This is a genomic window from Acetobacterium sp. (genome assembly GCF_036508315.1).
Classification (GTDB): Bacteria; Bacillota; Clostridia; order Eubacteriales; family Eubacteriaceae; genus Acetobacterium.
In genome coordinates, this window is the sequence record NZ_DATCHP010000057.1 from 1 (window position 1) to 57,671 (window position 57,671).

General features: G+C 39.1%; 60 protein-coding genes, 1 tRNA gene, 1 other RNA gene and 1 riboswitch (1 of these 63 running past the window's edge). Of the genes, 52 read left to right on the forward strand and 10 right to left on the reverse strand.

Annotated features, from left to right (window positions below; translation table 11 throughout):
• The 4 genes from VIK44_RS07125 to VIK44_RS07140 all read left to right on the forward strand — a co-directional run.
• A partial coding sequence (locus VIK44_RS07125) for a heavy metal translocating P-type ATPase (RefSeq protein WP_331553156.1) occupies positions 1–1,679 on the forward strand: 1,679 nt, incomplete at its 5' end.
• Between the two features lie 36 nt (positions 1,680–1,715).
• Entirely contained in the window at positions 1,716–2,417 is a 702-nt protein-coding gene (locus tag VIK44_RS07130; RefSeq protein ID WP_331553157.1) for a response regulator transcription factor, read from the forward strand.
• 248 nt (positions 2,418–2,665) lie between these two features.
• Positions 2,666–3,829: an FIST signal transduction protein gene (locus VIK44_RS07135; RefSeq protein ID WP_331553158.1), complete on the forward strand. Its 1,164-nt coding sequence runs from the start codon at positions 2,666–2,668 to the stop codon at positions 3,827–3,829.
• 23 nt (positions 3,830–3,852) lie between these two features.
• Positions 3,853–4,590, forward strand: coding sequence for a GGDEF domain-containing protein (locus tag VIK44_RS07140; protein WP_331553159.1), 738 nt, complete (start codon positions 3,853–3,855; stop codon positions 4,588–4,590).
• Between the two features lie 50 nt (positions 4,591–4,640).
• Here the strand turns inward: VIK44_RS07140 and pdxT are convergent, their stop codons facing one another.
• Positions 4,641–5,210, reverse strand: a complete 570-nt coding sequence (gene pdxT, locus VIK44_RS07145; protein ID WP_331553160.1) for a pyridoxal 5'-phosphate synthase glutaminase subunit PdxT — start codon at positions 5,208–5,210, stop codon at positions 4,641–4,643.
• On the reverse strand, positions 5,210–6,082 hold the full coding sequence (gene pdxS, locus VIK44_RS07150) for a pyridoxal 5'-phosphate synthase lyase subunit PdxS (RefSeq protein ID WP_331553161.1): 873 nt from the start codon (positions 6,080–6,082) through the stop codon (positions 5,210–5,212). The genes pdxT and pdxS overlap by 1 nt, the downstream gene beginning before the upstream one ends.
• 530 nt (positions 6,083–6,612) lie before the next feature.
• Here pdxS and VIK44_RS07155 point away from each other — a divergent pair.
• The 13 genes from VIK44_RS07155 (at position 6,613) to VIK44_RS07215 (ending at position 15,681) form a co-directional block, all read left to right on the forward strand.
• Positions 6,613–7,065, forward strand: coding sequence for a DUF5317 family protein (locus tag VIK44_RS07155; RefSeq protein ID WP_331553163.1), 453 nt, complete (start codon positions 6,613–6,615; stop codon positions 7,063–7,065).
• Positions 7,066–7,129: 64 nt separating this feature from the next.
• Positions 7,130–7,633, forward strand: a complete 504-nt coding sequence (locus tag VIK44_RS07160) for a hypothetical protein (protein ID WP_331553164.1) — start codon at positions 7,130–7,132, stop codon at positions 7,631–7,633.
• Positions 7,593–8,102, forward strand: a complete 510-nt coding sequence (locus tag VIK44_RS07165) for an accessory gene regulator B family protein (protein WP_331553165.1) — start codon at positions 7,593–7,595, stop codon at positions 8,100–8,102. Before VIK44_RS07160 ends, VIK44_RS07165 begins: the two co-directional genes overlap by 41 nt.
• Before the next feature lie 460 nt (positions 8,103–8,562).
• Positions 8,563–10,275: a diguanylate cyclase gene (locus VIK44_RS07170; protein ID WP_331553166.1), complete on the forward strand. Its 1,713-nt coding sequence runs from the start codon at positions 8,563–8,565 to the stop codon at positions 10,273–10,275.
• Between the two features lie 141 nt (positions 10,276–10,416).
• Positions 10,417–10,839: a hypothetical protein gene (locus VIK44_RS07175; RefSeq protein WP_331553167.1), complete on the forward strand. Its 423-nt coding sequence runs from the start codon at positions 10,417–10,419 to the stop codon at positions 10,837–10,839.
• Between the two features lie 93 nt (positions 10,840–10,932).
• The gene (locus VIK44_RS07180; RefSeq protein WP_331553168.1) at positions 10,933–11,232 is read left to right on the forward strand and encodes a cupin domain-containing protein; all 300 of its coding nucleotides are present in this window, start codon (positions 10,933–10,935) and stop codon (positions 11,230–11,232) included.
• Positions 11,233–11,252: 20 nt separating this feature from the next.
• The gene (locus VIK44_RS07185) at positions 11,253–11,642 is read left to right on the forward strand and encodes a PaaI family thioesterase (protein ID WP_331553169.1); all 390 of its coding nucleotides are present in this window, start codon (positions 11,253–11,255) and stop codon (positions 11,640–11,642) included.
• A 116-nt stretch (positions 11,643–11,758) separates the two neighbouring features.
• Positions 11,759–12,442: a CDGSH iron-sulfur domain-containing protein gene (locus VIK44_RS07190; protein ID WP_331553170.1), complete on the forward strand. Its 684-nt coding sequence runs from the start codon at positions 11,759–11,761 to the stop codon at positions 12,440–12,442.
• Between the two features lie 260 nt (positions 12,443–12,702).
• Positions 12,703–13,482, forward strand: coding sequence for a 4,5-DOPA dioxygenase extradiol (gene ygiD, locus VIK44_RS07195; protein ID WP_331553171.1), 780 nt, complete (start codon positions 12,703–12,705; stop codon positions 13,480–13,482).
• Positions 13,483–13,535: 53 nt separating this feature from the next.
• Positions 13,536–13,838 carry a hypothetical protein gene (locus VIK44_RS07200; protein ID WP_331553172.1) on the forward strand — a complete coding sequence of 101 codons (303 nt, stop codon included), beginning with the start codon at positions 13,536–13,538 and terminating at the stop codon, positions 13,836–13,838.
• 220 nt (positions 13,839–14,058) lie between these two features.
• Positions 14,059–14,439: a GGDEF domain-containing protein gene (locus VIK44_RS07205; RefSeq protein ID WP_331553227.1), complete on the forward strand. Its 381-nt coding sequence runs from the start codon at positions 14,059–14,061 to the stop codon at positions 14,437–14,439.
• A 17-nt stretch (positions 14,440–14,456) separates the two neighbouring features.
• Complete coding sequence (gene fdhD / locus VIK44_RS07210) at positions 14,457–15,284, forward strand: formate dehydrogenase accessory sulfurtransferase FdhD (RefSeq protein ID WP_331553173.1); 828 nt, start codon at positions 14,457–14,459, stop codon at positions 15,282–15,284.
• Positions 15,285–15,408: 124 nt separating this feature from the next.
• A complete protein-coding gene (locus VIK44_RS07215; protein WP_331553175.1) occupies positions 15,409–15,681 on the forward strand; it encodes a DUF5661 family protein in 273 nt (90 codons plus the stop codon).
• Positions 15,682–15,753: 72 nt separating this feature from the next.
• Here the strand turns inward: VIK44_RS07215 and ablB are convergent, their stop codons facing one another.
• Both ablB and ablA read right to left on the reverse strand, forming a co-directional pair.
• Positions 15,754–16,584 carry a putative beta-lysine N-acetyltransferase gene (gene ablB, locus VIK44_RS07220; RefSeq protein ID WP_331553176.1) on the reverse strand — a complete coding sequence of 277 codons (831 nt, stop codon included), beginning with the start codon at positions 16,582–16,584 and terminating at the stop codon, positions 15,754–15,756.
• Complete coding sequence (gene ablA, locus VIK44_RS07225; protein WP_331553177.1) at positions 16,577–17,911, reverse strand: lysine 2,3-aminomutase; 1,335 nt, start codon at positions 17,909–17,911, stop codon at positions 16,577–16,579. Before ablA ends, ablB begins: the two co-directional genes overlap by 8 nt.
• Positions 17,912–18,418: 507 nt before the next feature.
• A riboswitch (FMN riboswitch) is annotated at positions 18,419–18,535 on the forward strand.
• 170 nt (positions 18,536–18,705) lie between these two features.
• Here ablA and ribD point away from each other — a divergent pair.
• The 13 genes from ribD to glpK all read left to right on the forward strand — a co-directional run bounded on the left by ribD (position 18,706) and on the right by glpK (position 30,945).
• On the forward strand, positions 18,706–19,800 hold the full coding sequence (gene ribD / locus VIK44_RS07230; RefSeq protein ID WP_333783800.1) for a bifunctional diaminohydroxyphosphoribosylaminopyrimidine deaminase/5-amino-6-(5-phosphoribosylamino)uracil reductase RibD: 1,095 nt from the start codon (positions 18,706–18,708) through the stop codon (positions 19,798–19,800).
• Entirely contained in the window at positions 19,801–20,451 is a 651-nt protein-coding gene (locus VIK44_RS07235) for a riboflavin synthase (RefSeq protein WP_331553178.1), read from the forward strand. It begins immediately after the preceding gene.
• Positions 20,452–20,463: 12 nt separating this feature from the next.
• Positions 20,464–21,663, forward strand: a complete 1,200-nt coding sequence (locus tag VIK44_RS07240; RefSeq protein ID WP_331553179.1) for a bifunctional 3,4-dihydroxy-2-butanone-4-phosphate synthase/GTP cyclohydrolase II — start codon at positions 20,464–20,466, stop codon at positions 21,661–21,663.
• A 53-nt stretch (positions 21,664–21,716) separates the two neighbouring features.
• A complete protein-coding gene (ribE, locus tag VIK44_RS07245) occupies positions 21,717–22,181 on the forward strand; it encodes a 6,7-dimethyl-8-ribityllumazine synthase (RefSeq protein WP_331553180.1) in 465 nt (154 codons plus the stop codon).
• Positions 22,182–22,345: 164 nt separating this feature from the next.
• Positions 22,346–22,888, forward strand: a complete 543-nt coding sequence (locus tag VIK44_RS07250) for a V4R domain-containing protein (RefSeq protein ID WP_331553181.1) — start codon at positions 22,346–22,348, stop codon at positions 22,886–22,888.
• Positions 22,888–24,510, forward strand: a complete 1,623-nt coding sequence (locus VIK44_RS07255; protein ID WP_331553182.1) for a diguanylate cyclase — start codon at positions 22,888–22,890, stop codon at positions 24,508–24,510. The genes VIK44_RS07250 and VIK44_RS07255 overlap by 1 nt, the downstream gene beginning before the upstream one ends.
• A gap of 41 nt (positions 24,511–24,551) precedes the next feature.
• Positions 24,552–25,265 (forward strand): nitroreductase family protein, encoded by a 714-nt coding sequence (locus VIK44_RS07260; RefSeq protein WP_331553183.1) that lies wholly within the window; start codon positions 24,552–24,554, stop codon positions 25,263–25,265.
• Positions 25,266–25,288: 23 nt separating this feature from the next.
• On the forward strand, positions 25,289–25,852 hold the full coding sequence (locus VIK44_RS07265; protein ID WP_331553185.1) for a carbonic anhydrase: 564 nt from the start codon (positions 25,289–25,291) through the stop codon (positions 25,850–25,852).
• Between the two features lie 233 nt (positions 25,853–26,085).
• A complete protein-coding gene (locus VIK44_RS07270; protein WP_331553186.1) occupies positions 26,086–26,913 on the forward strand; it encodes an undecaprenyl-diphosphate phosphatase in 828 nt (275 codons plus the stop codon).
• Between the two features lie 41 nt (positions 26,914–26,954).
• Positions 26,955–27,776: a nitroreductase family protein gene (locus VIK44_RS07275; protein WP_331553188.1), complete on the forward strand. Its 822-nt coding sequence runs from the start codon at positions 26,955–26,957 to the stop codon at positions 27,774–27,776.
• A 95-nt stretch (positions 27,777–27,871) separates the two neighbouring features.
• The gene (locus tag VIK44_RS07280; RefSeq protein ID WP_331553189.1) at positions 27,872–28,489 is read left to right on the forward strand and encodes an ABC transporter ATP-binding protein; all 618 of its coding nucleotides are present in this window, start codon (positions 27,872–27,874) and stop codon (positions 28,487–28,489) included.
• Positions 28,489–29,262: an ABC transporter permease gene (locus VIK44_RS07285; RefSeq protein WP_331553190.1), complete on the forward strand. Its 774-nt coding sequence runs from the start codon at positions 28,489–28,491 to the stop codon at positions 29,260–29,262. The genes VIK44_RS07280 and VIK44_RS07285 overlap by 1 nt, the downstream gene beginning before the upstream one ends.
• A 177-nt stretch (positions 29,263–29,439) precedes the next feature.
• Entirely contained in the window at positions 29,440–30,945 is a 1,506-nt protein-coding gene (gene glpK, locus VIK44_RS07290) for a glycerol kinase GlpK (protein ID WP_331553191.1), read from the forward strand.
• Between the two features lie 74 nt (positions 30,946–31,019).
• Here the strand turns inward: glpK and metA are convergent, their stop codons facing one another.
• Positions 31,020–31,940 (reverse strand): homoserine O-acetyltransferase MetA, encoded by a 921-nt coding sequence (gene metA / locus VIK44_RS07295; RefSeq protein ID WP_331553192.1) that lies wholly within the window; start codon positions 31,938–31,940, stop codon positions 31,020–31,022.
• 223 nt (positions 31,941–32,163) lie between these two features.
• A complete protein-coding gene (locus VIK44_RS07300) occupies positions 32,164–33,447 on the reverse strand; it encodes an O-acetylhomoserine aminocarboxypropyltransferase/cysteine synthase family protein (protein WP_331553193.1) in 1,284 nt (427 codons plus the stop codon).
• A gap of 551 nt (positions 33,448–33,998) precedes the next feature.
• Here VIK44_RS07300 and aroF point away from each other — a divergent pair.
• From aroF to VIK44_RS07380, 16 genes are all read left to right on the forward strand, one after another.
• Positions 33,999–35,009, forward strand: a complete 1,011-nt coding sequence (aroF, locus tag VIK44_RS07305) for a 3-deoxy-7-phosphoheptulonate synthase (RefSeq protein WP_331553194.1) — start codon at positions 33,999–34,001, stop codon at positions 35,007–35,009.
• The gene (locus VIK44_RS07310) at positions 35,009–35,902 is read left to right on the forward strand and encodes a prephenate dehydrogenase (RefSeq protein ID WP_331553195.1); all 894 of its coding nucleotides are present in this window, start codon (positions 35,009–35,011) and stop codon (positions 35,900–35,902) included. Before aroF ends, VIK44_RS07310 begins: the two co-directional genes overlap by 1 nt.
• A gap of 290 nt (positions 35,903–36,192) precedes the next feature.
• Entirely contained in the window at positions 36,193–36,777 is a 585-nt protein-coding gene (locus VIK44_RS07315; protein WP_331553196.1) for an aminodeoxychorismate/anthranilate synthase component II, read from the forward strand.
• Positions 36,774–38,144 (forward strand): aminodeoxychorismate synthase component I, encoded by a 1,371-nt coding sequence (gene pabB, locus VIK44_RS07320; RefSeq protein WP_331553197.1) that lies wholly within the window; start codon positions 36,774–36,776, stop codon positions 38,142–38,144. Before VIK44_RS07315 ends, pabB begins: the two co-directional genes overlap by 4 nt.
• Positions 38,145–38,237: 93 nt before the next feature.
• Complete coding sequence (locus VIK44_RS07325; RefSeq protein WP_331553198.1) at positions 38,238–38,993, forward strand: aminotransferase class IV; 756 nt, start codon at positions 38,238–38,240, stop codon at positions 38,991–38,993.
• Positions 38,994–39,276: 283 nt separating this feature from the next.
• Positions 39,277–39,858, forward strand: a complete 582-nt coding sequence (locus VIK44_RS07330; RefSeq protein WP_331553199.1) for an HD domain-containing protein — start codon at positions 39,277–39,279, stop codon at positions 39,856–39,858.
• Entirely contained in the window at positions 39,855–41,192 is a 1,338-nt protein-coding gene (locus VIK44_RS07335) for a CCA tRNA nucleotidyltransferase (protein WP_331553200.1), read from the forward strand. Before VIK44_RS07330 ends, VIK44_RS07335 begins: the two co-directional genes overlap by 4 nt.
• Positions 41,182–41,952, forward strand: a complete 771-nt coding sequence (locus VIK44_RS07340) for a TatD family hydrolase (RefSeq protein WP_331553201.1) — start codon at positions 41,182–41,184, stop codon at positions 41,950–41,952. Before VIK44_RS07335 ends, VIK44_RS07340 begins: the two co-directional genes overlap by 11 nt.
• 131 nt (positions 41,953–42,083) lie before the next feature.
• Positions 42,084–42,157: transfer RNA gene (locus tag VIK44_RS07345), tRNA-Gln, on the forward strand.
• A 157-nt stretch (positions 42,158–42,314) separates the two neighbouring features.
• Positions 42,315–42,536: a (Fe-S)-binding protein gene (locus VIK44_RS07350; protein WP_331553202.1), complete on the forward strand. Its 222-nt coding sequence runs from the start codon at positions 42,315–42,317 to the stop codon at positions 42,534–42,536.
• Between the two features lie 387 nt (positions 42,537–42,923).
• Positions 42,924–43,622 (forward strand): 4'-phosphopantetheinyl transferase family protein, encoded by a 699-nt coding sequence (locus tag VIK44_RS07355; RefSeq protein ID WP_331553203.1) that lies wholly within the window; start codon positions 42,924–42,926, stop codon positions 43,620–43,622.
• A 1-nt stretch (position 43,623) separates the two neighbouring features.
• Positions 43,624–44,217, forward strand: a complete 594-nt coding sequence (locus VIK44_RS07360; RefSeq protein WP_331553204.1) for a chromate transporter — start codon at positions 43,624–43,626, stop codon at positions 44,215–44,217.
• Positions 44,214–44,798, forward strand: a complete 585-nt coding sequence (locus tag VIK44_RS07365) for a chromate transporter (RefSeq protein ID WP_331553205.1) — start codon at positions 44,214–44,216, stop codon at positions 44,796–44,798. The genes VIK44_RS07360 and VIK44_RS07365 overlap by 4 nt, the downstream gene beginning before the upstream one ends.
• A 132-nt stretch (positions 44,799–44,930) precedes the next feature.
• The gene (locus VIK44_RS07370; protein WP_331553206.1) at positions 44,931–45,809 is read left to right on the forward strand and encodes an FMN-binding protein; all 879 of its coding nucleotides are present in this window, start codon (positions 44,931–44,933) and stop codon (positions 45,807–45,809) included.
• Positions 45,810–46,031: 222 nt separating this feature from the next.
• Positions 46,032–48,266: a glucose PTS transporter subunit IIA gene (locus VIK44_RS07375; protein WP_331553207.1), complete on the forward strand. Its 2,235-nt coding sequence runs from the start codon at positions 46,032–46,034 to the stop codon at positions 48,264–48,266.
• Between the two features lie 93 nt (positions 48,267–48,359).
• Entirely contained in the window at positions 48,360–49,202 is an 843-nt protein-coding gene (locus VIK44_RS07380; RefSeq protein WP_331553209.1) for a PRD domain-containing protein, read from the forward strand.
• Between the two features lie 96 nt (positions 49,203–49,298).
• On the opposite strand, the gene VIK44_RS07385 is transcribed toward VIK44_RS07380, so the two are convergent.
• On the reverse strand, positions 49,299–50,063 hold the full coding sequence (locus VIK44_RS07385; RefSeq protein ID WP_331553210.1) for a tetratricopeptide repeat protein: 765 nt from the start codon (positions 50,061–50,063) through the stop codon (positions 49,299–49,301).
• 212 nt (positions 50,064–50,275) lie between these two features.
• Here VIK44_RS07385 and crcB (VIK44_RS07390) point away from each other — a divergent pair, with 212 nt between their 5' ends.
• Genes crcB (VIK44_RS07390) through VIK44_RS07400 form a run of 3 tightly spaced genes read left to right on the forward strand, consistent with a single transcriptional unit; the run spans position 50,276 to position 51,433 of the window.
• On the forward strand, positions 50,276–50,698 hold the full coding sequence (crcB, locus tag VIK44_RS07390) for a fluoride efflux transporter CrcB (protein WP_331553211.1): 423 nt from the start codon (positions 50,276–50,278) through the stop codon (positions 50,696–50,698).
• Entirely contained in the window at positions 50,698–51,057 is a 360-nt protein-coding gene (gene crcB / locus VIK44_RS07395; RefSeq protein WP_331553228.1) for a fluoride efflux transporter CrcB, read from the forward strand. Before crcB (VIK44_RS07390) ends, crcB (VIK44_RS07395) begins: the two co-directional genes overlap by 1 nt.
• Before the next feature lie 34 nt (positions 51,058–51,091).
• Entirely contained in the window at positions 51,092–51,433 is a 342-nt protein-coding gene (locus VIK44_RS07400) for a DUF190 domain-containing protein (RefSeq protein WP_331553212.1), read from the forward strand.
• Positions 51,434–51,501: 68 nt separating this feature from the next.
• On the opposite strand, the gene VIK44_RS07405 is transcribed toward VIK44_RS07400, so the two are convergent.
• Positions 51,502–52,353, reverse strand: coding sequence for a 2-oxoacid:ferredoxin oxidoreductase subunit beta (locus VIK44_RS07405; protein WP_331553213.1), 852 nt, complete (start codon positions 52,351–52,353; stop codon positions 51,502–51,504).
• A complete protein-coding gene (locus tag VIK44_RS07410; protein WP_331553214.1) occupies positions 52,350–54,038 on the reverse strand; it encodes a 2-oxoacid:acceptor oxidoreductase subunit alpha in 1,689 nt (562 codons plus the stop codon). The genes VIK44_RS07405 and VIK44_RS07410 overlap by 4 nt, the downstream gene beginning before the upstream one ends.
• 241 nt (positions 54,039–54,279) lie before the next feature.
• Between VIK44_RS07410 and ffs the strand changes: the two genes are divergently transcribed.
• Positions 54,280–54,545, forward strand: an RNA gene (gene ffs, locus VIK44_RS07415) — signal recognition particle sRNA large type.
• 198 nt (positions 54,546–54,743) lie between these two features.
• On the opposite strand, the gene VIK44_RS07420 is transcribed toward ffs, so the two are convergent.
• Positions 54,744–55,052 (reverse strand): hypothetical protein, encoded by a 309-nt coding sequence (locus VIK44_RS07420; RefSeq protein WP_331553215.1) that lies wholly within the window; start codon positions 55,050–55,052, stop codon positions 54,744–54,746.
• Between the two features lie 203 nt (positions 55,053–55,255).
• On the opposite strand from VIK44_RS07420, the gene VIK44_RS07425 reads away from it, so the two are divergent.
• On the forward strand, positions 55,256–57,508 hold the full coding sequence (locus tag VIK44_RS07425; RefSeq protein ID WP_331553216.1) for an ATP-dependent helicase: 2,253 nt from the start codon (positions 55,256–55,258) through the stop codon (positions 57,506–57,508).
• Between the two features lie 48 nt (positions 57,509–57,556).
• Positions 57,557–57,671, forward strand: partial view of a phenylacetate--CoA ligase gene (locus VIK44_RS07430; protein WP_331553217.1) — the start only. It continues 1,124 nt past the right edge of the window; 115 of the gene's 1,239 nt are visible here — the first part of the coding sequence; its start codon is at positions 57,557–57,559; the stop codon falls past the right edge of the window.

Sequence of the window (57,671 nt, forward strand, 5' to 3'; positions counted from 1 at the left end):
GAAAAATTCCGGTCGACGGCGTTGTCACGGAAGGCAGCACCGCGATCGACGAATCCATGCTGACCGGCGAAAGCATGCCGGTCGACAAGATTTCCGGGAATAAAGTCTATGCCGCCAGCATCAACAAAAACGGTATGATCCAGTTTCGGGCAACCAAGGTTGGCGGCGATACAGCCCTTGCTCAGATTATTAAACTGGTGGAAGATGCCCAGGGCACAAAAGCACCCATCGCCCAACTTGCCGATATTGTGTCCGGCTATTTTGTACCCATTGTTTTTGCCATTGCCGTGGTGGCTTTTCTGGGATGGTTCATCAGCGGACAGTCGCTGGTATTCTCGATGACCATTTTCATTTCGGTACTGGTCATTGCCTGCCCATGCGCCTTGGGCCTTGCGACCCCAACTGCCATTATGGTTGCAACAGGCAAAGGTGCAGAATACGGTATTTTAATAAAGGGTGGGGAAGCACTGGAAACCACCCATAAAATCAATACCATTGTTCTGGATAAAACAGGTACGATCACCGAAGGCAAGCCGGAGGTAACAGATATCATAACCGTCTTCGGGGTTGAAAAAAATTGGCTCCTTCAAATTGCGGCATCTGCTGAAAAAGGCTCAGAACACCCTCTCGGTGAAGCGATTGTAAGAGGTGCCGAAAAGCAAAATCTGGAAATGCTGAAAATAGATAAGTTTGAAGCGACGCCGGGGTATGGTATCGCAGTGGATATGGACGGATCCAGTCTGCTTCTTGGCAATCAAAAAATGATGGATGAAAACAGTATTTCATTAGAAGTATTGGAAGCAGAGTCGGACAGACTGGCATCCGAAGGGAAAACCCCGATGTACATTGCAATGGATGGTAAACTGTCCGGTATTATTGCTGTAGCGGACGTTGTAAAAGCAAGCAGTGCAGCGGCAATTGCGAAACTCCATGAAATGGGAATTGAAGTTGCGATGATCACAGGTGATAACAGGAAGACGGCGGAAGCCATTGCAAAACAGGTTGGCATCGACCGGGTGCTGGCAGAGGTATTGCCTAAGGATAAAGCAAACGAAGTTAAAAAGCTCCAGGCTGAAGGCAAAAAAGTGGCAATGGTTGGGGATGGCATTAATGATGCTCCGGCTCTGGTACAGGCAGATATTGGCATTGCCATTGGTTCAGGCACTGATGTGGCCATGGAGTCAGCGGATATTGTGCTGATGAAAAGCGATTTAATGGATGTCCCCACGGCGATACAGCTTAGCAAAAGCACCATCCGCAACATCAAGCAAAATCTTACCTGGGCATTTGGATATAACGTTGCCGGCATACCCATTGCGGCAGGCATTCTCTATCTCTTTGGCGGACCACTGTTGAATCCCATGTTTGCAGCGGCAGCCATGTCCTTGAGTTCGGTATCGGTACTCACCAATGCACTGAGGTTAAAAGGTTTTAAACCTTATACAATAAATAAAGTTAAAAAGGAGAAAAAAATGGAAAAATTAACACTGAATGTTGAAGGTATGTCTTGTTCTCATTGTGAAAAAGCAGTTAAAAATGCTGTTGGTGCACTGGATGGTGTGGCAAGCGTAACTGTTGATTTGGCAGAAAAAACGGTGGTAGTTGAATATGATCCAAGTAAGGGTTCACCTGAAAGTTTTAAACTTGCAATTGAAGAAGAGGGTTACAAAGTCGTCTAGGTTGAATCAAACTGACTTGAGGAAGGGCTTTAACAGATGAACAATAAGTTGAAAAAAGTGCTTGTCGTTGATGATGAAGTTAAAATAATCGAGGTGGTAAAGTCTTATCTTGAAAGCAAAGGCTTTACCGTCTTTTCCGCGGAAAACGGCAAGCAGGCACTTAATATATTTGAAAGTGAGAACATATCGCTTATCGTCTTAGACCTCATGCTTCCCGACATGTCAGGAGAAGAAATCTGTATGGAAATCCGTAAAAAATCCCGGGTGCCTATTATTATGCTGACTGCGAAAGTTGAGGAGTCAGATATGTTAAAAGGGCTAAATATCGGTGCGGATGACTACATTACAAAGCCCTTTAGTTTAAAAGCACTTTATGCAAGAATAGAAGCGGTACTGCGCAGATCAAGCGATGAACTTGTGCCGTTATATAATAAAATCACCTTTAATAGCGGTGATCTGGAAGTGGATTTTGAAAGTCACATCATAAAAAAGAATCTGGTGGAAATCAATCTCACGCCAAATGAATTCAAAATATTAGGAGCGTTAATCAAATATCCGAATAAAGTTTTTACCCGGGAGGACATCATCAAAGTAGCCCTTGGGGATGAGTTTGAAGGATATGATCGGGCAGTGGACAGTCATATTAAAAATATTAGACAGAAAATTGAAAGCGATCCCAAAAATCCTGTATATGTCCTTACAATATACGGGATAGGTTATAAATTTGGCGGTAAGTAACGTGAAGTACAGCATAATATTAAGTCAAAAGGTTGTTAGTTACAGGGTTTCCCCTGATGTTAACAGCCTTTTGATATTTTCAAGTATAATTTGCGACAAGTTTATGGTTGAGACGTCAAATATTGATCATTTGCTTAAATTATTCCAGAATAGAAGACATCGAAAACGTATACAAATATGCAATTATTTGATATAATAAAATAAAATTATATCCCGGCAACTAAAATACAAATATATAGGAGGTTCCTTTGAAAACGGACTTATTTATAGCGATGGCTCATAGTGTAGAGCTGGACTCATTTTTAGCAGTGATGGAACTCATTGAAAAATGCGAACTTCAGCTTAAAAATAAGCATCCTAAAGCGGGAATTCTCTATGCTGGAATAGACGTTGATCATCAGTTGGTACTGGATAAGATATATGACAAATGGCCGGATTTACAGCTCATTGGTTGTACCGCAGACGGTGAATTTTCTTCGGAATGCGATTATGTAGAGGATTCACTTGTTTTAACATTGTTTGTATCGGAAGATATCAATATTATTTCCGGTTTTTTTGATAATACGGCAATAGATCCTCATAATGAATATAATCTGGTATTATCCGAGGCCGTGGGGAGATTGGGACAAACGCCCAAGTTATGTATATTGCTTTCGGACGTGCTTAAAATTAATGGTGAAACGGTTATGGAACAGCTTACGACACTTACGGAAGGTAACCTTCCAATTGTAGGTGGCATATCAGCAGATAGTTGGCGATTTGATGAGTGCAAGCAGTTTTTCAATAATATTTCTTCAGCAACAATATCGCCATTTTTACTTTTAGCCGGAAAATTTGATTTTTCTGTGGGAATGGACAGTGGTTGGGAGCCAATCGGAGAAATCGGGACAGTTACAAAATCGGAAGGTAACGTGCTTTATGAAATCAATCATAAGCCTGCCCTTGAATTTTATCGCGATATCCTTGGTGAAAATACAAAGCCCACTCTTGAACTACCCATTGCCTTATACGATGAGCTTGGTAGTTTTAGATTTATGCGCACCACTTTCGAAAATTATGACAGTGATACCGGGGCAGTCACTTACCTTGGCAATGTTCCAATGAATTATAAAGTCCGTATTACTATGGTAAACCGAGAATCAATTTTAGCAGGTGCAAAAAGTTCCATTGACCAAGCCATCAGAACCTTTCCACCCAATGAGTCACCAGTGATTGCATTGTGCTTCACTTGTTCGGCGCGAAGAGTATTACTTGGAACACGGACGATTGAGGAGAGCCAGATCGTTCGCGAAAAGATTGGGGATAGAATAAAATTCAGTGGGTTTTATACCTATGGTGAGTTTTGTCCCATTTCAACGAAATTATTCAATGAATTCCATAACGAAACCTTTGTAACGGTATTATTAGGTTAAAGTGAATAGCTGGGAGGTTAAGAATGGAAAATAAGTCTGATGATGCTTTGAAAAGGCAAATAACAATGTTAACAAGAAAATTGGAACGTTGCGAACAAAGTCGGAGACTGATAGAGGCGGCAAAAGATCATTATGATTTAGTTTATCGTTCTAGCATTGACAAACTGGATGCACAAAAAAGCTTACTTGATATTAAAAATAATGAATTGGATTTAGCAAGGTTAGAGTTACTTGCTAAGAATAAAGAGCTTCAAATCGTATCAACCACAGATGGACTTACACAGATATATAATCGCAGAAAAATCATTGAAATATTTAATGCAGAATATCTTCGAGTGAAGCGTTATGGGACAGTATTTTCAGTGATTATTCTGGATGTTGACAGATTTAAATTAGTAAATGATAACTTCGGGCATCAAGCAGGGGATCAAGTATTATTTGATTTGGCGCAACTGATGAAAAATAATATCCGTATTACTGAGCACATTGGTAGATGGGGAGGCGAAGAATTTTTTATTGTTTTACCAAACACAAGTGAAAAGGACGGATATTTATTAGCCGAAAGACTGCGTTTGAAAATAGCAGCCTATAACTTTCAAGTCCCTAAGAATATAACATGCAGTTTTGGAATAGCTGACTATAAAGAAGATGGCAGTAATGAACAGCAGATAATAAAAAGAGCTGATACCGCCCTTTATGAAGCTAAGAAACACCGTAATTGTTCCTGTATTTTTAATAAATGTATATTGGCGACCACATAAGAAAAAGGCACTCCATAGGGAATGCCTTTTTGAATGCTTGTTCCGATCATTCATACTAAATTCAGGAAGAAGCGGTGAACACTTAGATCTCCTGATAATTCAGGATGAAATGAGGTTACGATCATATTATCCTGTTTTGCTGCAACAATATGATTATCAATCTTTGCTAACACTTCAACATTCTCTGACACCGATTCGATATAAGGGGCTCTGATGAAGGTCATCGGTATTTTCCCGATGCCGGCAAATTGTCCATCAGCTTGAAAGCTTCCCAGTTGACGGCCATAGGCATTTCTTTTTGCCACAATATCCATAGTGCCCAGGTAAACATTTTGGTCACTGACAATAGTTTTTGCCAACAATATCAAACCGGCACAAGTTCCTAAAACAGGTAAGCCACTCACAATCGAATCCTTTAAAACTTCAAATAAATTAAGATCATGAAGCAATTTAGCCATCACAGTGCTTTCGCCACCCGGTAAAATGATCCCATCAATATGATGCTTCGTCAGGTCTGATTTTTGCCGGATTTCAATTGATTTTACATTCAGCTTATTCAGTGAATCGGCGTGTTCGGCAAAGGCGCCCTGGACCGCTAAAACGCCAATTGTTTTTTCCATCAGTTACCTCGTTGAGCCATTAATAATTCAATTTCCTGTTCATTAATTCCAATCATTGCTTCGCCTAGATCTTCAGATAACTCAGCTAAAATTTGTGGGTTATTAAAGTTCGTCACTGCTTTTACAATGGCCTGGGCTCTTTTATTCGGATTACCTGATTTGAAAATACCAGAACCGACAAATACCCCTTCAGCACCTAGCTGCATCATTAAAGCTGCATCGGCTGGTGTTGCAATACCGCCGGCAGCAAAGTTAACAACCGGCAGTTTGCCATGAGTTTGCACATGCTTTGCTAAGTCGTAGGTGACCTGTAAATTTTTAGCAGCTTCAAAAAGTTCGTCATCTCTCAGGCTTTGAAGATGCCTTATTTGCTGATTAATCAATCTCATATGGCGTACTGCCTGAATGATGTCGCCAGTGCCCGGTTCGCCTTTTGTACGGATCATGGAAGCACCCTCGCTAATTCTTCTTAATGCTTCGCCAAGGTCTTTGGCACCGCATACGAAAGGTACATCAAATTTTGTTTTATCAATATGGAAGGTATCATCCGCCGGGGAAAGAACTTCACTTTCATCGATATAGTCAATTTCAATGGCTTGCAGAATTTGTGCTTCAGCGAAATGACCAATACGAACCTTTGCCATAACCGGTATAGATACAGCTTGTTGGATGCTTCGGATCATCGTCGGATCGCTCATTCTTGAAACTCCACCGGCTGAACGAATATCCGCAGGAATACGTTCAAGTGCCATAACAGCACACGCACCGGCTTCTTCCGCAATTTTTGCCTGTTCAGCAGTGGTTACATCCATAATAACCCCACCCTTAAGCATTTGTGCCAGATTTTTGTTTAGTTCATAACGATTATTCATTTTATTTTTCTCCTCAAATTGTTTAATGATTGTTCAACTAATTATATTATAATACAGGGCTGATATCATAATAAGTACCAAAACATATAAATTTGATGGTACCAGAATATGAAGAGTGGTATAATCGGGCAGTTTGAAAAATATTGTTGGACTTCAGTGGCAATAGGAAATTTTGATTTCAAGAAGGATTCAATAAAGAAAATAAAATTTATAATGTTGCACAAATTATCTTGTCTATTGATGTTTATTCTTTATTATGATAATATGATAAAATGATAAAATGTGAAAAATATCCGATATTGTTAAAAAATAGTGCGATAAAACTGATATTTGTTGATCATAAAGTCACTGTTGAAATATATTATAAATACGATGGTAGAATGATAGGGGTTTTATGATTATTGTATATCTAATCGCAATTGTTTTTGCAAAATATCGGGAATGCGAGATTAAGCCGGCATTTAAAAGTGTTGCCCTTTACCCCCCCTATTATCTGTGAGATCATCTATCTTGTATTACAGATATTTGTGATGAGAGGGGATTATGCAGTTATAGTATTTGCAGATATATTTAAAAAAACATATCTGTTATCCTTTTTATTTCCCATTATCATGCTTAAGTTGTATAAGCCCGGTTTAATTGGGGCAGGTTTTATTTTGGCAGGGACTGCGCTGAATAATTCGGTTATGTATGCAAACAATGGGAGAATGCCTGTATTTCCTAGTCTAACCTATTTAACAGGTTACGTAAAAAGCGATACTTTCCAGAAAATCAGCGATATTCATGTTTTGGGAAATGCTGATACTCAAATGATTATTCTATCGGACATCTTTGATGTGGGCTGGTCAATACTAAGCATTGGTGACGTACTGATACATCTGTTTGCAGGAATTATTGTTTACTCAACCATTGTTGAATTAAATAAGAGGAAAAATGATAATTTTATACTAAAGCCACTCATTTTCAAAAAAATACGTTTATAAAAACATAAAATATAATATAAATGGTGAAGTAGAACCATTTGTGTTAAAGATAGGGAGAAGTCTAGTGAAAATGTCCATACTTGATCTCATAGTAAAGGGAATTCCGGAAGTTGCTATCTTTGTATTGGGGATTTATGCTTTTAGTAAAACCAGGATAAATTGGAAACAATACTGGACAGTTGTCCCAATTGTATTTGTGGCTACATATATAATTCGGATGTTGCCGATTAATTATGGAGTTAGTATATTGCTTTCCGTGATCCTCACGTCAATATTGGGGATTGCAATTATCAAGATCACCTTTTTACAAGCCATTAAAGCATCTCTATTAACGATTGTTGCAGTATTAATAGGAGAAGGCGTAAATTTTTATATTTTGCAAGTTGCTTATGGCAGTCAAAAGACCCTGGAGATTATTGGGGATCCAATTGCAAAAACCATAAATACCATTCCTTCAACCATTGTTTTTGGACTGATTATATTTACGGTTTATTATGTTAAGGTAATACATGTGAAGGGGAACAAGGATGCTGATATTAAGCAAGAAGATATCAACAATCGTATGTGAAAGCTTAAATATCACCGGGGAAGAACGGGAAGTGATTGAATATGGAATGATCGCCTTAGTTCAAACGATTATCTTCGTTTTTGGAGTGGTTTTGATAGGAATATTTACCGGAACCGCATTAGCAGCTCTGACCATTTGTCTAACTACCAGTATACTTCGTAAATACAGTGGAGGAGTTCATGTTAGCTCCCTTAATATTTGCACCATCATCGGAGTCGCCTTTTGTTTTCTCGCTTCTGTTCTCATACAGTATGTGCTGGATGGATGGATTAATCTTTTATGGCTAAGCTTAGTGGCTACCGCTTGTTATGCATTAGCCTTTATTGTCATATACCTCAAGGCACCGGTAGATTCTGAAAATAAACCCATTAAAACATTAAAAAAGAAAATACGATTACGTAAATCGTGTTATATAATTTTAACGACCTACGCTTTGATTACTATATGTACTCATTTATCTCAGTTATGAGTTCCAACGAACTTGATTTCTCTAAAGAATTAAGACAAACTCTCATCTATGGTGGCTATCTCCATGATGTAGGCAAAATTAATACGAACAAGGAAGTTTTGCTCAAAACAAGGAAAATTGAATGATGAGGAATGGAAAGAGCTGAAGTGCCATCCTCTTCAGGGGGTTAAAATCATAGAACATATTGATATCATAAAAAATTCAGTATAGATTTAAAGACTTTGCAAGAGAACCAAAATGCAGGGTGTTACAAAAAAATAATGAATGAGTTTCCAGAAAATATAGCTGAAAAATGCTTGAAGCCGGTGGAGAACCTCGGTTTTTTTTTGATGGTCCGTTAGGCTGCTTTGTTTAAAGTAGGGGCTGTAGGGGTATTGTAATTAGAAAGATGGAAGTGGAGAGTTAGTAAATAATAAATTAACTTTATTATTGCGTTATGACATGATATGCGCGAAGATTGATGAAGAAAGGAGAAATTGTGGTTATTTTTGATCAAAAGAGAGAAATTGAATTGCGCCAGCTTCTGCCTATTATAAGATTAGCACTTCTGTTTATTTGTGTGATTGCATTTTCTCAATATTTCTTTAAAAGCAAGGATATTATGGATTTGCTTTCATTAGGCAGCTGGAAAATTTTCGGCCTGGCTATGGCGATTGTGATAATATATGCTGTTTTTATCATATCTATTAAAATAGCTAGCAAAGATCAACCAGACATTGTTAAATATGGAGCACTTGTATTTTGGGGTTTGCTTTCATTCCTTACCATTTATTATACCGGAGCAATTGAAAGTAATTTTAAACCTCTTATTTTATGTGTCATATTACTGGCAACCATTGGCCAGGGATTAACCGTTGGGATGATCACAGCTTTGACGCTATCCCTGGGGCTATTAGTGATGGATTTATTACTGGCTCCAAATCAAGGGATTAATTTGTATTTTGAGGATGATTTAATCTTATCCAGCATTTTTCTGCTGATTACATTCACAGTCGGTTATTATGCAAAACTAGAAAACGAACATATTCAGGAGCTCCGAGATTTGGTGAATATCGATGCACTCACCGGATTATTTAATCATCGCTATTTCTATGCCAGTCTTTCCAAACAAATGAAGGAAGCACAAGCAAATGACACTCCGGTTTCTCTCATATTCCTGGATATCGATGATTTTAAAATATACAATGAACTTTATGGACATAGCAGCGGAGATGATGTGATCAAAAGGATTGCGCAAATCCTTAAAACTAATCTGAAAACTGAATTTGTGGCCTGTCGCTATGGAGGTGAAGAATTTGCTGTTCTCATGTTTAATATCAAAGAACAGGCGGCAATGGAGGCTGCCCGTGATTTGTGCGGGAAGATCGCCGATGAACCTTTTTATGGACAGGAATACATGCCCACTGAAAACCTCACAGTTTCTGCAGGAGTATCTCAATATCCGAATAAAGCAAAAAATTCAAAGGAGTTGGTTGCCCAGGCAGATGAGGCGCTTTATCGTGCGAAATTCTTCAAGAAGAACAGGGTAGAGAGTTACACATCAATACTCGACAATCTAAGGAGTTCTTTATCAGAGCAGGATGAAATAATCATTACAACACTCAAAACGCTTATTTCTGTAATAAACTCACGAGACAAATTTACCTATGAACATGTCGAGCATGTTGCAGAATATGCCGGTTGGATGGCAGATGAGCTTGATTTCTCTAAAGAATTGAGAGAGACCCTGATCTATGGTGGTTATCTTCATGATATTGGAAAAATTAATACGCCAAAAGAAGTGTTATTGAAACCAGACAAATTAACTGACCAGGAATGGAACGAGCTGAAACGCCATCCGATCGAGGGCGTTGAAGTCATTGAACATATTGAAAGCATGAAAGATGTTCAAACCCTTATTCTGCAACATCATGAACGTTACGATGGGCATGGCTATCCTTACGGATTGAAAGGCCAAGAGATTTCTTATCTGGCCCGGATTCTCTCAGTGATTGATGCCTTTGATGCCATGACCTCAATGCGGCCCTATCAGAAGAAAAGAACGGTTGAAGAAGCATGCAAAGAACTCTTAAGGTGTAAGGGCACACAGTTTGATCCGAATGTTGTGGATATTTTCATTGGAATCCTCATTATAAAATTTAATATTGATAGAAGAGCTTTGACAGAGAACTAAAAATAAACAACAAAGACATATTAATATGTTTTTGTTGTAATAAAAAAAAATTATTGATATAGTATTGAGAAGGGTTGAATTTACAGTGAAATCTGGCTGAAGATCCAGTTAAAATTCAAAATATGAGAGGAAAAAATCACCATGGGGACATTGGATTTAATTAGACTTTTAGGATGGACAACGGCATTGTTTTTTTGTCTGGCATTTTTTAATTATGTTGTAAAGGTTGTCAATAAAAGATGTATTAATAAGTTGGGAAAAGAAAAAAAGCAATTTGTTGATAATTATCGAAAAATAATGAAGCTGGTTATCAAAAATCATAAATTATTTGGTATTATAGCTCTCGTTACCATGCTAATTCACTTTTACGTCGTTTTTTCAGCACATCTTTTGAGATTAACAGGAATAATATCTGCTCTTTTATTGCTTGCAATAGTCATTTTAGGCGTTTATGGTGCCTTTATTAATAAGAATAAAAAAGGTGTCTGGTTAAAAATACATCGCATACTGCCTTTTATATTGCTTATTGTGATCATTATCCATGCGACATTCAGACAATCTTAGCAGACTGATTTATGCGGATATTTTATACTAATAATTCAAACGAAGATTTATAAAAAAATAGATTTGAGTAATTAATAACCCATGAGGTGTATAATGAACTTATTTGATATTTCAAAATTACCATTAAAAGAGGAAGTAACAACCATTTTAGCCAAGAATAAAAATGTGCGTATTGAACAAATAATCAGTACCGGGCAAGTATCAGATTGGTTTGATCAGGACAAAACAGAATTTTTGGTACTGTTGGATGGAACTGCAGAATTAGAGTATGAGAATGGTAAGAGTGTGATCTTAATTAAGGGAGATACCCTATTAATTAATCCTCGCCAAAAGCATCGAGTGGTTTACACCTCAAATGACCCCCCGTGTAATTGGCTGTGTGTATTCTTTTGAAAATAAAGGAGAAAAAAAGTATGGATCCAGATAAGATAAAGTTTATAAAAAATGATCGATTTGCTGCATATCTTGGCATAGAACTTGTTGAGGTTGAGGATGGCTACGCTGTCGTAAAAATGGAGATTACTGACGACCATCTCAATGGAGTAAATACAGTCCAGGGTGGTGTAATATTTACTTTGGCAGATTTTGCATTTGCTGCTGCATCAAATGCAAAAGGACTTGTTACTGTTGGGATAAATGCAAATATAGCCTATTTTAAGCCTCCAAAAGGCAAACTGCTTATTGCAGAAGCTAAAGAAATAGCTTCAAGCAGGAAGCTTTGTAATTATAGTGTTGATATTTTTGATGAAGATAAAGATATTATTGCACGATTTAACGCTACCGGATATAAAAGGAATAAGTAAAAAGGAAATAAACGAGAGAACGCAGTGTATTGCCTTATGTCAGCTTAAGACGTTAAAATAACCACAAACCATTAATATTAGTTAGAATAATAATTTTCGAAAGGAAGTATAAACTAATGAAGAATGACAAAAAAACCCCAAAAATAGAGATAGTAGAAGATGGGCCCTATATCGTTTCAGGTAATGTGAATTTGTCCGAGAAAATAATAACTCCAAAGGGAATAGGATACGAATATAAAGATGGACGCCAATTCCCTCAATCTGAAGAATATAAATTGTGTCGTTGCGGAAAGTCAAAAGATGCACCGTTCTGTGATGATTCCCATGAGAAAGTCGGTTTTAAGGGAACTGAGACCGCATCAAAGGCCAAGTATATAGACCGGGCTGAAGTATTCGAAGGTCCGGGACTGGATCTTATGGATGATCATCGATGTGCATTGGCGCGATTTTGTCACACAGAGGAAGGAAATACCTGGGACTTGCTGGAAGTATCTGATGACCCAAAATACAGAGAAGCGGTCATTAAGGGAGCCAGTGAGTGTCCGACAGGAAGATTGGTTGCCCTTGATAAAACAGGGAAAGCATTTGAACCTGAATATGAACCTTCCATTGAGATCCTTCAAGACCCTGAAAATGGTGCGAGTGCGGGAATTTCTGTGAAAGGAAATATTCCAATTGTATCATCAGACGGAGAGACCTATGAGATTAGAAATAGAGTTGTGTTGTGTCGCTGTGGCCAATCAAATAACAAACCATTTTGCGATATTGGTCATATACATACAACATTCTCTGACAAGTAAGAGAAAATGTCTTTATATATTGCTAAAATATGCAATGTAAATATTCGAATTTATGAATCATTTAGATAGGTAATTTCGAAAGTACTGTGAGCCTCGCTGCCTGTTTACATGAAACAATTTTTCCACTATACGTCGTACAGTTCGTTGAACTGTTCGCCTATACGTTACAAAATTGTTTATGAAAACTGACATCAAAGCAATATACGGTTGTGTTTTTGAATTTCGCAATTATCTAAATTATTTAGAAAGTAGCAGAGAATATGATAAATGCTAAGAAAAGAATGCCTGTACTATTTGTAGGCCATGGATCACCCATGAACGCAATTGAAGATAATAAATATACTAGGGGATGGGAAAAAATTGCCCATGAAATTCCTAAGCCTAAAGCAATCCTTTCTATTTCAGCCCATTGGTATACCGATGGCAGCAAAATAACAGATGCTGCTCATCCCAAAATGGTTTACGATATGTATGGATTTCCGGATGAGTTATATCAAGTTGAATATAAGGCAAATGGTTCCCCGGAACTGGCCCATTTTACAAAGACTATGATAGAGAAAGATGTGAAAATAGATAACAGCTGGGGATGTGATCATGGAACATGGTCCGTGCTTTCTAAAATGTATCCAGAGGCAGACATTCCTGTTGTTCAGCTTAGTATTGACGGTAACGCAAGTGCTGAGTCCCAGTATAAAATAGGACAGGAAATCAGTGCTCTCCGGGAAAAAGGGATCCTCATATTTGGAAGTGGAAATATTGTCCATAACCTTTCAAGAATAAACTGGGAGATGGACGGTGGTTATCCATGGGCAGTTGATTTTGACGGTTATATTAAGGATAAAATAATTAAAAAGCAATACCAAGATATTATTCATTATGAAAAGGCAGGAGAATCCTCGAAATTGGCATTCTATACACCGGATCATTTTTATCCACTATTGTATGTATTAGGGGCTTTAAAAGAAGATGATCAAGTCTCGATTTATAATGATTCTTGTGCGATGGGTTCAATGTCAATGACAAGTTATTTATTCAGCTGAGACTCATATTAGAAAGGCTGCGATTGAGAATTAAGAGCTAGAAAGGAAGTTTAATGATGAAAAAAGAAGTTAGTTCCGATGAAGATTTATGTGAATCAGAGATAGACAGTTCTTCACTAAAATCTGAAGAGAGTTTGGGGAATATCAATAATAAAACCGATTCATTAGGAGTATCTAAGAAAGAGTTTTATGAAGGGCCACTGACGGTTGGAGATAAAGGAAAGGTGTATCAATATATTAACAGAAAGCATAAGACTAATTTTCAAAAAGAGGTAGTAAAGGATATAAAGTTAACTGCTATATTTTTAGGTGTTATCTTTGTAATCGTCGTGTTGATAGCATTCTTTGTAAAGTAGAGAGTCAAGGTATAAGTGGGTTTGAAATTATGAGCAATGTATTTAAAAAACCCGAAAAAAAATGCTTTTTCAAATTAAGCTTAAGCAGGACTTATAAATAACAGCTGAATCTAAAACATAATTTAAACGCCATCTCCGACAGCTATAATGGTTGTTGAAAATGGCGATCTTTTTCGAATTATTTTAAAATTGACATAGCGGAAAGTGGTGTTACAATAATATCAATAAAGTTGTTCTTGATGTGGATGGTCTCAAAAAAGTGAACGATACCTATGGACACGAAGAGGGAGATAACTTAATTAATTTTATTACCTCTTGGATTAAATCATCAGTTCGGGAGATTGATACAATCAGCCGAATGGGGGGAGATGAGTTTCTTGTCATTTTTCCAGGCTGTTTTGAATCCGATGCTGAAAAAGTAATCAGGCGAATCAGTGATGAATTAGAAGAACATGATAAGGAAGATGTCAAACCTTATAAACATGCTTTTAGCTATGGAATAATAGAAATAACCAAGAACGGAAGACATTGTGCTAAAGATATTATTAAAGCTGCAGATAGAAAGATGTATCAAAATAAGTTACTGAAAATGAAATCTTGAAAAGGGGGAATATGTTTATGAATGAAAGACTATATTTGCAAAAAATTGATATAATCCGTTGGCAAAAGGGAGAACATAAAACAGAAGAAGACTATGTTTCTATTGAGGAGCCATTGGCATTAGAGGTGAATGGCCAAAGGGTTGCCGTTTTAATGCGCTTACCAGGTGCGGAGAAAGAATTAGCCATCGGTTTTCTGATTTCAGAGGGAATTATTGATAACTTTAATGATATCCAAATGCTTTCACATTGTGGGAGTATAATGCCAGGTGAGGTGTCGGAAGATCCTCTGACGCCGTCCCGTAATATTGTTAAAATTCAGGCAACCCATTTAAATCGAGCAAAGGATACTGCCACACTACTGATTCGTTCGGGTTGCGGTCGGACCAGTGTCGAAGATATTGTCGATCAATTACCGAAAGTTCACAGCAATCTTGAAATGGGCATAGATATTTTAACCAGAATAGCCAAGGAGATCTTAGACCAGCAGGAAGTTCGGAAAATGGCTGGAGGAGTACATTTGGCAGCTTTGTTTGATGCCCAGGGTCAAATGCTGGTGACCTATGAAGATATTGGTCGGCACAATGCAGCAGACAAAGTCATTGGCTATGCACTGTTAAACGGAATATCGCTGGCTGATAAAATTCTTTACACTACTGGAAGAGCAAGTTATGAATTAGTGACAAAAGGTGCCAGGATGAACATCCCGGTCATCGCATCGAAATCTTCCCCCACCTCATTGGCGGTTGAATTCGCAAGAAATACGGAAATCACTTTGTGCGGGTTTGTAAGGCCGAGCCGGGCCAATATCTATAGCGGAGAGAAACGTATTATCTTTACTGATTGACTTGCTCTTGAATTATAATAAAATTTAAGAAATAATCAGTAATGCAATAAAAGTTTATGAAGAATAATGAAGTTATGGTATTATAATCAAAAATATACAAATATATTAATGAGAGGTGATTTTTATGTCAGCAAAAAAAACATTCACAAGTGAACAAGCTAAAGAAACTGGAAGCAAGCTCGGAGTAGATTGGAGCAAATTTGATGTAGAGCAGTTTAGAATGGGAATGGAGGTTGAGCTTGAACACGGCACAATCGATTCACCTACAGATGTTACAGGAGATGATTCGTTAGTTACAGGTAAAATTGCACTTGCACACCTAAATGAATTTCCTGACTATTACACTCGGCTTGAAATAATGGAAAATGAAGCAGAAAAGCATTGGGAAAAAAAATAAATCAGTAATTGTCATTGGAACGTGTTAGGAGACAAAAAAGAGAATCGTCATTATTGACGATTCTCTTTTTTTTTATAATTCTTTATGCCAAATATTCATTGATTCAATTGAGCCGGCAATCTGTGTGTTATTAAAAAGAGTGCCGCCATACTGATAACCTGCTTTTGCAAAGGTACTATTCATACCAAAAGATAATGACCTTGCAATGGTATATAAAAGCCGATAGTCCTGTTGCTTCATTTGCTTTTCTAATTCTATTAATAAATGTAGGGCAAGCTGCTGACCACGATAGGTAGGAAGAACAGCAAAATCAGTCATTTCGGAATTGAAATGTTCAGGATCAGTTTCACTTGAAGCCACGGCAACCAGGCCATCATTTGTAAAAACACCATAATATTGAATGTTATCTGCCATGGTTTCCAGGAGATAATTCTCATCAAAAATCGGAAAGGGGTAACTTTTAAAAACCGTTTGATAAACTTGAGCGATGGCCGGTGCATCACTTGGGGTGAGACGTCTGAGACGCCATGCCTTGGGTAATGCTGCAGGTGGCTCTCCGGCTTTTTCCTGTACACTGGCAATAATATTGTTTATTTTTGATTCGTTTTTCTTTTTTGCTCGGTCTTCTGATAAATATTTGCACATCATCACGCAATCCTGGTGCCTGTTGTAATAAGAGGGCATCATGGCTTCCTGCTGGTAACCCTGGGCTTCAAAGCTGGCCTTTGCGGTCCCAGGTATTTTAGCCACTATTTTTGTATAATTCTCTTTAAGGGCAAGGGCATCCATGTGCTCCAGAAGCGATTTTTCATCGGAAGTATCAAATTTCATTAAATAAATTCGATTGCCTTCTTTACCATGCTGCAAAATGCTATGGCCAAAATTTTCTATTGTATCACTCACTTAAATCGTCGACTCCCTGGTTTCTCTGGTCCCGTTCAAGATCTTCAGGTACAAGGGTAATATCATCTTCATAGTCGCATAATAACTTAGAGATCCCAATGGTTTTAAAATCAGCTTCTTCATTTTCAAGATTCAACTGGAGGTTGCAGTTTTCACAGTCCAAATCACAGATGGTGTGTTCATAACTGTCAGGCATTCTGTAGGTTGTAATCACACCTTCGTAGTTTCTTAAAACAACTTTGTCCGTGGACCAGGAAATAAGGTAATTAGGCATAACCGGAATTTTACCACCACCGCCAGGTGCATCAATAACATAGGTTGGAACAGCAAAACCACTGGTATGCCCTCTTAAGCTTTCCATGATTTCAATGCCTTTTCCTATATTGGTTCTAAAATGCTCAAGTCCTTCGGACAAATCGCATTGATAGAGGTAGTAGGGGCGGACACGATTGGCAACTAATTTGTGAACTAATTTTTTCATTATCCGAGGACAATCGTTAATATCTCTCAGCAGTACAGATTGATTTCCTAATGGGATACCGGCACATGCCAGTTTTTTTAATGCATTTCGGGAAGTTTTAGTGAGTTCACGAGGATGATTATAATGGGTATTAATCCAGAGATTATCATATTTTTTCAGGACTTTTATTAAGTCATCAGTGATTCGATAAGGTAAAACCACAGGGGTTCTCGTACCAATACGAACGACTTCAACATGTGGGATTTGTGTGATCTCTCCTAAAATCCAGTCAAGTTGTTCGTCGGATAATAAAAAGGGATCACCACCGGAAAGAAGAACATCCCGAACAGTTGGTGTGTTTTTAATATACTCAATGCCTTCCATGATCATTTCTTTTGAAGGAATAGAATCAACATCGCCTACTTTTCTTTTTCGGGTACAAAAACGACAGTACATGGAACATACATTACTGACATGAAATAGAACCCGATCAGGATAGCGATGAGTAATGCCAGGCACAGGACTATCTTTGTCTTCGCACAGTGGATCTGACATGTCATAAGAAGAAATATTTAATTCTCTGATATCCGGAAAACATTGCTTGAAAACAGGATCATTTTCATAATCATCTGAATCGATGAGTGATAAGTAGTAAGGTGTAATGGCCATTGGAAATTTTTCAATGGTCTTCTTTATTTCAGCTCTTTTTTCATCTGAAAATGTTATTCCAAGGATCTTTTCAACAGTTTTTACCTTACGAATGGTATTCTTAAGTTGCCAATGCCAATCGGTCCATTTTTCCATTAAATATTTTGACGTGATGTCACTGTTTAGATGTTCTTTTGTTATTTTAATTGCTTCTTGCATATTGTCTCCTTTCAGGGGACGATTAATTTATTAAAAAGAGCACTCTAACTCAGTGTTAATAAAGAGTTGGAGCGCCTAAGTTTCGTTAAAAGATAACGTACTTTACACCATCAAATTTGACCAGCTTTTTACGCTGACATTGATTCAGGATTAAATCGTAATGCCCCTACAGTATATCAAAAATAAGGGGGTTTGTCAAAATTGAGGGTAAGAAAGAGCGGCTTTTCTTAATAAAGTGACCTGATTTTCTCAAGTTGCATCTCAAAATTCATCGGTTTATTTTTTCTGGCATGGTAAAATAAAAAAATGATACGGGTTAGCTAAAATTAAGATAAATGAAAGAAGGAGTTCAATGAGCATCGGATATGCGTGCCTGACAGTTGGCGTTCCTCATACTGAATTATACTGAAACGGTTATTTCTGAAATCAACCTTAAATGAGTACGGTTTAAAAGTATGACTTATTTTGACAAATTATTGTGCATATGATACAATAATAAAAATTTAATATGATCTTCAGGGCAGGGTGTGATTCCCTACCGGTGGTATAGCCCACGAGCCGCAAGGTATGATTCGGTGTAACTCCGAAGCCGACAGTGTAAAGTCTGGATGAAAGAAGATAAAGATATGTCTGCACATTAAACTGTGCAAGATTACTTGTTTTTAAGCCCTGAAATGTTTTTGCATTTCAGGGCTTTTTGTTTACGGGTAGGATTACATGGATGTATCACACTATTTTCATCAAACACCTTGAATTTTATTCACGGTGTTTGTTTTTGAAAGGAGCTAAAACTTTTGAATCATGAAAAATATATGCAAATAGCCATTGACTTGGCTAAAAAGGGTTGTGGCTGGGTTAATCCAAATCCGATGGTCGGTGCTGTTATTGTTAAAGACAACGAGATCATCGGCAGCGGATACCATCAGAAATACGGCGAACTTCATGCCGAAAGAAATGCAATTGCAGACTGTAAAGTGCCAATAACCGGAGCGACACTATTTGTAACCCTGGAGCCATGCTGCCATTATGGGAAAACACCACCCTGTACAGAGGCAATCATTGAAAGTGGGATTTCCAAGGTAGTCATAGGGTCGAAAGATCCCAATGTTTTAGTGTCCGGCAAAGGAATGGCCATTTTAAAAGATCATGGCATTGAAGTGGTGACCGGTGTTCTCACCGAGGAATGTTCAGAGTTAAATCAGGTTTTTTTCCATTATATCAAAAAAAAGACCCCGTTCGTCGTCCTTAAATATGCCATGACACTTGATGGTAAAATTGCAACTTTCACCGGTAAATCAAAATGGATTACAGGAGAAACAGCCCGGGAGTTTGTACATCAGTCAAGGCATCGTTACGCAGCAATTATGGTAGGCGTTAATACGGTTATTGCAGATGATCCTCTGCTTACAAGCAGATTACCAAATACAAAAAATCCCACGCGAATAATTTGTGATACACATTTGAGAGTACCGTTATCTTCGAAAATTATTCAAACCGCCAGGGAGATACCAACAATAATTGCCACAAGCTGTAAAGATAAAGAAAAAATAGAACAGCTGACACAGTTTGGATGTACTCTTTTGCAAGTGCCAAAAGAAAACGGGTGCACAGATTTAAAACAATTAATGAGACGACTTGGAGAAGAGCATATTGACAGTATTTTACTGGAAGGCGGTTCAACATTGAATTTCAGCGCCTTAGAAAATGGCATTGTAAATAAAGTGCAAGCCTATATCGCACCTAAAATATTTGGTGGCGAAACCGCAAAAACACCGGTTGGCGGTATTGGCATTAATGAAGTAAGTCAGGCATTTAGCCTGAAAAATAGAAAAATTACCATTTTAGGTGATGATATTTTACTTGAATATGATGTGGAAGAAGGTATTTAGATGTTCACAGGAATTATTGAAGAAATCGGTAAAATTACAACCATTCATAAAGGAAAACAGTCATCAAAATTAACGATACAGGGAAACATTATTTTTGATGATTTAAAATTGGGAGACAGCGTCGCAGTCAATGGCGTTTGCCTAACGGCAACCGCTTTCCAAAATAAGCGCTTTACCGCTGATGTTATGAGCGAAACCCTGGACAGAAGTGATCTTGGTCAGCTTAAGATCGGCAGCGAAGTCAATCTCGAAAGGGCAATGTCAGCAAATGGGCGTTTTGGCGGTCATATGGTGTCAGGTCATATTGATGGCACAGGAACGATTGTCAGCATGCGAAAAGAGGACAACGCAGTTTGGATAAAAGTAAGCGCAACGGAAAAGATATTAAGATACATTGTTGAAAAAGGTTCCATAACCATTGATGGCATTAGCCTAACCGTTGCAAAGCTTGACGAAAACAGCTTGTCGGTATCAGTGATACCCCATACCGGAAATGAAACCACCTTGCTTTCAAAAAGAGCAGGTGATATTGTTAATTTGGAAAATGATATTATGGGCAAATATATTGAACGGTTTTTGACATCTGATGGTCAGAATAAAAAAAGCAAAAGTAATATTACAATGGATTTACTAACAAAAAACGGATTTTAAGGAGAAAATATTATGTTTGAATTTAATACCATAGATGAAGCTTTAGAGGACTTGAAACAGGGAAAGATTATTGTTGTTACCGACAACGAAGATCGGGAAAATGAAGGGGATTTAATTTGTGCCGCAGAGTTTGCTACCCCGGAAAATGTAAACTTTATGGCAACCTACGCAAAAGGCTTGATCTGCATGCCAATGAGCAAGAAATTGGTTAAGAAATTAGACCTTGCTCAAATGGTGAGTGAAAATACGGATAACCATGAAACAGCCTTTACAGTATCCATCGATCATGTGGATACCACCACCGGAATTTCAGCCGTGGAACGTTCAGTAACAGCAATAAAATCGGTAGAGGATGATGCAAAGCCAGAGGATTTTCGCAGACCGGGACATATGTTTCCACTATTGGCTAAGAACGACGGTGTATTAGTACGCAGTGGACATACAGAAGCCACAGTTGATCTGATGAAACTGGCAGATCTTAAAGAATGTGGCCTTTGCTGTGAAATTATGACTGATGACGGTACAATGATGAGAACCCCTGAACTCATCGAATTTGCGGAAAAACATCATTTCAAATTTATTACGATTGCAGCATTACAGGAATATAAAAAGCAAAATGAAATATTGGTGGAACAGGTAGCAAAAGCAAAAATGCCGACAAAATATGGGGATTTCATCGTTTATGGTTATGAAGATAAGATCACCGGAGAAAGCCACCTGGCAATGGTTAAAGGCGATATTTCCGGCAGTGAGCCGGTGCTGTGCAGAGTACACTCCAAATGTTTGACCGGGGATACTTTAGGCTCAATTCGTTGCGATTGCGGGGAACAATATGCAGTGGCAATGAAACAGATTGAGAAAGAAGGAAGAGGCATTCTTTTGTATATGTCTCAAGAAGGACGTGGCATTGGACTGCTTAATAAATTAAAGGCATATGAACTCCAGGACAAGGGGTTGGATACTGTTGAAGCAAATGTTGCATTGGGATTTGATGAAGATTTAAGGGAATATGACATTGCCGCACAGATTTTAAAAGATTTAGGTTTAAAGAAGCTCAGACTGCTTACAAATAATCCAGATAAAATAGAGCAGTTATCTGCTTATGGTATGGATATTGTGGAGAGAGTGCCCATTCAAATGGATGCATGTAAAGATGATGTCTTCTATCTGAAAACAAAACAAAAGAAGATGAGGCATTTGCTAACCTATTAAGAATCAGGATAAGAAAACGATAAAATTATTAAAAATTAAAGGAGATTATTTATATGAAGATTTATGAAGGAAAACTAGTATCAAAAGGCATTAAGGTTGGAATTGTTGCGGCACGGTTCAATGAATTTATTGTATCAAAGCTTTTAGGCGGTGCATTGGATGGACTTAAAAGACATGATGTGAATGAAGAAGATATCGAAGTTGCCTGGGTTCCCGGCGCTTTTGAAATCCCACTCATCGCATCAAAAATGGCGAAATCAGGGAAATATGATGCTGTTATCTGCCTTGGTGCAGTGATCAGAGGGTCTACCACCCATTATGATTATGTTTGCAGTGAAGTTTCCAAGGGGATTGCCACCGTTTCTTTAAATGCAGACATTCCGGTTATGTTTGGCGTTATTACCACCGAAAATATAGAACAGGCCATTGAAAGATCAGGTACTAAAGCAGGAAATAAGGGTTATGATTGTGCCGTATCTGCTATCGAAATGGTGAATTTAATAGCAGAAATCAACTGACTTTATTAGAACTGCAACGTGCTTGACAAATGCCTCTCGCATGATAAGATATGATAAAACAGAAGAATCTTTTGTTGAATCAGACTGTCAGTGTGCTACCATCAAAGTGGATTTTGGTGTTAGTATTAACAGTGTTAATATAATTTAAAGTAGGAGGGGTTTTTATGAGTACAGAACGAAGGTATGAATTTTCCTGGGATCTTTTGGGTGATATTGAAGAAGGAAGACCTAACTTAGGAAATACCACAAGAGTGGAAATATATCGGTTAATGCAATTTACTTTCAGAGATGTTATTGAACAGAACCTGGGATCTGAAAAAACAGATGAAATCTTTTTCGCCGCCGGAAAATTAGCGGGGAAAGAGTTTTATAAGCACATGATCACATCAACCCAGGACCTCAATGATTTTGTAAATCAGCTCCAGGAAGTCTTAAAAGATTTAGGCATTGGAATATTGAGAATAGAAAAAGCAGATATGGAAAAAGGGGAACTCACACTCACGGTGTCTGAGGATCTTGATTGTTCCGGACTACCAGAACTGGGTTATGAGATATGCACCTATGATGAGGGATTTATCTCTGCGCTTTTGGAAAGCTTTACAGGAACCCCGTTCCATGTTAAGGAAATTGATTGCTGGTGTACCGGAGACAGAACGTGCCGATTCACTGCAAAAGCTGCGTCGCTGTTAAGCGGAGCGGATCAATAATGATCGATGAAAATGAACAAGAGCTTTTAAAATATTTAAAAGCTCTTGTTTTTGACGTTAAAATAAAAGAAGAGATTCCAGAAAAATTTAAAGAAAACGGCGATTTTTCAGAACTGGATGAAATGATCAGGACTATTAGAACCTCAGCCAATGAGCTTGGAGTGGGTAATCTTTCCTACGAGATAAAGGGGAAAGGCTATGTTTTGGGGTCTCTAAAAAGTTTGCAGGCATCACTTAGAAATCTTACATGGAAGACACAGGCCATTGCTGCTGGCGATTTTTCTCAAAGTGTGCATTTTTTGGGAGAATTTTCAGATGCATTTAATAGCATGACAAGAAAACTTGAGTCTTCAATTCAAGAAATTAACGAGGCTCGCGAGCATTTTGAATTAGTGTTTGAAACGATTCCCGATGCTACAATAATAACCGGTATTGATGAAGGAAATTTATTAGCATTCAATAAGGCGTTTTTGGATATAACCCAATATACAGAACAAGAAATAATAGATCAAAAAATAAATATATTCAATTTGTATGTCAGTCAGGAACAAAGAGCTCTTCTGCTTGACAAACTGAAGAAAGACGGTTTTTCGCAAAATTTGGAAATTGCTTTTCAAAATAAAAACAAAGAAAAGATCATTGGCCTTGTTTCATCAAGAATAATAAATGTAGAAGGAAAGGATCATATTCTCAGCGTCATCAGAGATATAACCCCGCTAAAGGAAATCGAACAGAAATTAAGAGAAAGTGAAGAAAGGCATCGGCTTCTGGCTGATAATGCAGCAGATGTCATTTGGACCATGGATTTATATGGGCAGCGTACCTATGTGAGCCCATCGGTTGAAAAGCTAAGAGGATATTCTTCAGAAGAAGTAAAAAAACAAACATTTGAAGAGCTATTATGTCCGGATTCTTTAATTATTATGCAGAATGGCCTTATGCTTGCAAGTGAAAAGGTTGGGAGTGAACGGGCCTTGAACACATTCAGAGGAGAGTTTGAGCAACCTTGCAAGGATGGCAGTACAGTTTGGGTAGAGACCACGGTTTCAGGAATTTATAATGAAGAAGGCAACTTTATTGGGATGCTGGGAGTAGACCGGGATATTGCTGAAAGAAAGAAGATGGAAGAAGAAATTAGAAGGCTTTCTATAACAGACAAACTGACCCAGAGCTATAACAGGCTTAAAACAGATGATACTTTGGAGAAGGAGTTAGAACGTTCAAACAGAACGAAGATACCCTTTTCTGTGATACTATTAGATATTGACCATTTTAAATCAGTGAATGATACTTTTGGACACCAGGTTGGGGATACTGTTCTCGTTGAGCTTGCAGATATTCTAAAAAACAACGTCAGGTCCATTGATATTGTTGGAAGATGGGGTGGAGAGGAATTCCTTATTATTCTTCCGGAAACGGATAAAAATGGAGCAATGTTAAAAGCGGAAAAGTTAAGAACTTTGATTGACAAGAATAACTTTACCAAAGCTGGGAAGATAACTGCAAGCTTTGGGGTATCTGCCTATGATGGAGATACTTCACCGGAAAACATTGTTTCCCGAGCGGATGCAGCTCTTTATCAAGCAAAAGAGAACGGCAGAAACAGAGTTGAATTTTTCTAAAACAGTTTATAAAAGAATTTCAAAAGGAAAGGAGCAACAAGATGAATTTATATGACAGTATTTTTAAAAGAAAATCAATACGTAAATATGATATGACCCCATTATCAGAAGAGGCAATGAGAGAAATTGAAAATTTTGCCTATAATATGACACCTCTTTATGAGAATATCAGGATAGAGTATGAGATTGTTAGCCATGTTAAAAATATTATGCCGGTGAATGCCCCCCATTACTTCATGATTTCAAGCGAAAATAAGGACGGATATCTCATGAATGTGGGATTTATGTTTCAGCAAATGAATTTATTTTTAGCAAGCAAAGGGTTCGGTTCATGCTGGCTGGGAATGGCAAGACCAATGGAAAAATCAACTAAAAATCTGGAGTTTGTTATTGTTCTCTGTTTTGGCAAAGCCGTTGACAGTCCCTTCCGAGAGATTTCTGAATTTAAGAGAAAATCCTTAGCTTTGATTTCCAGCGGTCAGGATGACCGGCTGGAATGTGCACGCCTTGCTCCATCAGCAACCAATAGCCAGAATTGGTTCTTTGCTGCAAATGATGGGAAAATCCATATCTATCAAAAGAAGGTTAACCCAGTTAAAATGATCATTTACGGTAAAATGAACCAGATTGATATTGGCATTGCCACCTGCCATTTATATGTGGCAACGGAACACCAGGGGAAAAAACCGATTATTTCAAAGGATAATGAAGTGGAAGAATTACAGGGATATACCTATCGATTAACAATAGAATAGGAGAAATAAAAATAGAAAGAGTTATGGATACAATAGAAGAGGAAATACAGGCTTTGATCCAGGGAAACAAAACCTATGTTACTGCTCAAGAAAATGGCAGTATTTCGCAGGCTATTCAACCCTTAGTGGCAGAAGAAGGACAAAATCCTTATGCAGTGATTGTAACCTGTTCAGACTCCAGAGTACCGGCAGAGTATATTTTTTCAGCAGGGATTGGAGAGCTGTTTGTGATTCGGACAGCTGGCCATGTTATCGGTGATTTTGAATTAGGAAGCATTGAGTATGGGGTGAAATATTTAGGCGCCAAAATCGTCCTCGTTCTTGGTCACAACCATTGCGGCGCGGTGCAAGCCGCAATGGGCAGCCATGGAAAAGGCTATGTTCAAAAGATATTGGATGAGATAATTCCTGTCATTACTGGTGAAGAGGATGTTGAAAAATGCGAAAAGCTAAACATTGAAAACAGCGTTTCCAGAATAATGGAAAGTGATATGATAAAAAACCTTGTGGATGAAAGTAAATTAAAAATTATTTCCGGAAAATATGATATTGAGACAGGGATAGTAGAATTTTTCGAAAGAGGATAGGCTCCTCTTTTTTTTTGATTTTTTTATAAGTTTTAGACAAAATATGCCCAAAACTAAAATTAAAGAGATAATTGATCAGATTAGAATAATACCGGTTGTAATTTTTGACATAAAAAAGTAAGATTAATTACAGTTGGATGTAAGAATTTTCAATTATAATGAGGGACATTGGGTATTAATACCTATTGACAAAAGGATCTTCTTAAAAAGGGAGACAAAAGAGGAGAGAAATTATGGGATTTATTGAATTTTTAAAAGCCGTCATTCTTGGCGTTGTAGAAGGGCTAACCGAGTGGTTACCCATTAGCAGCACCGGACATATGATTTTAGTGGACCAGTTTTTACAACTTAATATGTCCAGTGAGTTCATAAAAATGTTTCTTGTGGTCATTCAATTAGGGGCTATTATGGCAGTCGTCCTGCTTTATTGGCGAAAATTATTACCCTTTTCCTACAAAGAAAAAAAAATAATGATCAGGAAAAAAACCTTTGTTTTATGGGGAAAAATTCTTGTAGCATGTTTGCCGGCGGCGGTAATTGGCTTAATATTTGACAATACGATTACGGCTATTTTCTATAATTATCAAACCGTAGCCATTATGCTGATTATCTATGGTGTGTTATTTATTGTCATTGAAAATTGGAAAAAGAACAAAATGCCGGAAATAAGAAGCCTATCGGAGATCACCTATAAAACAGCATTATTTATTGGGGTATTTCAAGTGTTATCTCTGATTCCAGGAACATCCCGTTCCGGGGCAACTATTATTGGTGCCATTATAGTCGGGACGTCACGTACGATTGCGGCTGAGTTCACATTTTTCCTGGCTATTCCCATTATGTTTGGAGCCAGCATATTAAAGCTTGTAAAATTTGGAATGGTGTTCACCGGCTGGGAAGTCTTTATTTTGCTTACTGGGATGATCACAGCTTTTGTAACCTCGGTTTTTGCCATTAAATTCCTAATGACTTATATTAAAAAACATGACTTTAAAATATTCGGTTGGTACAGAATTGTGTTGGGAATCATTGTTCTGGGGTATTTCTTAATTATCGGATGATCATTTAATTGATTGAAAAATGAAAAGGGAGAGTGAAAAAAATGATTAATATTGACCAGGAAAAATGTATTGGTTGCGAAGAATGTGTAAAAGACTGTTTTCCAAAAGACCTTGTCATGAAAGATGAAAAGGCCCAGGCAACGAATACCACCTGTATTAAATGTGGACATTGCATTGCTATTTGTCCGGTTAATGCAGCCAGTATGACAGATTATGATATGGCAGAAGTGAAGGAGTATGATGCCAAAACTTTCGATATCCCACCAGAAACGCTACTGAATTTCATTAAATTCAGACGTGCTGTTCGCCGATTCAATGATAAACCCATTGAAAAGGAAAAGATTAAACATATTATTGAAGCAGGACGATTTACACCCACGGGAGGCAATCGTCAACCGGTGTCCTATATCGTGGTTCAAAATGATATCCCTAAGCTCACCGGTCTCGCATTGGAAAGTTTAGATCGGCTGGGGAAAAGTATTTTAGAAGACAAAGCCAATAAGAACTTAATATTCAAGTTTTATGCTAAACGCTGGCTGAAAATGTATCAGGATTATTTGGATAATCCCGAATTACCCACAGGCCTTTTCTTCAAGGCTCAGGCAGTTGTTTTAGTGGTCTCGGACTCACCCATTGATGGAGGATTAGCGGCTTCATTCATGGAACTTATGACAAATGCTGAAGGGTTAGGTATGTTTTACAGTGGCTTTTTTGTGAGAGCGGCAATCAGAAATCCAAAGATCAAAGCATTTTTAGGAATTGATGATACCAAAGAAGTCATAGCCTGTTTAGTCATGGGCTATCCGGATGTTAAATATCAAAGAACAGCGCCACGAAAAAAAGCGGAAATTTCATGGCGATAAATTTATTGTAAAAACCATTATTTGTCATTGTATGAAATAATGGGTGTGAATCAAAATATGTTCTTGAATCCTACAATGAAATGAAAGGCAAAGATATGGCTCTGATTGAATACAAGAACATCGACTTAAAATTTAATGAGCAAACCCTGTTTTCAAAATTCAATCTATCCATTGAAGAAAACGAAAAGGTTCTTTTTTTAGCCCCATCAGGAAAGGGAAAGACGACTCTTGTGAAAATGCTAACAGGTTTTATTGTTCCTGATGCCGGGGAGATTATCGTTAAAGGAATAAGATTGTCTGGGGAAACCATGAATACCATTCGGAAGAATATCACCTATGTCAGCCAGGACGCAGACATTCCCGGAGGAATTGTCAACCATGTTTTTGAAGAGGTTTTTAGCTACCAGGCGAATCGGCATTTGAACTTTCATAAAGATGTTTTAGTTAAATGGCTCAGTGAATTTTCACTGGCTTCCGACACTCTTGAAAAAACCGTGGACTGCCTTTCCGGTGGAGAACGCCAACGATTGGCTCTGATTATGGGAATTCTTTTAGACCGTGAGATTTGGATTCTTGATGAAATCACAACCGGTCTTGATGAAGAGCTTAAGCAGAAGATCGTTGATTTGATTCTAACCTACGAAAAGACCATACTCATTGTGTCCCACGATGACATTTATCGAAATGTCGGACTCCGGGAGGTGGTTTGGTAATGGGCGTTGAACAGATACCTTTTTATACCCCGTTTTATTTAATTGCTTTTATGATACCGATTGTGATTATCAACTATAAAATGAAAATCACTCTGAATAAGCGGCTCATTTATGCTTTGCTTAGAATGACCGTCCAACTGATACTGGTCGGTTTTTTTCTGCAGTATATTTTTCTGTTTAATAACCCCTGGATTAATACAGCCTACATCCTCTTCATGATTGTAGCTGCTGCACTTTCCACGGTAAAAACATGTGGACTAACCATTAAAAATCAATTTTTACCTATTTTGTTAGGTTTTGGAATTCCAAATATTGTCATGATTCTTTTCATCAACCAGTATGTCATTGGTCTCGATAATATTTTTGATGCTCAGTATTATATTCCATTAATGGGAATGCTTTTGGGAAATAGTCTCAGTGGGAATATTATCGGGGTGAATTCCTTTTACAATGGTTTGAGAAAAAATGAACGTCAATATTTTTATCGACTGGGACTTTCGGCCAATCAATGGGAAGCCACCTTGCCCTGGTATAAAGAAGCCGTTATTGCCTGTCTGAACCCTATGATTGCTTCGACCGAAACCATTGGTTTAGTGTCTCTTCCGGGAATGATGACCGGTCAGATTCTGGGTGGTTCAATGCCCATGACTGCGATTGTATATCAAATCGTCATTATGGCTGCCATTTTAATTTCACGTTATTTCAGTATTCATCTCTCCATTCTCTTAACACGTAAAACGGCATTTGACGGCTATGATCGTCTGAAGGTCTGAATTCTCCAGAGTATCTGGGAAAAACATTCCTATTGATGAAATAATTAGTTCGTGTTAAAATGGTTATTATAACAACATTAAGGATCTTAAGACGAATAATAATGACAGAACTGATCCTGAAACGGTTACCGAGTTTATTGTTAAATAAATTTCTTGAATTAAAGGTGGTGAAAAAGGATGAAGAAATATATTTTATGTATTGAACAGGGAACGACCAGTATTCGAGCGGTTTTCTTCAATCATGACGGGGATATTGTGAGTGTATTTACCAAAGAATTTAATCAATTCTATCCAGATTCAGGATGGGTCGAGCAGGATCCAAAGGAAATGTGGTCAGTTACAATTGAAGTAATTGAGAAAGCAATGAAAAAATCGAATATTAAAGAAGTGGAAATTATTGCAATCGGCATTACAAACCAACGAGAAACAACGATTGTATGGGATAAAAATACCGGGGAACCCGTTTATAACGCAATTGTATGGCAAGATAGAAGAACGGCAGAATATTGCGATCAGTTAAAGGCAGAAGATCCTGGCAATGAAACAATGGTCAGAAATAAAACAGGATTATTGATTGATTCATCTTTTTCCGGAACAAAAGTAAGATGGATACTCGATAATGTTGAAGGCGCACATGAAAGGGCAGAAAATGGAGACCTGATTTTCGGAACTGTTGATACCTGGATTATGTGGAATCTAACAGGCGGGAAGACTCACGCAACGGATTACAGTAATGCTTCAAGAACGTTAATGTTTAATATACATGAACTTAAATGGGACGAAGAATTATTAAAAGTCCTTGGTGTGCCCATGAGTATGCTGCCGAAAGTTCAGGAAAGCTGTGGCCTCTTTGGGGTAACATCTAAAATATTTAAACGTGAAATACCGATCACAGGGGATGCAGGCGACCAGCAGGCTGCAACATTTGGTCAATGCTGTTTCAAAAAAGGGACAGCAAAATTCACTTATGGTACTGCCGGCGTGATGACTGTGAATATTGGCGAAAAACCATTCTTATCAGACAATGGATTGATCACAACAATCGGTTGGGGAATTAATGGAAAAGTGGAATACCTCCTGGAAGCCATTGTTTTCTCAGCAGGTTCAGCCATTGAATGGTTACGTGAGGAAATGGATATGCTTGATGAATCACCGGATTCTGAATATTTTGCACTAAAAGTAAGAAAATGTAATTGCGGAGTATATATTATTCCGGCATTTACAGGTTTAGGCGCTCCATACTGGAATTCTTATGCTAGAGCAACCATGTTTGGGATTGAAAGAGGAACAACAAAGAATAATATTATCAGAGCAACTCTGGAATCCTTAAGCTATCAGACAAGAGATATGTTTGACGCGTTTGCCGAAGACTTAGGCGAAAGATTATCTATGTTAAAAGTGGATGGGGGAGCATCTAATAACAACTTATTAATGCAATTCACCGCTGATATAGTCAATGTAGATGTTGAAAGACCGGACAATGCCGAAACAACCGCCGCAGGAGCCGCATACCTGGCTGGTTTGGCAGTTGGATTCTGGAAAAGCCAGGAAGAAATAGTTCAAAAGAGAACAGTTGATCGGATTTTTAAACCTCAGATGGAAGAATCCCAGCGGGAAGATCTCTATAAGGGTTGGAAACGTGCAATGAGAGCAACCCTTGCATGGGCAAATGACAAAGATTAAATTAAATATCTGAGGTTTGCACCTCAAAAAAGAACTCATAAACTTTGTCACTAAAGTTTATGAGTTCTTTTTTCTTAAAATTCACCTTCTGATAACTCATAGGGTGTTTCCTGGTAAACGTAATAGTTCAGCCAATTGGTAAATAAAAGATTGGCATGTCCCCGCCAACGAACGATTGGCGGTTTGGTAGGGTCATCATCAGGATAGTAGTTATCTGGAATATTGATGGATGTTCCCATTGCAATGTCGCGTTCATATTCACCCTTCAGGGTTTCCGGGTCATACTCACTGTGGCCGGTAACAAAGATTTGTCGTCCTTGTCGTGCAGTGACGATGTAGACCCCTGCTTCTTCAGAAGATGCCATGAGCTCCAAATCAGGGTGGGCGTCAATAGCATCACGATGAATGCCGGTATGCCGGGAATGAGGAACGTAAAAGGTATCATCAAATCCACGGAAGAGCTTAACAAAGTCTTGCTCAAGGTGATGTTCAAAGACACCGAATTTCTTCTTTGGAAGTAAATATTTGGAGATGCCGTAATGATGGTAAAGGCCGGCCTGGGCCCCCCAACAAATGTGCATGGTAGAGAAAACATTCGTTTTGCTCCAGTCCATAATTTCAATCAGTTCTTCCCAATAATCCACTGCTTCAAAATCAAGCGTTTCAATGGGCGCTCCGGTAATGATCAGTCCATCAAAGCGTTGATCGCGGATTTCCTCGAAATAGGAATAGAAGGACCCTAAATGCTCGGCAGAGGTATTTTTGCTTTCATGGGTTTTTGTTTGCAGAAGGGTCACTTCAATTTGCAGGGGGCTATTTCCCAACAGTCTGAGCAACTGGGTTTCGGTTGAAATTTTTGTCGGCATAAGATTTAAAATAGCGATTTTCAAAGGACGAATGTCCTGATGACTGGCTCGACTGGCATCCATGACAAAAATATTCTCTTTCGTCAGAGTCTGGCTGGCGGGTAAGTCATTTGGAATTTTTATGGGCATAGTTTTCACCTCGATGTTTTAGTTTACATGGGCAATTGCGAAATTAAAAAACAAACCTTAATTGCGACGCTGTCTGTTTCTATGAAACAATTTTTCCGCTTTACGTCGTACAGTTCTCCGAACTGTTCGCCTAAAACGCTACAAAATTGTTTATAGAAACAGACAGCGTTACTTATCGCAGTTTCGCAATTATATATTATGATAAATGTTGGATTAGAAAAAATTAAACCGCTTTTGTCAAAGCCTGATCTAAATCAGCCAGAATATCATCAATATGTTCAAGGCCGATGGATAAGCGAATCATATCTTCGGTAATGCCTGCGGCAATGAGCTCTTTTCCGGAAAGCTGCTGATGCGTCGTGGTTGCGGGATGAATAACAAGTGATTTAGCATCGGCTACATTGGCCAAATGGGTGAAAAGCTCCAGGCTGTCAATGAATTTTCGGGCGGCATCAAGGCCACCTTTAATGCCGAAGGTAAAAATAGATCCGGGACCCTTTTTAAAATATTTTTCCGATAATGCTTTGTAGGGATTATCCGGAAGAGTTGGGTAATTCACCCAGGTCACCTGGGGATGATTGCTTAAAAACACAACGACCTTTTGGGCGTTTTCAAGATGACGATCAAGTCGCAGGGACAGGGTTTCCAATCCCTGTAAAAGGAGGAAGGCGTTAAACGGGCTGATGCAGGCACCAGTATCCCGCAGGAGCTGAACCCGGGCTTTAATTATAAAAGCAGCGGCGCCAATATCCGTGGCATAGGTAATGCCATGATAACTTGGATCCGGGGTAGTGAATACCGGGAATTTTCCACTGGCCGCCCAGTCGAATTTCCCACCATCGACAATGATCCCGCCAATGGTAGTACCGTGACCGCCAATGAATTTGGTGGCAGAGTAAACAACAATGTCTGCGCCATAATCCAGGGGTCTGAAAAGGTAGGGAGTGGCAAAGGTGTTATCCACAATAAGCGGAATTCCATGCTCATGTGCAATGTCGGCAACAGCTTTCACATCCACAATGTTAATGGCCGGGTTGCCCAGAGATTCGATATAAAGTGCTTTGGTATTTTTGTTGATAGCACTTCTGAAATTTTCAGGATCATCAGGATTGACAAAGGTTGTTTTAATGCCAAGTCGAGGAAGGGTCGTATTCAAAAGATTAAAGGTGCCACCATAAAGGGTTGAGGCAGATACAAGTTCATCGCCGGCTCCTGCAATGTTAAGAAATGCAGCAGTAATGGCAGCAGAACCAGAAGCAAATGCCAAGGCACCAACACCACCTTCAAGAAGGGCCATGCGTTCTTCAAGAACATTGGTCGTCGGGTTCATAATACGGGTATAAATATTGCCCGGCTCTTCTAAACCAAAGAGGCGTTGGGCGTGTTCACTGTTGTCAAAAACATACGAAGTCGTTTGATAAATCGGAACCGCCATCGCGTGGGTGGCAGGATCCGGTTTTTGACCGCCATGGAGTTGGAGTGTTTCAAATTTAAGTGGTTCTTTCATTTCTTATCTCCTTATTTTCTTTATACTAACCCATTATATCACATATCATTCCAGTGGGAATTATACGTACGATACCATAGTGAATAAAGGTTGTCAATGAGGAAAAAGCAAACAACACTTAGAATAATTTTGGTCTTTAACATGATTTTTCCTGAAAGGTTAATTTTCAATTGACATTCAGGAAAAAAAAGTCTATAATAACAACAATATAGATTTAGTATTTTAAAAAGTTGTGGGAAATCCCACAGCAGCATTTTGAGAGGAATATCATGAAGGATTTAAGAAGTAACTTAAATGCATATTATTATATCAACCAAAGCTATTGGTTTATCGGCTTTGGCTATTTTACGTGCAATAAATTAAGTTCCTTTAAGAGTCTAAACCCATGAATTTTTTTTAGAAGATACATTTTTGTATTTTGTGAAAGTTAAATTTTTAGGAGGCTTCCAAGGAAGCCTCCTTTTTTTATTTTTATTTTGTGTGCACACAAAATAAAAATAAAAAATGTGAATTAAAGAATGACCAGAGAGTCATAATAATGGAGGATAGAAATGATTGTTGTTGTTAAACCGAATACAAAAGAAGAAGAAATTCAGAGGTTGATAAAAATGATTGAAACACAAGGTCTCAAGATTCACTACTCAAGAGGTGTTGATCATACAATATTGGGAATCGTAGGGGATACAACCCTGGTTGATGTGGAAAAGATTCGTTCCAGCCGTATTGTCAAGGATGTATTACGGGTTCAGGAACCTTATAAGAAAGCCAACCGACTCTTTCATCCGGAAGACACCATCATCGATGTTAAAGGCCGAAAAGTCGGAGAAGGCACTATCAGTGTTTTTGCAGGACCCTGTTCAGTGGAAAGTGAGGAGCAAATACTGACCATTGCTGAAAGCATTAAAAAATCCGGTGCAACTTTTCTTCGCGGCGGTGCTTTCAAACCCCGTTCCTCACCCTATGCTTTCCAGGGGTTAGGTTATGAAGGACTGGAACTATTGAAAATTGCGCGTAAAGCCACAGGACTTCCCATTGTCAGCGAAATTATGTCTGTGGAACATCTGAAAGCTTTTGAAGATGTGGATATTATACAGGTTGGAGCAAGAAATATGCAAAACTTCATTCTGCTCAGGGAGCTTGGAAAAATCGACAAACCGATACTGCTGAAACGGGGTATGGCGGCGACCATGAAGGAATTTCTTATGTCTGCAGAGTATATTATGAAGGAAGGTAACAATAAGGTTATTTTATGTGAACGCGGCATCCGGACTTTTGAAACAGCAACCCGGAATACCCTGGATATCAGCTGCATTCCGGTTCTTAAGAGACAAAGTCATTTACCGATTATTATTGATCCGAGTCATGCTACCGGGTTATCCTGGACGGTGGAGGCATTATCAAAAGCCGCTATTGCTGTCGGTGCGGATGGTGTTATGATCGAAGTACACAATAACCCTGAGGAGGCACTTTGTGATGGGGAACAATCTATTACACCGGCACAATTCGATAAAATTATGATCACCCTGAAAAAATACGCTGAATTTGAAAATAAGGTCATGTAATGAAAAAATTAGAAGATTCTATCGTTGGCTTTATCGGCCTGGGTCTTATGGGCGGGGCATTGGCCATGGGACTCAGGAAACAGGAACCCGGGAAAATATTGGCCTATGATATTAATCCCCGGGTTGTTGAAAAAGCATTAAGTCAGGGTGTCATCAATGAGGGCGTTACTGATTCTCAGGGGCTCCAGAAAATGCTGGCCCGGTGTGATTTGATTTTCATCTGTCTAAGTCCAATGGATGCCCTGGCTTTTATGGCTTTGTATATGGAAGACTTTAAGCCCGGAGCCATCATCACCGACATTACCGGAGTTAAAGGGGTTATTGTTAATAACCTCGGTAATCTGTTGAGAAAAGACATTGATTTTATTCCCGGGCATCCCATGGCTGGCAGTGAAAAAGAGGGCTACGGGAAAGCTGATGACAGCATCTTTAAAAACCGCAATTACATTCTTACGCCCCTGCCATCCAACCAACCGGAAAACATTGATTTTATTCGAAAAATTGTCAGGGCCCTGGGGTTCAACCATATTATTGAAACAACCTATGAAATTCATGATGAAAAAATCGCTTTTACATCCCAGCTTTGTCATGTCATTGCTGCGGCCCTGGTAGACTGTGAGGATGATCTTTCCATCACCGATTTTGAAGGCGGCAGTTTTGGGGACATTACCCGGATTGCCATGATTAATGCACCGATGTGGACCGAACTTTTCATGTGTAATCGTAAAAATTTACTGCATCAGATTGAAAAGTTTGAAGCGAGCCTGGATAGCATGAAAACAATGATTCAAGGAGAAGAAAAAACAGAATTGATTGATCGCTTGACTTCAGTCCGCGAAAAACGAATCAAAATGGGTGAGATTCGTGAGGCAAAAACCAAAAAAAATAAGTAAAATAAAAGAGACCTTCCGATAAAAGGAGGTCTTTTTTGGTGCGCCCATGCTTGGGCACACCAAAAATGCTTTATTAAATTGTGAAAATAATAGCATAAAGAGAAGACGGTTGTCAAATTTATATTTCACTGAGATTACCGGCATTCCATGAAATTTCGATCGCATAAATCACTCAAAATCTGTTTGTATGAAATAAACCCATCCCAAAAATTCAAGTCATAGTCTGTTGTATTCTTTTGGGTGATTGTGATACAATACAGCCTTAATAAAAAATGATAAGAGGTAATAAATTGATTTTAATGATAGACAATTATGATTCGTTCACATACAATCTTGTCCAATATTTAGAGTGTCTACACGAGGAAGTGATTGTAAAAAGAAATGACAAAATCACCATTGATGAAATAGTGTTAATGAATCCTTCCTGGATTGTTTTATCTCCCGGGCCATGTACGCCAAATGAATCGGGGATCTGTCTGGAGGTTGTCCATTACTTTAAAGGTAAAATTCCGATTTTAGGCATATGCCTGGGTCATCAAATCATTGGACAGGCTTTTGGCTGTAAAATCATTGAAGCCATAGAACCGGTTCATGGCAAAGTCCATACGATAACACATAAAAATGAAGGCGTATTTAAAGGATTGAATAATCCACTGAGGGTTACCCGGTATCATTCTCTGGTGATCGATCGATCATCCGTTCCTGACTGCTTTGAAATTACTGCCCAAACCAGTGAAAAAGAGATAATGGGACTGAAACATAAAAAATATATGATTGAGGGCGTTCAATTTCATCCCGAAGCAATTCTTACAGAAATGGGAATGGAATGTCTGGACAACTTTTTCAAATCAACAAAAGAAAATGGTGAAATATGATTATAGAAGAAATAAAGACGACCTTAACGAGTTTTGAATTATTTGTTTTGTTTAAAGAAGAGCCGTACAGCTTTTTTCTGGACAGCGGCAGAGATCACGATACACTGGGACAATACTCTTTTATCGGGTTTGATCCCTTTTTAGTTTTTGCCAGTAAAAATGACGCAATAACAATTAAAACGAAAGCCGAAGAAAATGTTTATCGGGGCGATCCCTTTGACGAATTACAAAAGCTCCTTGAAAAATACAAAATGGATGTTGCATCAGAGTTTCCTTTTTTAGGAGGGGCTGTCGGTTATTTCGGCTATGATTTATGCCATCATCTGGAAGACCTGCCAAGAAGTGCTCAGGATGATATTCAAATTCCAGATTGTCATATGGGATTTTATGATGGCATTATTATTATTGATCACAAACGGAAAAAAACTTATATCGCAGCGCTGGGAGTAGAAGAAAAGCCCGAAGACATTATTAATCGAATAAGACAGAAAATTGAGCAAGATGTTAAAGTTGTCATGAGAGACGATTTTAAGATCAATGAAAAGCTGGAGTTCAAAAGTAATTTCACAAAAAAGGCGTATCTGCATGCCCTTGATGCAATCCATGATTATATTCGCGCTGGGGATATTTACCAGACAAACATGACCCAGCGATTTAAATGTGAATTGCAATTGACGCCCCTGGAATTATATGGCGAATTAAGAAAAATTAATCCGGCTCCTTTTGCCAGTTATTTAGACTTTGGTGAAGGCCAGATTGTGTGCAGTTCTCCTGAGCGATTCATCCAGATAAAAGATAGAAAGATTGAAACACGACCCATAAAAGGAACCATGCCAAGAGGGAAAACACCTGAAGAAGATGAAGAAAACAAGAATACTTTAATCAATAGTGATAAGGACAAAGCCGAATTACTGATGATTGTGGATTTAGAAAGAAATGATATCGGTAAAATATCCAAATCCGGAAGTGTTAAAGTTCCCGAATTGTATAAGCTGGAAGAATATGAAACTGTTTTTCATTTGGTGGCAACCGTCACCGGAGAATTAAGGGATGATGTCGATGCCATTGACTGTGTTAAAGCAGCATTTCCAGGAGGATCCATCACCGGAGCCCCTAAAATCAGAGCCATGGAAATTATCGATGAATTAGAACCTACCCAGAGAAACATTTATACCGGGTCAATCGGATACATTGGATTCAATGGTGATTTAGACTTAAATATTGTGATCAGAACAATTCTCTGCAAAAATAAAAATGCGTACTTCCAGGTAGGCGGCGGAATTGTTTGGGATTCGGATAATGAATCAGAATACAAAGAAACCTTCGACAAGGCAAGAGCGTTAATGGAAGCGTTAAAAAGATATTAAGAAGCATTTATATTATTAATTTTTAGAGAGGAGGAGAGAACTATTCAATACAGTTGCTGTAATGGCGAAATTTTAGAGGAGTGTCTTATTCCGTTGGATCCGGGTTATCTGTACGGTTATGGTGTATTTGAAACATTAAATGTTTATGAAAGTAAAGTTATCTTTTTTCAGGAACACATGAATCGTTTAAAAAGCAGTTCTTCATTGATTGGTCTTGAATTTGCTTTTGATGACACCGAAATTTTAAATGATTGTAATAAAATGATTAAAGAAAACCATTTTGATTGTGGGGCATTAAGAATTACCCATAGTAAAGGGAGTAAACACAACAATCTGATTATTACCGCCAGAGAAAATAATTATGGTCAAAAGATATTTCAAAATGGCGTAAGCATTAATATCAGTGATTATCAAAGAAATGAAAACTCACTACTGGTAACAGTTAAATCAAATAACTATTTAGAGAATCTGCTGATCCTCAATATGGGTATCAACAAGGGGTTTAACGAATCGATTTTTTTTAATACAAAAGAGTATCTGGCAGAAGGTTGCATAAGTAATATTTTCTTTGTGAAAGATAAAAAGGTTTATACTCCGGCAACAGATAACGGACTCTTAGCAGGGATTGTCAGAAATAAAGTAATCGAATTATTAAAAAAACATAAAATACCCGTTGAAGAGGGCTACTATCATAAAGAGTCATTATTGGATGCTGATGAAATATTTATTACGAATTCTTTAATGGAGATAATGCCTGTCAACAGGGTTGGACGGCATCCGTTTTCTGTCGGAAATGAAGGGTTCACCAATCATTTAAAAACATTGTATAAACAGCACTACTATAAATAGGCAGCTGCGAAAGTATCGTGAGCTTCGCTGTCTGTTTACATGAAACAATTTTTCCACTATACGTCGTACAGTTCGTTGAACTGTTCGCCTATACGTTATAAAATTGTTTTCGCGAAGGCAACGAGCCAATCACAAGCTTGCTTGTAGTTGGCGACTGCCCGCGAACAATAAGAAATTCGCAAAGCGATTTCTTATTGTTATGAAAACTGACATCAAAGCAATTTACGGTTGTGTTTATGAATTTCGCAATTTGCTAAAACACTAAAAATAAGGAGACCCAGCAATGAACGAAAATTTAAATCGGGAAGCCGCACTGGCATTATTAAGAGAATACAATGAAAGCGAAGCGCTTGTTAACCATGGATTAGCCGTATCCGGAGTGATGACGCATTTTGCAATCATAGAAAAAGAAGATCCTGAGTACTGGGGAATTGTCGGGCTTCTCCATGATCTGGATTATGGAAAATATCCGATGGAACATTGTGTTAAAGTGGTGGAAATCTTAAAGGATCATGGCTATGACGATGACTTTATTCAAAGTGTGGTCAGTCATGGTTATGGCATTTGCTCGGATGCGAAACCCAGCCATCAAATGGAAAAAATTCTTTATGCAATCGATGAATTAGCAGGACTGATTACCGCATGTGCCTATATGCGCCCTTCTAAAAGTGTGAATGATTTAGAAGTAAAATCGGTGAAAAAGAAATTTAAAACTGCCAGTTTCGCAGCAGGGGTTGACCGTGAAGTTATTACCAGTGGTTCAGAAATAGCCGGTTATTCCCTGGATGATCTCATGAAAGAGACTATTTTAGGAATGAGGGCTGTTGCCGATGACATTGGTTTGGGAACCATGGAGAACGAATGAAGTTTCAACTACCGGATTCCATTCAAAAGGCCATTGAAATACTTAGGCGCTGCGGCTTCTGCGGATATCTTGTCGGAGGCTGCGTCCGTGACTATCTTATGGGAACCCCTCCTCTGGATTTTGATATGACCACCGATGCCACACCTGCAGAAGTAATGAATTGTTTCAGGGATTACCGGGTCATCGAAACCGGTATTGCCCATGGCACCGTTACGGTGATTTTAGAGGGTCTTTCCATCGAGATCACCACTCATCGCACTGAAACCAGCTATTCGGATAAACGGCACCCAGATGCGGTCATATTCACTAAAAACATAGAAGATGACCTTGCCCGTCGGGATTTTACCATGAATGCCATGGCCTATCATCCCAGTCAAGGTCTAATCGATTTGTTTGGTGGGGAAAAAGACATTGAAAATCAGGTTATCCGGTGCGTCGGAGATCCCAATCGACGTTTTAATGAGGATGCCCTGAGAATTATCCGGGGTTTACGCTTTGCTTCGGTTCTCGGCTTTGAACTTGAAAAAAACACCAGAATGGCACTTTTTGAAAATCGTGAGTTGTTAAAAGCGATTTCAGTGGAACGACTTTCAACAGAATTCACCAAACTTTTATGCGGCGAAAATGTAAAGGCGGTTGTTATTAATGGGGTTACGGTACTGGGGGTCATAATCCCGGAGCTTTTGCTGATGGAAGATTTTGATCAAATGAATCCTCATCACTGTCATGATGTTCTCACGCATACATTGGTAGCCCTGGAGAACATTAAACCCATTCCCCACTTACGCTGGACCATTCTGTTTCACGATATGGGAAAACCGGAAACGTTTACCCAGGATGACCGGGGGATTGGTCATTTTCGCGGACATGGACAGGTTTCAGAAAGAATTGCAAGAATGCGGTTGAATGCTCTGAAAATGGATAAAACCACCATATCTCAGGTGTGTACCTTGGTAAAATACCATGATTACCCTTTAGAACCCAGTAAGAAAAGCATAAAACGGTGGCTTAACCGTTTATCCAGGCCTTTATTTCTTGATTTATTGGCGGTAAAACAAGCAGATATTTCGGCCCAGGCACCAGATCACCCCGAACGATTGGAAATTCTGGAAGCTGTCCAATGCCTGATGGCAGAAATTATCTCTCAAAATGAATGCTTTTCGCGGAAAGATCTGGCTGTGAACGGCAGAGATTTAATAGGTATGGGCATTAAAGACGGCCCGGAAGTTGGCCGGATTTTAGAAGTGCTGCTGGAAGAGGTTATTGATGAAAGAATTGAAAACACCTGGGAAATACTCATGGAAAAAGCGAGGTCGTTAAAAAATGTTAATTGACAGTCATGCACACATCGATGAAGAAAAATATGATAATGATCGTGAAGAGGTTCTCGAAAATGCCAGAGCCGCAGGGATTGAGCTTATTATAAACCCGGCATCAGATGAAGAATCCAGTCGCCGGGCAGTGGCCCTAAGTGAAAAGTATCCCATGGTTTATGCGGCAGTTGGTTTTCACCCGCATGATGCCAAATCCTATAATTTCAAAGCGCATGGACAAATGCTCAGGGAATGGGCGAAAAAAGATAAGGTGGTGGCTATCGGAGAAATCGGTTTGGATTACCACTATGATTTATCACCTCGGGATATTCAACAGTCGGTTTTTGTGGATCAGTTAATGATTGCTAAAGAAATAGCGCTTCCCGTGGTTATTCATAATCGGGAATCCATGGAAGATATGTGGCGATTGTTAAAGGAACATTTTTCACCGGAGGTTGGCGGGGTAATGCATAGCTACAGCGGTTCAGTGGAAATGGCCAGAATATTTTTAGACATGGGATTTTACCTATCCATTTCAGGAACCATTACCTTTAAAAATGCCCGGAAGCTTCCGGAAGTGGTGGCCATGATGCCATTGAATCGGCTTTTGGTTGAAACCGACAGCCCTTATATGACGCCAACACCTCATCGGGGAAAAAGAAATGAGCCTGCCTATGTGCGTTTTGTTGCTGAAGAAGTGGCAAGAATTCGGGGGATGAGCATTGAGTCCCTGGAAGAAATCACCACCGAAAATACAAAAAGGGTTTTCGGAATAAACTGATAGTCAGATCTGTCCAGGAGAGTGGAGTGGGTATCGTTTTCCTGTAAACGTAAAGATGTTCTGTTTTTCTTGACAATACAAATGAGTTCGGGTAAAATGTTTATCGTACCTTAAGGCTGTAAAAATAATATAGGGGTATAGCCAAGCGGTAAGGCAATGGACTCTGACTCCATCACCGTAGGTTCAAATCCTGCTACCCCTGCCATTAAAAAAGAATAAACCCGTTTTCTCAGACATTTGAGAAAACGGGTTTTTATTTTATCGGTAACAAAATATCATTGAAAATAATTGCAATTTGTTGAAATAATGTTGCGCAAACAAAGAGCACATGATATAATCTGAAGCTAGAAAAGGAGAATCTCATGGTTAACCATAAAATAAATGTTTTCGAAATATATGAACTTCTGCCACAAATCAATTGTAAAAATTGTGGTGAAAATAATTGCATGGCCTTTGCGCAAAAACTAATTGATGGTGGAAAAACCGTTGGAGGCTGTTCACCGCTGAGGGAATCCATATATGAAAAAAAGCGTCTGGAATTAGAAAATTTTTTTGGATTGACGGCGGCAAAAGAACAAAGTTAAACAAATTTATAATTTTAAGCGACCACTGAAGGTGTGTTTATTTCACTTTCAATGGCCGCTTTTCAGTTTGGAAACCCTTCGGGGGGTTCGACCCAAAGTCCATCTATTAATAATCACTTACGCCAAGCCAGACACATCCAAGTTCACTGGCTTCCAGTAAAATGTTTTCTGCTAACCTGGTCATAGCCTTGATTCTTAAAATTTATATAGTATAATCGTAGATATAATAGCTTAAAAAAACATGTTTGGACTTTTACAATAAATTAAACATAAAAGTAAAAATCATTCTTTAAGGAGAAACAATGGAAGAAAACCTGAAATTCAATTGCCCCTTGGTCTGTTGCATAAGCTTTAATCGTGAAAAACTTAGGTTGATTTATTGTTCCCATGAATGAATTTAAAACTCGGATTTTTATGGCAGATACCCTACCGTTACAAAATCCTCAGCTGTTGGATGATTGTTTAGACCAGGTAGGGGCACAACGGCGGGAAAAGATCCTGAGGATGAAATCAATTCAGGCCCAGGCCCTTTCTATTGGGACGGAAATTCTTCTGGAAAAAGCATTATATGAAAGCTTTGGGTTGCATAAAGAACTGGATATAAAAATTGGATCTCATGGAAAACCAAGCTTGATCAATGATCCCGAAATCCACTATAATCTTTCCCATTCCGGAAATTATGTGGTTTGTGCATTGGCCAGTGATGAGATAGGCGTGGATTTACAGAAAATGAAGCAACTCAACCTTAAACTGGCAAAGCGTTATTTTGCAGAAGAGGAAGTGAAGTGGTTATTTGATTTGCCGGTTGAAAAGCAAAAAAAAAGTTTTTTTGATCTTTGGGCCATTAAAGAAAGTTATATGAAATTTACAGGCAAAGGGTTTGCTCTTCCAATGAAAAGTTTTTCTGTCAGAATTGGAGAGGGATTTCCTGATCATAGTGAAGTGGCACTCTTTAAAGACAAAAAAAAAATCACGGTTTCTTTTAAAAAATATGGTGGCCCGGAAGGCTATGTCCTATGGTGCTGCAGCAGCTCCTCAAATTTTGAGGAAGTTCTGGAATGGATGAGTATGGAAAAAGGGGTTTGATTTGAAAGAAACTGATAAACAAATAGAAAAGATCAGGTCGTTATTTTTAACTTTTTTTAAGATTGGTATATTTACCTTTGGGGGAGGCTATGCCATGATTCCCCTCATTGAATATGAAACTGTGGAACGACACCAATGGATTGGAAGCAAAGAACTCCTGGATGTTTTTGCCATTGCACAGGCAGCCCCAGGAGTTATTGCGGTGAATACAGCCACCTTTATTGGCTATAAAGTGGCTGGGTTCTGGGGCGCAGTATTGGCAACGGTAGGGGTTATACTGCCATCTTTTATGATCATCAGTATTATTTCATTATTTTTTGTTCAGTTCCAAAAAATTGAGTGGGTGGCCTATGCCTTTAGTGGCATCCGGGTTGGGGTGATAGTGCTTATTTTAGGGGCAGTCGTAAATCTGGGAACAAAGAATCAATATACTCCACTGACGGTGCTTGTTTTAGTGCTGGCTTTTTGTGTGGCCGCTTTTACAAAGATTAATATTATATTTCTTATTATAGGTGGTGCACTTATTGGAATAGTTTACCAGGTGATATTAAAAAAAGGTCTTGTTTCAGATAAAAAAAGTGAGGACAAGTCATGATTTTTCTTGAGCTTTTTATCACCTTCTTTAAAATAGGTCTCTTTACCTTTGGCGGAGGTTATGCCATGATTCCGCTTATGCAACAGGAGGTAGTGGGTAACCATTGGCTGACGTTGACAGAGCTGACAAATGTGATTGCGATTTCGCAATCAACACCAGGGCCATTCGCTGTGAACGTTGCCACTTTTGTGGGAATGGGTATGGGTGGATTGTTAGGCGCTTTGGTCGCCGCTTTAGCAGTGGTATTGCCTTCCTTTATTATTATCCTCATCATCGCAAAGGCTTTTACGAATTTTCAAAATAACAAATGGGTTCAGGGTGCTCTCTTTGGCATGCGGCCAGTAGTGATTGGGCTTATTGCCTCAGCGGTATTTCTGCTTATGTCCAATGAGCTTATTGTCCAGGGAGCTGAAATAACAAATTTACAGGTTTTAATGGAGTCTTTAAAATACAAAGAAATCATTATTTTTGCCATTTGCACCGTTATTTATTTTAAGTTTAAACTCCACCCCATACAATTGATTCTTATTTCCGGAGGGCTGGGAATGCTTTTTTTTGGGGTTTTGCCGATGATATTTTAGAAAAGAAACACAGACACGTCACAAAGGCATCACAATGACATGTTAAAATAAAGGGAAATTAGCAGTGTGAGTGAGACATAATCTTGCCATATATAACATGTTAAAATAAAAAAGCCGAAGGAGTGTGGCAATATGATGCTTTTTATCAACGTCATCACAGCATGGATCAGTGTTTTTTTAGCCGTACTATTATCCGTTGTTTATTTGTTGCGGATCATCAATAAAGGTAAGAAAAAGAATCTGAGCATTGCTCGACTAAATAAAAAACTAAGAAATGTGCATAAACCAATGGGAATCGCTTTTGTGGTGTTCGCCAGTATTCATGGATTCTTTTCTTCAGGGTCCATTTTATCGTTTAATTTCGGATCGGCTTGTTTGGCAGTCGGTATACTTTTGGGATTGAGCTATTGGCTGCGTAAAGCCTACCGAAGGAAATTGTCCTGGTTTAAACCTCACCGCTTCTTAACCGTTGTTCTCATTGTTTTTCTAGGATGTCACCTCTGGGAAATTGGCGGGGCTATGGGGCCGGAAACTTTTTTAACAGGGGTCCAAAACGAAATGGAAACTTCTGTAGAAGCACTTTATGGTAATACAACAGAGGTTGCAAAAGCAAATACCGGGACAGACAATGCTACCGTTACAGATGTTGTCATTCCACAATCAAATTCTGGAACCACTGGTGTTACAGAAAGTGCCAATCTTTTTTTAGGCAACGTAGATCTTGAAGATGGAATATATACCGGGGTAGCCGATGGCTATGGTCCTGATCTTACCGTGAGTGTTACCGTGGCAGGAAATATTATTACCGATATTCAGGTTGTTTCTCACAATGAAAAAAATGTAAAATATTTTGACAAGGCCATTGATGCGGTTCCCCAGGCGATTATCGCAGCACAGAACCCGGTGGTTGATACTATTTCAGGTGCGACCTATACCTCTAACGGTATTATGCAGGCCGTCTTAAATGCCCTGGACACCGCGGTGATTTCTGGGACACTGCCGAGCCTGTAAAGATTATAAATAAAAATACTTGACAAATCAAATGAATTGACGTACGATTACATTAATAAATAAATGTTATTTTCAATAGTGTGTTACTGAACAATCAGGCATTAACTATTCAGGAGTGGTCTTTTTGGATCGGCTTTTGGGTGTTAATGTCTTTTTTTGTCGCAAGACAAAATAAAGAAAAAGACGCGAATAACAAAAAAATTTAAAGTGAAGGAGAAAGAAATGAAAGACAGAATCTTTGGTGTTTTACAACGTGTTGGTCGGTCCTTTATGCTGCCCATTGCCCTATTACCGGTAGCAGGACTTTTCTTAGGAATTGGGGGATCGTTTACCAATGAAACCATGTTAACATCCTACAACCTGATGGGGGTTATGGGACCGGGAACAATCATTTATGGAATTTTAACAGTCATGATGGCTGCAGGAGAGATCGTTTTTAAAAACTTACCCATTATTTTTGCTATGGGTGTGGCCATTGGTATGGCAAGACAGGAAAAAGCGGTTGCCGCTCTGGCAGGTGTGATTGGCTACTTCATTATGCATACAGTCATTGGTGCTCTCATTACCCTGACCGGAACTTATACTCCGGAAACCCTTCTGGTTGCAAATGACCTTGCAATGGCGACAGCGGCTCAAAAAGGTATGGCATATATTCCAATCATCGCTAATCAATTGCTTCCAAGCGGCTCAATCACAAGCACTGTTGGGATTGTCTCTTTACAAATGGGGGTTTTCGGCGGTATTATCGTTGGTTTAGGGGTTGCCGCTCTTCATAATAGGTTTTATAAAGTGGAATTCACACCAGTGCTTTCCTTCTTTGAAGGGACACGTTTTGTTCCCATCATTACGGCCGTTGTATTTTTGTTTGTAGGGGCTTTAATGTTTTTTATCTGGCCTTTTATTCAAAATGGAATTTATGCCCTTGGGGGTCTCGTCATGGCATCCGGATACTTTGGAACCTTTATCTACGGGGTCATTGAACGGGCTCTTATTCCTTTTGGTTTGCATCATGTATTTTATCTGCCATTCTGGCAAACCGGCCTTGGCGGTACCATGACAGTGGATGGTATGGTTGTTGAAGGGGCTCAAAATATTTTCTTTGCCCAACTGGCCAGTCCCGACGTAGCACATTTTTCAGTGGACGCCACCCGTTTTATGGCGGGAAAATTTCCATTTATGATTTTCGGTCTTCCCGGTGCGGCCCTGGCCATGTATAAATGCGCTAATAGTAATCGACAAAAGGCAGTGGGGGGGTTGTTGATATCCGCAGCCTTAACCGCAATGATTACGGGAATTACAGAACCTATTGAGTTTACCTTCCTTTTTGTTGCACCGTTCCTCTATGTGATTCACTGTATTTTAGCAGGTTTATCCTTTATGCTTATGCATATACTCAATGTTGGGGTCGGCATGACTTTCTCCGGAGGCCTGATTGACCTTACCCTATTTGGAATTCTTCAGGGGAATGCTAAAACCGATTGGATCTACATTGTAGTGGTTGGCGTTGCTTATTTCTTTGTTTATTACTTCCTCTTCAAATTTTTGATTAACAAGTTTAATTTAAAAACTCCCGGACGTGAAGAAGATGATGAAGAAACGAAACTATATACCCGTGCAGATGTTGAAGCTGCTAAAAAAGAAAAATGCGACAATGGATTAGCATCTGAATCCAGTGATCCCGTATCAGCCATGATTGTTACAGGATTAGGCGGTAAAAAGAATATCGTTGACCTCGATTCATGTGCCACCAGACTTCGTGTGACGGTGACGGACGGACAAGGGATTGATGAAAAGATCCTTAAGTATTCCGGTGCAATCGGCGTTATTAAAAAAGGAAATGGGATTCAAGTCATTTATGGCCCCAGGGTCACTGTCATTAAATCCAAATTAGAAGAATATTTACAAAGCCCTGAAAGTGATTTGGAAACAGAAATATCAGTGATCGAAGAACCGGAAACGGAACCGGAAAAAGAAAAAGGGACCTTGGATGAATCCCTGAAAATATCGGAAGTTTTCACATCCCCCATTGATGGAGAAATTGCCAGCATCACAGAAACACCGGATGATGTGTTCAGTCAAAAAATGGTAGGTGATGGGGTCGTGATTTTTCCAACCGGGAATAAAATTTATGCTCCCTGTGACGCGAGTCTTGACGTGCTTTTTCCAACCAAACATGCTTTGGGACTGACCAGTTTAAATGGGACAGAAATCCTCATTCATATCGGAATTGATACGGTCAAATTAGAAGGAAAAGGATTTAAATCCTTTGTAAAGCAGGGAGATCAGGTAAAAAAAGGTGACTTGCTGTTGGAAATGGATCTGGACTATATTTCACAGAATTCCCCTTCCACAGCCATCCCCATTGTGTTTACAAATCTTAAAGAAAATCAGAAAGTGAAAATTATTAAGATTGGCAAGGTCATTGCAAAGGAAGATGCCTTTGCTATCGAATCCTAATTAGGCTTGCATCTCTTCTGGAATTGAGTTAATATTAATAAAAAGCATGCCACTGGAAATCAGTGGCTTGTTTTGTCCAAAAGGGGAGTTTTCATGTATGTCATAAAAAAAATATTGAACAATAATGCATTATTGGCTTTTGATATAGAGAAAAAAAGCGAAGTCATTTTTCTGGGAAAAGGGGTTGGGTTTAATAAAAAAATTGCCATGGAAGAAGAAGCCCAGCCAGAAATCAAAAAGTATTATTTGGATAAAGACACTGAAAAAGGACCAGCAGCGGATCTGATAAAAAATATGGCACCGATTTTTTTGGAGATCGCACATGAGATTATTAAAGAAGCAGAAATGAAATTCAAAACTTTGGACAACCATATACTGCTTTCTCTGGCAGATCACATCGCCTTTGCCATTGAACGCATTGAAGGGAATCTTAATTTTGAAAACCCATTTACCGATGATATTCGATGTTTGTATGAGCAGGAGTTTGAAATTGCCCTGAAAGGAAAGGCTGTTCTTGAAGAAAAAACAGGCTATGTTATCAGTGATGATGAAGTAGGCTATATCGCACTTTACATTCATTCAGCGATTAGTGACACCAAAGTGTCCCAATCCATGAATGTGGCTATTATTATGGGAGAAGCCATTAAGCAAATTGAAAAAGATTGTAATATGACCATTAAGGTAGGGACATTCTCCTATTCCCGACTGATGTACCACTTCCGTTTTATGATTAACCGGGTGATGACCGATGAGATACTCCATTCAGATATGATAGAATATACTAAAACCCATTGTTCCTATGCCTTTGAAGTGGCAACCAGCGTCTGTAATAAGCTGGAGAAAGAATTGGGGAAGACTTTTTCAGAAAAAGAAGTGAGCTATCTGGCCTTGCACATCGAACGCATTCGAATGATGGATGCAACGGATTTAGAATAACAAAACAATTTAAAAAAAGAAGATTCGCCGTAGAGGTGATAATCTTCTTTTTTTTAGTGGAACCTGAGGTCTTGAATTCTGCATTAAGAAACATTTTCACACATTCAAAGGATTATGATATCCTAATTCCGCTCTCTGGTAACCTTTGTGAGCGTCCAGGGTTTGGTGCAGGGTTTCCAAATCTTCTTTCACCCGAACAAGAGTAAGATGGGCAAAAGCATCCCCTTTCTGAATAAAGGTATAGCATCCAAGTTCGGATTTTTGAAGCCATGAAAGGGCAATCAAAAAGTCCTGGGTAACCCCATCCCCAAGAAAATAGCAATGGCCGATGCGGTAGGCGATGTTCGGGTATTCAGGAATGGTCGCATCAATGATTTGCTCAGCCTGATTGTACCAGTAAAAAGCAGCATCAGGATCATTCTGGACGTAATGTCCATTGTAATACATGTCCCCGAGTTTATACATCCCATTATGATGGCCCATTTGGGCAGCTCTGCCAAAAAGATGAAAAGCACGTTCTAAATCGATGGGAATATCCCGGCCATAATAATAGCAATAACCCAGGTTATTGATTCCCAGAGGATTGCCGCATTTTGCAGCTTTCTCATACCAGAGCCTGGCCAGCTTAAAATCCTGGGGAATGTTGACCCCTTCATAATACATGCATCCCAAAGTTACCATGGCGTGATCATTACCGGAATCCGCCAGAAGGCAGTAATAATCAAAAACCATTTGAAAGCGTTCTTTAGATAAGGTTTGCTTGTTTTCCTCGAAATAATAATGGTCTGCCAGCTCAAGCATGGCATTGCTGTCACCACTTTCAGCAAGGGCGGTTAATAAGTTTAATTTGTTTTTATCCATTGATATTCCTCGCATTTACTAATTTTTTTTCATTATAGCACAATTTACCCAAAGAAAATTGAAATCTTAAATTTCTATGGATAAAGAGTTTAACCTGTGGTATGTTAATAATCAAGTGATGGAGTTCGCCGTGAAAGCCTGAAAGTCAGTGGCTTCTGTAAATGGCATTGTTCCAGTTACAGGATTTTTTTAATTTAGTTTGGAGATTATTAATGCGAAAATATATTTTTATTGGAGTGGGTGGAATGACCGGAGCTTTGCTCCGGTTTTTGATGAAGAAAATGCCCATCCCTTTCCCGATAGAATGGTTTCCGGTCAATACCCTGATCATTAACCTTATTGGTTGCTTTGCTCTGGGTTTTGTCCTTACATTGGCGCTGGATATCCTTGATTTTGATCCGGATATTCGACTTGGTATTGCCACCGGTTTGATCGGGGCTTATACCACTTTTTCGACGGTATGCAAAGAGATTGTAAACCTCATATTTGCCGGTCATTATTTTTCAGCCTTTTTATATTTGATTTTATCCTGCGGTCTTGGTTTTCTATGTGTCTATTTGGGTATCATGTTAGCCAGGAAGTTCATTAAATTCTGGATGGCATTTAGAATTAAAAAAGGAGAAGAGTCAGAATGATGATTTATCTTTCTGTTGGTATTGGAGGCATGCTGGGAAGTCTTGCCCGGTTTGTTCTGGGGAGAATGATCTCTGAAAAAAGCAACGTTTCTTTCCCGTTAGGGACCTTTGTCATTAACCTGAGTGGGGCAATTTTATTGGGAGTAGTAACCAGTTTGGGAATGGGCGATACGTTATATGCATTATTTGGTGAGGGTTTTTTAGGAGCCTATACTACGTTTTCTACTTTTATGTACGAAGGATTTAATCTTTTTGCAGGAAATGAAAAGATCAACGCCCTGGTTTATATTTTGGGGTCAATGGTCATCAGTATCATCGGTTATGCGATGGGAATGATGATAACAGGCATTTTTATTTAAAATAATGATGGAAAAAGTAAATAGGAGGAAGTCAATGAAATTAGCAGGTCCCTGCAAAATATTAAAAATTTATGTCAGCGAAGACTCACGGTATGAGGGACATAATCTTTATCATGCTCTGGTTTTAAAACTAAAAGAAATGGGAATTGCCGGAGTTACAGTAACCCGTGGGATTGAAGGATTTGGAAAGAAAAGACGCTTACATCGGGCCCAGGTGGTCGATCTTTCCGCGAGCCTTCCCGTGGTGATTGAAGTGATTGATACCAAAGAACACATTGAGAGAATACTGCCGACAGTAAACGAAATGGTGAATGACGGATTAATATTGATTCAGGACGCCGCAGTCCTAAAATATAAAAGTATTGAAGAGAAATAATAGTAAAGCTATTATTTTTATTTACAAAAATAGAGAGGCCATGCTTTTTAGCATGGCCTCTCTTGATTTTAAATATAACTATTGATTAAAGCTTTTACACTTTCCATATTATGGGGCTTGTCAATCAGAGGAATGCCATCAAATAGTTGAGGACGTTTAGCTTCATAGGTTGGGGCTTGTTCCTGATAAAGAATACCAATAGGGATGGTGTCTCCAAATTCCATGCTTTTTTCCAGGGCGGCCATTTTGTTGGCAGGGTCATAGGACGCATCCAATTCCTGAACTCTCTGTTTATAGTAGGCAAAGGTGTTTGTTTTATTAAAACTCACACAGGGCTGGAGGATATCGACTAAGGCATATCCCTTATGAAGAATAGCTGCCGCCATTATTTTTGCCAGATGTTCCTTGCGCCCCGTAAAGGAACGTGCCACAAAGGTGGCGCCTGCAGCAATAGCAATGAGCAGAGGATTAAAAGGCACACTCATATTACAGCTGGCGGTTTTATGGCCTAAGTTACAGGCATCAGAGGTAGGGGAAGGTTGTCCTTTGGTAAGGCCATAGATCTGGTTATCATGAACAAAATGGGTAATGTCAACATTGCGACGAATGTTGTGCAGGAAATGATTGCCACCCTCACCGTAAGAATCACCATCACCGGTATTCACAATAACCGTTAAAGCATCATTGGCAATTTTAATGGCAACCGCAGCTGGCAGCGCCCGTCCATGGAGTCCGCTAAAGCCATTGGCACTCACATATTGGTTAGCTTTTGCAGCCTGACCGATTCCACCGACTAAGACAATCTGCTGAGGTGGGGTATTGAGTTCATTCAGAACGCCAATAAGGGTTTCAAGAATAGAAAAATTTCCACAGCCCGGACACCAGGCGGTTTCTGAGCTAACAAATTGATTCTGTTTCATAGTAATTGACCTCCTTTTGAATGTTGAATGCCCTCTAAAACAGTGTCCACCGACAATTGGCGACCGTCATATTTTAAAATACTGCGATGACAGGATAGAAGGGTCTTTTCCCTTATAAGCGAGGCAAGCTGTCCAGTGGCATTTTGTTCGATGTTAATGATTTCGATTACCTGTTTCGCATAGTGCTTAAGTCGTTTTACCGGAAGGGGATAAATATCACCAAACAAAAGGGCGCCGAAGCGACCACCTTTAGAATTCAGGAAGGTCACGGCTTCTTTAATGGCACCATCTGTTGATCCGAACCCTACCAGTAAAGTACGACACTGTTCGTCTCCCCAGAATTCGGGTTCTATGAGTTCTGTCTCCAGCAGAGCCAGCTTTGCCATACGTTTATTGACCATCTGGATTCGAACCTCTGCAGACTCGGTAATCAGTCCGAACTCATCGTGTTCATCGCTGTCAACCCGAACAAAGCCTTTTGTTTTTCCTGGGGTCTTTAATGGAGAAATGCCGTTTTCTGTTAGCTGATAGCGGCGGTAAGGGCCGTTCTCATTCGGAGTGGTCAAGGATTTTGGGTCTGAAGAATTATGGTAAATTTGTTCGGTATCAAAAATAGGAACGGTGGCTGTGGCATCGGCTAAATACTGGTCAGTGAGGAGTATGACAGGTATTTGATATTTTTCAGCCAGAGCAAAGGCACGGGCAGTTTGGAAAAAACAATCCGTGTGGTTTCTAAGTGCAATGACCATTCGAGGAAACTCTCCCTGGGCAGCGGAAATAACAAATTTTAAATCACTCTGTTCAGTACGGGTGGGAAACCCTGTGGCAGGCCCGGGACGTTGAGCGTTCACCATGACCACGGGTATTTCTGCAATGCCTGCAAAGCCAAGGGCTTCCACCATTAAAGAAAACCCGCCTCCTGAAGTACCAATCATGGCTCGAGCACCGGCATAGGAAGCACCCAACGCCATATTGATCGCAGCAATTTCATCCTCGGCCTGTTCCACCGCAATGTTCATCTTTTCACTTTGAGCAGCGAAAAAATCAAGCAGCGTGGTGGATGGCGACATCGGGTAGGCAGAATAAAATTTTATATCAGTAGCAAGGGCACCCAATCCAATGGCAGTATTTCCAGAGAGCAGCATGTGCTCTGAGGTCTGGACCGGAGTGGATTGGAACCGTGGGCTTACAGACTGATAGCCTTCTTTTAAAGCAAGCAGGTTAATCTCCACCAAATCCGGCCGAAGGCTTGTGGTGAAGACTTCCTGAGCGATTTCAAGTGGAAAACTAAACAGATTCAGCAGGGCACCAATGGCAACGCTGCTCATCACTTTTGGATTTCCGAGTTTTTTTGCGATGTCCCGAAGGGGCAGCTTGAGACAACGATAATCCTTGAAAGTTAATGACTGATCACATAAGATAAAGCCGTCATCCTTTAGCTGATGGTGGTGTTTTTCATAAGTTTCTTCATCAATGGCGAAGATCCCATTTAGGGCTTCACGGTGGGCAGCAATGGATTCCGGCCCGAACCGAATTTGTGAAAAATTATGACCACCCCGCACACGGGACATAAAATCCCGGAAAGTAAAAGCATGAGACCCTGATTTTTTTAGCGTTTTTTCAAGAAGAGATGACATGGTTTCGATGCCATCTCCGGCGGCTCCGCCTAAAAGTATATTGTACACTCAAATTCCCCCTTTAGAGATAATATTAGCCAGAATCAAAACGTGGCTATTAATATAAGTTAGATACCCATTCCACAAACATAATACCGCCTATTAACAGACTTTTATCAACCTGTTAAAGGTTGATGGTTGCTATTGTAATAGATGAATACATCGATTAACCTGAAAAGATACTATAATTTTATTTAAGAAACATATTTAGCCTTGTTAATTGCAGTTTAATACGTTATAATAATTTCAGTCGTGCTAGATGGAGAGTTAGCGGTGCTTTGTAACCTGCAATCCGCTGTAGCAGGGTTGAATTCCCCACAGAGGCTCCGGGCTTTGAGGTCTGCCGGAGGAAAGTGGTGTTGACAGTTGGACCCTTCGCAATAAAAACTTATGAACCCCGTCAGGTCAGGAATGAAGCAGCGGTAAGTAAGATCTTTTATGTGCCGGAGGATACTCTGACTCGAGCTAACTGCCGAAGTAACGCTTGAAGGCTGGTTGTCGAAGTGGGGTGCACGACCAAAAAAGTTATTTAGTACCAAACATTGTTTGGTGCTTTTCTTTTGCCTTGATAGATTTCCAAACTTAAATGGATTGATTTAAATAGAAAAGCCTCCATTGATTTATAATCAGTGGAGGCTTTTCTATCGTGTATTATTTTATTAGAAACACAAGGATAGCAATAAAGACAATCATTAGTCCGTTCATTTTATTTAGTCACGCTAAAGTTAATAAGGAAACTGCAACAGCGGCTAAGATAACAATAACAACCAGAGATATAATTTCTAAAATAATGACAACAAGACCAATGGTTTTTCCAGTTTTTGCTTTTTTGTTGGTAGGATCAGCAGCCAGTTCTTTTTTTCCGTTAATGTATGCAAGGATGGCTAAAACAAGAACAGCAATACCGAGAATGCCATTCAATACGCTGCCAAGTTGAAGAAGACTGAGCAAAATGCTCACACCCCAACAAATTAAAGCAGAGATACCAAAGGTATAACCTTTCATTCCAAATTCCAAACTCATAACAAAACCCCTTTCTTATACGATTGAATAGATATGTTTAGTTTAATGATTATATAGCATATCTTAAGATTTAGCAAGAATAAACTTGACAAATTAAAAAGAATATGTAGACATCACCAAAAACATTCTTTGTTGCTTTTGCAATTGCTTTTGTTATTATTGTTTCTTCCATTAAATATATTGGATGATGTTGGAAATGCAACATGAGAATAAGAGAATGGGTCTGTAACAGCATGAACCTTTCGATCGACTTAACGCTCTGGATTTTCAACCCATTTTCCGATATAATAGGGGTTATGAATAATTATGAAGAATTTAAACAGCACTTTAAATTAAATCTCAATGAACAGCAGGCCAGGGCTGTGGCTCGCACCACCGGACAGACCCTGCTTTTAGCTGTGCCCGGAAGTGGGAAAACAACCGTGATCATCTGTCGGATTGCGTACCTGCTTTTTGTTGAAAAAATAGATCCCAGTGCCATTCTTACCCTAACCTTCAGTCGTATGGGTGCCAGGGACCTGAAACAGCGCTATCAAACTCTTTTCGGAGCGGCAGAAGCTGAGTCCCTTCACTTTAGTACCATTCACAGCTTTTCCCTTTCGGTGATTCGTTATTATGAGCGGTCTTTTCATCGTCGAGCCTATGAGGTGCTGGCAAACGTGACCCCGGTGATCCGGGATCTCTATCGAAAGTTATTTGATGGATTCCCGGGAGAAATTGAACTGGGAGAGATTACCCAGCAAATCGGTTACTGTAAAAATATGCTTTTAACAAATAAAGAAATAGAGGCACTCCCTGATTTGGAAATTGATTTTCTTAAAATATATAAGGCCTATGAGGCCTATAAGCTTGAACAGCATCTTATGGATTTTGACGATATTTTAAAATATGCCTGGGGATTATTAAAAAAATATCCTGAGATTCTCGGATACTTCAGAAAAAAACATCCCTATATCCATCTGGATGAGGCCCAGGATACATCTAAAATTCAATTCAAACTCCTGGAATTATTATCAGGGGAAAACGGAAATCTCTTTATGGTAGGCGATGAGGATCAGAGCATTTATGGTTTTCGCGGGGCTTTTCCCCAGTCCCTTTTAGCCTTTAAATCGACCTGGCCCCGGGGAGAGGTTCTTTTAATGGAAACCAATTACCGGAGTACCCGGCATATTGTGGATAAAGCCAACGCATTTATCAAACTTAATAAGGAACGTTACGCCAAAGAAATGTCCACGCCCAATGGTGACGGTTTTCCTATTGTCCGGGAATGGGTAAAATCCAACGAGGCTCAGTATCATCTCATCATTGAGGCGATTAAGCGTGAAGGCAAGGAAATCGCAGTGCTCTATCGCAACAATGAATCGGCCATTCCTTTAGTGGATCTTTTAGAACGGGAGAAAATCCCTTATCAGATTAAAGAACATAGCCCCTTGTTTTTTACCCACTTTACCATCAAGGACATCCGATGTTTTTATCAGTTTGCCTGTAATTTAAGTGATTTTGAGCTTTTCAGCCAGATTTGTTTTAAGATGGACGCCGCCATTTCCAGAGAAACCGTTAACCAGCTGGGAAAAGTTTTAAAGCTTAATCAGAATATTTTCGATGCTTTAATAAAAACAAGTAAAGAACGGCCCTGGCAGATCAAACGATTTAAGGAATTAAAGGAGGCCTTTCGCCGCCTGAAAAAAGCAACTCCCAGGAAGGGAATCCAAATGATTCTTGATGATTTGGGCTATACCGCCTATTTGAATTTTCGGATCAGTTCCGGCCAGTCCGAAGAAAACATTGAGCAGAAGCTGGCAGTATTAAAAACGCTGGGCAGCCGGGTGGACAGCTTTGAGGAATTTTTTGATAACCTGAACGCCCTGGAGCAACGATTAAGAGAAACCCGAATCCATACTGGCAAGAAACCGGGAGTAACCCTTTCCACCCTTCATTCCAGTAAAGGTCTGGAGTTTGACAAAGTATTTATGATAGACGCCATTGAAGGCCAACTGCCCAGTGTGGTTTCAATGACTCCAGGGAATGAAAAGCTTTATGCTGAAGAAGTCCGGCTTTTTTATGTTGGGGCTACCCGGGCGAGAAGAGAGCTTATTTTTATTTGTCCCCGGACCAGGGCAAAAACAGGAAAGCCCTCGCAATTTATTTCTTATTTAATTGATGGCCTTCCTAAGAAAAAACCGGTTAAAACTGGGGGGCTGAATGCAGCAAAAAATCACAAGTCCCAGAGCTTTGGAAGCCCGAAATCAAAATGGCAGGATTTTACAGGAGCAAATGCAGAAGATTCAGGAGTGAATCTGTCAGCCTATCAAAAAGGCGTGACCATTAATCATCAGCGTTTTGGTCAGGGAATCATCCTGGAATTGGATGGGGCCATTGCCAGCATTCAATTTGAAAAATCCGGGGTAAAGAAAATGAATTTGGCGGTTTGTATTGGCAATGGCGTGATAAAGTAGCGCCCTAACCCTTGACAATAAAGCGGAAAAAGAAAGAGGCAGAATACAATGGAAATGGTTGAAACGCTTAAAAACTTACAAAGCTTAGTGAAACGCCTGGAAGAAAAGAGTCCCTTTTATCAGGAACGCTTTAAAGCATCAGGGGTTGTTGCAGCAGAACTTA

Coding starts and splice junctions, on each gene's coding strand:
- VIK44_RS07130 (WP_331553157.1), top strand. CDS start 1,716: ATGAACAATAAGTTGAAAAAAGTGCTTGTCGTTGATGATGAAGTTAAA.
- VIK44_RS07140 (WP_331553159.1), top strand. CDS start 3,853: ATGGAAAATAAGTCTGATGATGCTTTGAAAAGGCAAATAACAATGTTA.
- pdxT (WP_331553160.1), bottom strand. CDS start 5,210: ATGGAAAAAACAATTGGCGTTTTAGCGGTCCAGGGCGCCTTTGCCGAA.
- pdxS (WP_331553161.1), bottom strand. CDS start 6,082: ATGAATAATCGTTATGAACTAAACAAAAATCTGGCACAAATGCTTAAG.
- VIK44_RS07155 (WP_331553163.1), top strand. CDS start 6,613: ATGAGAGGGGATTATGCAGTTATAGTATTTGCAGATATATTTAAAAAA.
- VIK44_RS07165 (WP_331553165.1), top strand. CDS start 7,593: ATGCTGATATTAAGCAAGAAGATATCAACAATCGTATGTGAAAGCTTA.
- VIK44_RS07170 (WP_331553166.1), top strand. CDS start 8,563: ATGAAGAAAGGAGAAATTGTGGTTATTTTTGATCAAAAGAGAGAAATT.
- VIK44_RS07175 (WP_331553167.1), top strand. CDS start 10,417: ATGGGGACATTGGATTTAATTAGACTTTTAGGATGGACAACGGCATTG.
- VIK44_RS07180 (WP_331553168.1), top strand. CDS start 10,933: ATGAACTTATTTGATATTTCAAAATTACCATTAAAAGAGGAAGTAACA.
- VIK44_RS07185 (WP_331553169.1), top strand. CDS start 11,253: ATGGATCCAGATAAGATAAAGTTTATAAAAAATGATCGATTTGCTGCA.
- VIK44_RS07190 (WP_331553170.1), top strand. CDS start 11,759: ATGAAGAATGACAAAAAAACCCCAAAAATAGAGATAGTAGAAGATGGG.
- ygiD (WP_331553171.1), top strand. CDS start 12,703: ATGATAAATGCTAAGAAAAGAATGCCTGTACTATTTGTAGGCCATGGA.
- VIK44_RS07200 (WP_331553172.1), top strand. CDS start 13,536: ATGATGAAAAAAGAAGTTAGTTCCGATGAAGATTTATGTGAATCAGAG.
- fdhD (WP_331553173.1), top strand. CDS start 14,457: ATGAATGAAAGACTATATTTGCAAAAAATTGATATAATCCGTTGGCAA.
- VIK44_RS07215 (WP_331553175.1), top strand. CDS start 15,409: ATGTCAGCAAAAAAAACATTCACAAGTGAACAAGCTAAAGAAACTGGA.
- ablA (WP_331553177.1), bottom strand. CDS start 17,911: ATGCAAGAAGCAATTAAAATAACAAAAGAACATCTAAACAGTGACATC.
- VIK44_RS07235 (WP_331553178.1), top strand. CDS start 19,801: ATGTTCACAGGAATTATTGAAGAAATCGGTAAAATTACAACCATTCAT.
- VIK44_RS07240 (WP_331553179.1), top strand. CDS start 20,464: ATGTTTGAATTTAATACCATAGATGAAGCTTTAGAGGACTTGAAACAG.
- ribE (WP_331553180.1), top strand. CDS start 21,717: ATGAAGATTTATGAAGGAAAACTAGTATCAAAAGGCATTAAGGTTGGA.
- VIK44_RS07250 (WP_331553181.1), top strand. CDS start 22,346: ATGAGTACAGAACGAAGGTATGAATTTTCCTGGGATCTTTTGGGTGAT.
- VIK44_RS07255 (WP_331553182.1), top strand. CDS start 22,888: ATGATCGATGAAAATGAACAAGAGCTTTTAAAATATTTAAAAGCTCTT.
- VIK44_RS07260 (WP_331553183.1), top strand. CDS start 24,552: ATGAATTTATATGACAGTATTTTTAAAAGAAAATCAATACGTAAATAT.
- VIK44_RS07265 (WP_331553185.1), top strand. CDS start 25,289: ATGGATACAATAGAAGAGGAAATACAGGCTTTGATCCAGGGAAACAAA.
- VIK44_RS07270 (WP_331553186.1), top strand. CDS start 26,086: ATGGGATTTATTGAATTTTTAAAAGCCGTCATTCTTGGCGTTGTAGAA.
- VIK44_RS07275 (WP_331553188.1), top strand. CDS start 26,955: ATGATTAATATTGACCAGGAAAAATGTATTGGTTGCGAAGAATGTGTA.
- VIK44_RS07280 (WP_331553189.1), top strand. CDS start 27,872: ATGGCTCTGATTGAATACAAGAACATCGACTTAAAATTTAATGAGCAA.
- VIK44_RS07285 (WP_331553190.1), top strand. CDS start 28,489: ATGGGCGTTGAACAGATACCTTTTTATACCCCGTTTTATTTAATTGCT.
- glpK (WP_331553191.1), top strand. CDS start 29,440: ATGAAGAAATATATTTTATGTATTGAACAGGGAACGACCAGTATTCGA.
- metA (WP_331553192.1), bottom strand. CDS start 31,940: ATGCCCATAAAAATTCCAAATGACTTACCCGCCAGCCAGACTCTGACG.
- VIK44_RS07300 (WP_331553193.1), bottom strand. CDS start 33,447: ATGAAAGAACCACTTAAATTTGAAACACTCCAACTCCATGGCGGTCAA.
- aroF (WP_331553194.1), top strand. CDS start 33,999: ATGATTGTTGTTGTTAAACCGAATACAAAAGAAGAAGAAATTCAGAGG.
- VIK44_RS07310 (WP_331553195.1), top strand. CDS start 35,009: ATGAAAAAATTAGAAGATTCTATCGTTGGCTTTATCGGCCTGGGTCTT.
- pabB (WP_331553197.1), top strand. CDS start 36,774: ATGATTATAGAAGAAATAAAGACGACCTTAACGAGTTTTGAATTATTT.
- VIK44_RS07330 (WP_331553199.1), top strand. CDS start 39,277: ATGAACGAAAATTTAAATCGGGAAGCCGCACTGGCATTATTAAGAGAA.
- VIK44_RS07335 (WP_331553200.1), top strand. CDS start 39,855: ATGAAGTTTCAACTACCGGATTCCATTCAAAAGGCCATTGAAATACTT.
- VIK44_RS07340 (WP_331553201.1), top strand. CDS start 41,182: ATGTTAATTGACAGTCATGCACACATCGATGAAGAAAAATATGATAAT.
- VIK44_RS07350 (WP_331553202.1), top strand. CDS start 42,315: ATGGTTAACCATAAAATAAATGTTTTCGAAATATATGAACTTCTGCCA.
- VIK44_RS07355 (WP_331553203.1), top strand. CDS start 42,924: ATGAATGAATTTAAAACTCGGATTTTTATGGCAGATACCCTACCGTTA.
- VIK44_RS07365 (WP_331553205.1), top strand. CDS start 44,214: ATGATTTTTCTTGAGCTTTTTATCACCTTCTTTAAAATAGGTCTCTTT.
- VIK44_RS07370 (WP_331553206.1), top strand. CDS start 44,931: ATGATGCTTTTTATCAACGTCATCACAGCATGGATCAGTGTTTTTTTA.
- VIK44_RS07375 (WP_331553207.1), top strand. CDS start 46,032: ATGAAAGACAGAATCTTTGGTGTTTTACAACGTGTTGGTCGGTCCTTT.
- VIK44_RS07380 (WP_331553209.1), top strand. CDS start 48,360: ATGTATGTCATAAAAAAAATATTGAACAATAATGCATTATTGGCTTTT.
- VIK44_RS07385 (WP_331553210.1), bottom strand. CDS start 50,063: ATGGATAAAAACAAATTAAACTTATTAACCGCCCTTGCTGAAAGTGGT.
- crcB (WP_331553211.1), top strand. CDS start 50,276: ATGCGAAAATATATTTTTATTGGAGTGGGTGGAATGACCGGAGCTTTG.
- crcB (WP_331553228.1), top strand. CDS start 50,698: ATGATTTATCTTTCTGTTGGTATTGGAGGCATGCTGGGAAGTCTTGCC.
- VIK44_RS07400 (WP_331553212.1), top strand. CDS start 51,092: ATGAAATTAGCAGGTCCCTGCAAAATATTAAAAATTTATGTCAGCGAA.
- VIK44_RS07405 (WP_331553213.1), bottom strand. CDS start 52,353: ATGAAACAGAATCAATTTGTTAGCTCAGAAACCGCCTGGTGTCCGGGC.
- VIK44_RS07420 (WP_331553215.1), bottom strand. CDS start 55,052: ATGAGTTTGGAATTTGGAATGAAAGGTTATACCTTTGGTATCTCTGCT.
- VIK44_RS07425 (WP_331553216.1), top strand. CDS start 55,256: ATGAGAATAAGAGAATGGGTCTGTAACAGCATGAACCTTTCGATCGAC.